This is a genomic window from Candidatus Laterigemmans baculatus (genome assembly GCF_010367455.1).
Taxonomy (GTDB): Bacteria; Planctomycetota; Planctomycetia; order Pirellulales; family Pirellulaceae; genus Laterigemmans; species Laterigemmans baculatus.
This window is the reverse complement of the sequence record NZ_WRPR01000020.1, coordinates 1-57671: the sequence shown is the minus strand read 5'-3', so window position 1 is coordinate 57671 and position 57671 is coordinate 1. Positions and strand designations below refer to the sequence as shown.

41 protein-coding genes (1 of these 41 running past the window's edge) are annotated in these 57671 nt (G+C 63.8%); 21 read left to right on the top strand and 20 right to left on the bottom strand.

Features of this window, described 5'->3' with window-relative positions; all coding sequences use genetic code 11:
- The 3 genes from GNK13_RS04375 to GNK13_RS04365 all read right to left on the bottom strand — a co-directional run.
- On the bottom strand, nucleotides 1–295 hold the 5' portion of the coding sequence (locus GNK13_RS04375) for a DNA methyltransferase (protein WP_164101227.1). 1502 nt of this gene lie to the left of the window's left edge; the window shows 295 of its 1797 coding nt (coding positions 1–295); it begins with the start codon at nucleotides 293–295; the stop codon falls past the left edge of the window.
- A 140-nt stretch (nucleotides 296–435) separates the two neighbouring features.
- Nucleotides 436–2493, bottom strand: a complete 2058-nt coding sequence (gene tkt / locus GNK13_RS04370; protein ID WP_235934770.1) for a transketolase — start codon at nucleotides 2491–2493, stop codon at nucleotides 436–438.
- Nucleotides 2494–2782: 289 nt separating this feature from the next.
- Nucleotides 2783–3235, bottom strand: coding sequence for a hypothetical protein (locus tag GNK13_RS04365; protein ID WP_164101225.1), 453 nt, complete (start codon nucleotides 3233–3235; stop codon nucleotides 2783–2785).
- Between the two features lie 186 nt (nucleotides 3236–3421).
- On the opposite strand from GNK13_RS04365, the gene lysS reads away from it, so the two are divergent.
- Nucleotides 3422–5026, top strand: coding sequence for a lysine--tRNA ligase (lysS, locus tag GNK13_RS04360; RefSeq protein ID WP_164101224.1), 1605 nt, complete (start codon nucleotides 3422–3424; stop codon nucleotides 5024–5026).
- 4 nt (nucleotides 5027–5030) lie between these two features.
- Here lysS and GNK13_RS04355 read toward each other — a convergent pair whose 3' ends face one another.
- Nucleotides 5031–5336: a hypothetical protein gene (locus tag GNK13_RS04355; RefSeq protein WP_203328918.1), complete on the bottom strand. Its 306-nt coding sequence runs from the start codon at nucleotides 5334–5336 to the stop codon at nucleotides 5031–5033.
- A gap of 159 nt (nucleotides 5337–5495) precedes the next feature.
- On the opposite strand from GNK13_RS04355, the gene GNK13_RS04350 reads away from it, so the two are divergent.
- Together GNK13_RS04350 and smc are read left to right on the top strand one after the other, a co-directional pair.
- Nucleotides 5496–7307, top strand: coding sequence for a flagellar basal body P-ring protein FlgI (locus GNK13_RS04350; RefSeq protein WP_164101223.1), 1812 nt, complete (start codon nucleotides 5496–5498; stop codon nucleotides 7305–7307).
- Between the two features lie 72 nt (nucleotides 7308–7379).
- Nucleotides 7380–10976 (top strand): chromosome segregation protein SMC, encoded by a 3597-nt coding sequence (smc, locus tag GNK13_RS04345; protein WP_164101222.1) that lies wholly within the window; start codon nucleotides 7380–7382, stop codon nucleotides 10974–10976.
- A gap of 208 nt (nucleotides 10977–11184) precedes the next feature.
- Here the strand turns inward: smc and GNK13_RS04340 are convergent, their stop codons facing one another.
- Both GNK13_RS04340 and GNK13_RS04335 read right to left on the bottom strand, forming a co-directional pair.
- Nucleotides 11185–12849, bottom strand: a complete 1665-nt coding sequence (locus GNK13_RS04340; protein ID WP_164101221.1) for a sigma-70 family RNA polymerase sigma factor — start codon at nucleotides 12847–12849, stop codon at nucleotides 11185–11187.
- A gap of 585 nt (nucleotides 12850–13434) precedes the next feature.
- Nucleotides 13435–14238 carry a DUF480 domain-containing protein gene (locus GNK13_RS04335; protein WP_164101220.1) on the bottom strand — a complete coding sequence of 268 codons (804 nt, stop codon included), beginning with the start codon at nucleotides 14236–14238 and terminating at the stop codon, nucleotides 13435–13437.
- 382 nt (nucleotides 14239–14620) lie between these two features.
- On the opposite strand from GNK13_RS04335, the gene speA reads away from it, so the two are divergent.
- Nucleotides 14621–16549 carry a biosynthetic arginine decarboxylase gene (gene speA, locus GNK13_RS04330; protein WP_164101219.1) on the top strand — a complete coding sequence of 643 codons (1929 nt, stop codon included), beginning with the start codon at nucleotides 14621–14623 and terminating at the stop codon, nucleotides 16547–16549.
- 250 nt (nucleotides 16550–16799) lie between these two features.
- Here the strand turns inward: speA and GNK13_RS04325 are convergent, their stop codons facing one another.
- The 8 genes from GNK13_RS04325 to GNK13_RS04290 all read right to left on the bottom strand — a co-directional run bounded on the left by GNK13_RS04325 (nucleotide 16800) and on the right by GNK13_RS04290 (nucleotide 25573).
- The gene (locus tag GNK13_RS04325) at nucleotides 16800–17528 is read right to left on the bottom strand and encodes a GDSL-type esterase/lipase family protein (protein ID WP_164101218.1); all 729 of its coding nucleotides are present in this window, start codon (nucleotides 17526–17528) and stop codon (nucleotides 16800–16802) included.
- A 144-nt stretch (nucleotides 17529–17672) separates the two neighbouring features.
- Nucleotides 17673–19193 carry a DUF1559 family PulG-like putative transporter gene (locus tag GNK13_RS04320; protein WP_164101217.1) on the bottom strand — a complete coding sequence of 507 codons (1521 nt, stop codon included), beginning with the start codon at nucleotides 19191–19193 and terminating at the stop codon, nucleotides 17673–17675.
- 102 nt (nucleotides 19194–19295) lie between these two features.
- A complete protein-coding gene (locus tag GNK13_RS04315; protein WP_164101216.1) occupies nucleotides 19296–20813 on the bottom strand; it encodes a hypothetical protein in 1518 nt (505 codons plus the stop codon).
- A 158-nt stretch (nucleotides 20814–20971) separates the two neighbouring features.
- Nucleotides 20972–21661, bottom strand: coding sequence for a hypothetical protein (locus GNK13_RS04310; protein ID WP_164101215.1), 690 nt, complete (start codon nucleotides 21659–21661; stop codon nucleotides 20972–20974).
- The gene (locus tag GNK13_RS04305; RefSeq protein ID WP_164101214.1) at nucleotides 21658–22263 is read right to left on the bottom strand and encodes an RNA polymerase sigma factor; all 606 of its coding nucleotides are present in this window, start codon (nucleotides 22261–22263) and stop codon (nucleotides 21658–21660) included. The genes GNK13_RS04310 and GNK13_RS04305 overlap by 4 nt, the downstream gene beginning before the upstream one ends.
- Nucleotides 22264–22287: 24 nt before the next feature.
- A complete protein-coding gene (gene rimK / locus GNK13_RS04300; protein WP_164101213.1) occupies nucleotides 22288–23478 on the bottom strand; it encodes a 30S ribosomal protein S6--L-glutamate ligase in 1191 nt (396 codons plus the stop codon).
- Between the two features lie 27 nt (nucleotides 23479–23505).
- Complete coding sequence (locus GNK13_RS04295) at nucleotides 23506–23982, bottom strand: ATP-dependent zinc protease family protein (RefSeq protein ID WP_164101212.1); 477 nt, start codon at nucleotides 23980–23982, stop codon at nucleotides 23506–23508.
- 115 nt (nucleotides 23983–24097) lie between these two features.
- Entirely contained in the window at nucleotides 24098–25573 is a 1476-nt protein-coding gene (locus GNK13_RS04290; protein WP_164101211.1) for a GMC family oxidoreductase, read from the bottom strand.
- Nucleotides 25574–25662: 89 nt separating this feature from the next.
- On the opposite strand from GNK13_RS04290, the gene GNK13_RS04285 reads away from it, so the two are divergent.
- Both GNK13_RS04285 and GNK13_RS04280 read left to right on the top strand, forming a co-directional pair.
- A complete protein-coding gene (locus GNK13_RS04285) occupies nucleotides 25663–26853 on the top strand; it encodes an amino acid aminotransferase (RefSeq protein ID WP_164101210.1) in 1191 nt (396 codons plus the stop codon).
- 74 nt (nucleotides 26854–26927) lie between these two features.
- Nucleotides 26928–28256: a Gfo/Idh/MocA family protein gene (locus tag GNK13_RS04280; protein WP_164101209.1), complete on the top strand. Its 1329-nt coding sequence runs from the start codon at nucleotides 26928–26930 to the stop codon at nucleotides 28254–28256.
- 238 nt (nucleotides 28257–28494) lie between these two features.
- Here GNK13_RS04280 and GNK13_RS04275 read toward each other — a convergent pair whose 3' ends face one another.
- Nucleotides 28495–29487: a family 16 glycoside hydrolase gene (locus GNK13_RS04275; protein ID WP_164101208.1), complete on the bottom strand. Its 993-nt coding sequence runs from the start codon at nucleotides 29485–29487 to the stop codon at nucleotides 28495–28497.
- Between the two features lie 57 nt (nucleotides 29488–29544).
- Nucleotides 29545–30810 carry a class I SAM-dependent methyltransferase gene (locus GNK13_RS04270; RefSeq protein WP_164101207.1) on the bottom strand — a complete coding sequence of 422 codons (1266 nt, stop codon included), beginning with the start codon at nucleotides 30808–30810 and terminating at the stop codon, nucleotides 29545–29547.
- A 293-nt stretch (nucleotides 30811–31103) separates the two neighbouring features.
- Here GNK13_RS04270 and GNK13_RS04265 point away from each other — a divergent pair, with 293 nt between their 5' ends.
- Entirely contained in the window at nucleotides 31104–31844 is a 741-nt protein-coding gene (locus tag GNK13_RS04265) for a DUF6690 family protein (protein ID WP_164101206.1), read from the top strand.
- 42 nt (nucleotides 31845–31886) lie between these two features.
- Here the strand turns inward: GNK13_RS04265 and GNK13_RS04260 are convergent, their stop codons facing one another.
- A complete protein-coding gene (locus GNK13_RS04260) occupies nucleotides 31887–33491 on the bottom strand; it encodes a PDZ domain-containing protein (protein WP_164101205.1) in 1605 nt (534 codons plus the stop codon).
- Nucleotides 33492–33600: 109 nt separating this feature from the next.
- Between GNK13_RS04260 and GNK13_RS04255 the strand changes: the two genes are divergently transcribed.
- On the top strand, nucleotides 33601–34686 hold the full coding sequence (locus GNK13_RS04255) for a GNAT family N-acetyltransferase (protein WP_164101204.1): 1086 nt from the start codon (nucleotides 33601–33603) through the stop codon (nucleotides 34684–34686).
- A gap of 478 nt (nucleotides 34687–35164) precedes the next feature.
- Complete coding sequence (locus GNK13_RS04250) at nucleotides 35165–36847, top strand: DnaA/Hda family protein (protein WP_164101203.1); 1683 nt, start codon at nucleotides 35165–35167, stop codon at nucleotides 36845–36847.
- A 46-nt stretch (nucleotides 36848–36893) separates the two neighbouring features.
- Here the strand turns inward: GNK13_RS04250 and GNK13_RS04245 are convergent, their stop codons facing one another.
- Nucleotides 36894–37661: a phosphatase PAP2 family protein gene (locus GNK13_RS04245; RefSeq protein ID WP_164101202.1), complete on the bottom strand. Its 768-nt coding sequence runs from the start codon at nucleotides 37659–37661 to the stop codon at nucleotides 36894–36896.
- Nucleotides 37662–37943: 282 nt separating this feature from the next.
- Here GNK13_RS04245 and GNK13_RS04240 point away from each other — a divergent pair, with 282 nt between their 5' ends.
- Nucleotides 37944–38327 carry a heavy-metal-associated domain-containing protein gene (locus GNK13_RS04240; RefSeq protein WP_164101201.1) on the top strand — a complete coding sequence of 128 codons (384 nt, stop codon included), beginning with the start codon at nucleotides 37944–37946 and terminating at the stop codon, nucleotides 38325–38327.
- 2 nt (nucleotides 38328–38329) lie between these two features.
- Entirely contained in the window at nucleotides 38330–39172 is an 843-nt protein-coding gene (locus GNK13_RS04235; protein ID WP_235934769.1) for a sirohydrochlorin chelatase, read from the top strand.
- Here GNK13_RS04235 and GNK13_RS04230 read toward each other — a convergent pair.
- Entirely contained in the window at nucleotides 39088–40308 is a 1221-nt protein-coding gene (locus tag GNK13_RS04230; RefSeq protein ID WP_164101200.1) for a deoxyribonuclease I, read from the bottom strand. The two genes, GNK13_RS04235 and GNK13_RS04230, sit on opposite strands and share 85 nt — an antisense overlap.
- Before the next feature lie 294 nt (nucleotides 40309–40602).
- On the opposite strand from GNK13_RS04230, the gene odhB reads away from it, so the two are divergent.
- The gene (gene odhB / locus GNK13_RS04225; RefSeq protein WP_164101199.1) at nucleotides 40603–41901 is read left to right on the top strand and encodes a 2-oxoglutarate dehydrogenase complex dihydrolipoyllysine-residue succinyltransferase; all 1299 of its coding nucleotides are present in this window, start codon (nucleotides 40603–40605) and stop codon (nucleotides 41899–41901) included.
- Between the two features lie 23 nt (nucleotides 41902–41924).
- A complete protein-coding gene (locus GNK13_RS04220) occupies nucleotides 41925–43037 on the top strand; it encodes a Gfo/Idh/MocA family protein (protein WP_164101198.1) in 1113 nt (370 codons plus the stop codon).
- A gap of 47 nt (nucleotides 43038–43084) precedes the next feature.
- On the opposite strand, the gene GNK13_RS04215 is transcribed toward GNK13_RS04220, so the two are convergent.
- Nucleotides 43085–43264 (bottom strand): hypothetical protein, encoded by a 180-nt coding sequence (locus GNK13_RS04215; RefSeq protein ID WP_164101197.1) that lies wholly within the window; start codon nucleotides 43262–43264, stop codon nucleotides 43085–43087.
- Between the two features lie 1244 nt (nucleotides 43265–44508).
- Between GNK13_RS04215 and GNK13_RS04210 the strand changes: the two genes are divergently transcribed.
- From GNK13_RS04210 to GNK13_RS04175, 8 genes are all read left to right on the top strand, one after another.
- Nucleotides 44509–45528, top strand: a complete 1020-nt coding sequence (locus GNK13_RS04210; protein ID WP_164101196.1) for an exosortase/archaeosortase family protein — start codon at nucleotides 44509–44511, stop codon at nucleotides 45526–45528.
- Nucleotides 45529–45682: 154 nt separating this feature from the next.
- Complete coding sequence (locus tag GNK13_RS04205; protein WP_164101195.1) at nucleotides 45683–47836, top strand: polysaccharide biosynthesis tyrosine autokinase; 2154 nt, start codon at nucleotides 45683–45685, stop codon at nucleotides 47834–47836.
- A gap of 121 nt (nucleotides 47837–47957) precedes the next feature.
- Nucleotides 47958–52766 carry a tetratricopeptide repeat protein gene (locus tag GNK13_RS04200; protein WP_164101194.1) on the top strand — a complete coding sequence of 1603 codons (4809 nt, stop codon included), beginning with the start codon at nucleotides 47958–47960 and terminating at the stop codon, nucleotides 52764–52766.
- Between the two features lie 118 nt (nucleotides 52767–52884).
- Nucleotides 52885–53538, top strand: a complete 654-nt coding sequence (locus GNK13_RS04195) for an exosortase-associated EpsI family protein (protein ID WP_164101193.1) — start codon at nucleotides 52885–52887, stop codon at nucleotides 53536–53538.
- Between the two features lie 91 nt (nucleotides 53539–53629).
- The gene (locus GNK13_RS04190) at nucleotides 53630–54541 is read left to right on the top strand and encodes a sugar transferase (RefSeq protein WP_164101192.1); all 912 of its coding nucleotides are present in this window, start codon (nucleotides 53630–53632) and stop codon (nucleotides 54539–54541) included.
- A gap of 11 nt (nucleotides 54542–54552) precedes the next feature.
- Nucleotides 54553–55419, top strand: coding sequence for an XrtA system polysaccharide deacetylase (locus GNK13_RS04185; RefSeq protein WP_164101191.1), 867 nt, complete (start codon nucleotides 54553–54555; stop codon nucleotides 55417–55419).
- Between the two features lie 84 nt (nucleotides 55420–55503).
- Nucleotides 55504–56760, top strand: coding sequence for a TIGR03087 family PEP-CTERM/XrtA system glycosyltransferase (locus tag GNK13_RS04180; protein WP_164101190.1), 1257 nt, complete (start codon nucleotides 55504–55506; stop codon nucleotides 56758–56760).
- 280 nt (nucleotides 56761–57040) lie between these two features.
- Nucleotides 57041–57671, top strand: a 631-nt coding sequence (locus GNK13_RS04175) for a hypothetical protein (protein ID WP_203545336.1), incomplete at its 3' end; no start/stop codon positions are given.

Below are 57671 nucleotides of genomic sequence, written 5' to 3'. Positions count from 1 at the left end.
GGGCCGTGACCTTCAGCTCCGCCGCGTACTCGTCACCGATCGCCAGCCAGAACGCGCCGCTCGGCTTGAGCGCTCGATAGACGCCCGAAATCCACTCGTGCGACCAATCGAGGTACGACGAAGCGTCGCGAGCGTCGTCGTAGACGTCGTACTTGTAGCCGATGTTGAACGGTGGATCGGCAAACGCCAAATCGACCGACTCGGTGGGGAGTTGGGCCAGTCCCTCGACGCAATCGCCGCGGTGAATCTGCCCCAACCAGGACTCGAGCGGATGAGCGAGAAGCGGCTCGGCCATGAGAGGACATGATTCTGTAAGAGGGGGCGACGATCAGCCGCCACGCGCTAGCGTCCGGTTATCCAAGCGTTTCCGGAACCGGGGGCTAGCGCCCGGCGGCTGATGGTATTGCAGGGAACTGGCAGGGCCCACCCAGCCGTCTATCGGCCGATCAGGCCTTTGGCGATCTCGTAGGTGTTGTCGGCGGTGATTTTGAACTTCTTGTACAGCTGGTCGTACGGACCCGAAGCGCCGAAGGAGTCCATGCCGATGAACTCGCCGTGGAAGCCGAGGTAGCGGAACCAGCTTTCGCCGATCCCCGCTTCGACCGCCACGCGAGCGGTGCACTCCGGCGGCAGGACCTGGTCCTGATACGTCCGCGGTTGCTGCTCGAACAGATCGAGGCAGGGCATGCTGACGACGCGGGCTTTGATTCCGTCGGCAGTCAGCCGCTCGTAGGCCTCGACGACCACCTGCAATTCGCTGCCGCTGGCCATCAGGATCACTTCGGGGGTCCCGTCGCAGTCACCGAGGATATAGCCACCCTGGGCGACGCCCGAGGCCGAAGCGTAGACGGCGCGGTCGAGGGTGGGCATGTTCTGCCGCGAGCAGACCAGGGCCGCCGGATGGTCGTTGATCGAGAGGATCGTGCGGTACGACTCGGCGACTTCGTTGGCATCGCCGGGACGGAAGACGTTCATCCCGGGCATCGCACGGCAGGCGGCCAAGTGCTCGATCGGTTGGTGCGTCGGGCCATCTTCGCCGACTCCGATCGAGTCGTGGGTGAGCACGTACAGCACCGGCTGGTGCATGATGCTGCTCAGCCGCATCGCTCCCCGCATGTAATCGGTGAAGACGAAGAAGGTCGCTCCGTAGGCTCGCAGCCCGCACAGCGACAAGCCATTGCAGATCGCCGCCATCGCGTGTTCGCGAATTCCGAAGTGAATATTGCGACCGGCGTAGTTGTCCGCGGAGAAGTCGCCTGCATCGGCGAATGTCAGCAGCGTTTTGGTGCTGGGAGCCAAGTCGGCTGAGCCGCCGATCATGTGCGGCACGTTCTTGGCGATCGCGTTCAGCACGGTGCCGCTGCTGTTGCGCGTGGCGTCCCCCTTGGAACTCGCCGGGAAGCTGGGGATGTCGCGGTCCCAGCCGTCAGGCAGCCGGTTCTCGAAGATCGCCGCGAGCTCTTCCGCCCGGTCCGCGTGGGCCTTCTGGTAAGCCTCCCAGGTGGCCGTCCATTGCTCGTAAGCCGCCGCGCCGCGGGCCCCGACGCCTGCGTCGAAGTGTTCGCGGACTCCCTCCGGAACGTGGAACTTCTCGTCCTTCGGCCAGCCGTAAACTTCCTTCGTCGCTTCGATTTCGTCCCAGCCGAGCGGAGCTCCGTGGGCGCCGTGCGTGTTCTGCTTGTTTGGGGCCCCGTAGCCGATGATGCTGCGGACGATCACCAGCGTCGGTTTGCCGGTGGTCTGCTGGAAGGTCTCGATCGCTTGGCCGAGAGCTTCCAGGTCGTTGGCGTCTTCGACCCGCAGGATGTTCCAGCCCATGCCCTCGAACTTCAGCGCGATGTCCTCGCTGAAAGCCAGGTCGGTGCTGCCTTCGATCGTGATTTTATTGTCGTCGTAGAACCAACACAGGTTGTCCAGCTGGAGGTGCCCGGCCACCGACGCGGCTTCCGAGGCGATCCCTTCCATCAAGTCGCCGTCGCTGCAGACGACGTAGGTGTTGAAGTCGAACAGCTCATGATCGGCCGTGTTGTAGCGAGCGGCCAGCCACTTGGCCGCCATCGCCATTCCCACGCTGTTGCTGACCCCTTGGCCGAGCGGCCCGGTGGTCGTCTCGATTCCAGCCGCTTCGTCAAACTCGGGGTGGCCGGCACAGGGGCTGCCGATCTGCCGGAAATGCTTGATGTCGTCGAGCTTGATCGACAATTCGTCGGTCGGTTGCCCGTCGGAGTCGAGGGCTCGCACGCCGACCAAATGCAGCACCGAGTAGAGCAGCATCGACGCGTGGCCGCAGGACAGGACGAAGCGGTCGCGGTTCGGCCACAGCGGGTTCCGCGGGTCGTAGCGGAGGGCTTCGTTCCAAATCTGGTAGGCGACCGGTGCCAAGGCCATCGGCGTCCCGGGGTGTCCGCTGTTGGCCGTCTGGACCGCATCCATGCTGAGCGTGCGGATGGTGTCGATGGCCGTCTGTTTGAGGCTGGACGTCGAGACAGACATATTGGGCAAACCCCCGCGGGGAGCAGTAAACGAAAAGGATCGGGTCAAACTACGTCCCGAAAAGCCTACGAAGAAAGCCCCGAATCATCCAGTGGGGCCGGAAAGGAGGAGGGAGCAGGTTTCAGCCTTTTCGTACTCGTACTCAGCGAAGCGGTACTCGTACTCGTACTCGAACCGTCAGCGCTGGGAGCGAGTACGAGTACGAGTACGAGTACGAGTACGAGTACGAGTACGAGTGAATTCTTTCCTGCTCCCTGCTCCCGGCTCCCGGCTCCCGGCTCCCTGAAACCTACAAACTCACCCAGCCCGGTCGATTGGGGCGGGTGCCTCGGCGGCGGTGGTGGGGGGGGAGCGGGGGCATCCACAGCGAGTGCTGCAGCAGATCGAGCAGGGCGTTGGGGTCGATCGGTTTAAACAGGCAGCGGACGGCGGCCAGCGCTTCGCACCGCTGCTGCAGTCCCGCCCAGCAGCCGTCGGCGACCAGCAGGACTGGGAGCTCCGCCGACCCACTCACCTCGCGAAGTTTGGCCACCAAAGCGAGGGCCGCCTCGGCGTCGTCGGCCACCTCGATGACCACCGCATCGAGCGCGTCCTGAGCGGCGGCCTTTTCCGCCGCTACGGCCGTCCGGGCGCAGATGCACGCATATCCGTGGCTGTCGAGTGCTCCGGCGGTAGCGATCAGGGTGATCGGGTTCGGGTCGACCACCAGAATCATCGTTTCGTGCTGGGACGGTTGGGGCATCGTGTGCCTCGAAGGCGGATGGTGAAAAAGAGGGGGGAAGTTTTTGGTTTTGGGAGGTACCCGTTTGGGGCGGGGTCCTTCAAGGTCGGTTCGCGGAGCGCTACAATCCGCGACTACGCTCCCCAACCACCGCCCCGGTCATCTTCGGCGGAAGATGGTCATCTTCGACGGAAGAATAGAACGCTGATGAGTAAAGAAGCTGCAGATGCGACGGGTGTCGACACCACGGACCCGCGGGTCGCGCGTCGCGAGAAACTGCGGCGGATCGGCGAGACAGGGATCGATCCCTGGGGCAGCCGGTTCGATGAGCGGTCGATGGTCGAGGACGTCCGCCGGCTGATCCCGCAGATCAAATATCGGCTGCCCGATGGAACCGAGATCGACACCCCGAACATGGTCAACTCGGGCGGTTCGGTCGATTACCGCACCTGGAAGAGCGAACAGAACGCGGCGGCGGGGGGCAACGGGGAAGAAATCGGACCGCAAGTCCGTGTCGCTGGCCGGATCATGCTGATGCGGCCAACCGGCAAGCTGATCTTCCTCAACCTCCGCGACTGGACCGGCGAAATCCAGATCTTCATCGGCAAAAATCAGGTCGGCGAAGAAGCGTTTGAGCTGGCCAAGCTGTTCGACCTGGGTGATTTGATCGGCGTCGATGGACGGCTGGGCTGGACCAATACGGGGGAGCTGACGGTCTTTGCCGAGCAGCTCCACTTCCACACCAAGATGCTCGAGCCGGCTCCCGACAAGCACGCCGGTTTGCACGATCCTGACCTTCGCCAGCGGATGCGGTACGCCGACCTGGCCTTCAACGACGGGGTCCGCGAAGTCTTTCTCGACCGGACGCGGATCGTCAAATCGATCCGTCAAACGCTCGACAGCCAGCGGTTTGTGGAAGTCGAAGGCCCCACGCTGCACGCGATTGCCGGGGGAGCCGCGGCCCGTCCGTTCAAAACGCACCACAACGCGCTCGACATGCCGCTGTTCATGCGGATCGCTCTGGAATTGCACCTCAAGCGGCTGATGGTCGGTGGGATTGAGCGGGTTTATGAGCTTGGCCGCGTGTTCCGCAACGAAGGGGTCAGCCCGCGGCACAACCCTGAATTCACGATGCTCGAAGCCTACCAGGCCTACGGCGACTACGGCACGATGATGGAGCTGACCGAGCAGATCATCTCGAACGCAATTGAGGCGATCGGGGGCGGCATGGTCCGCAAATTTGGCGATCAGGAAGTCGACTTCACGCCGCCTTTCGCCCGCCGCTCGTACGACGATTTGATTCTCGAGCACACCGGCGTCGACCCTGCCGACGAAGGGGCGATGCGGGCGCTGGCCAAACAGCTGGGGCTCGAAACGGCCAATCGCCACGCGGACGTGATCAAGAACGAAATTTTTGAGGAGAAGGTCGAAGACCTGCTGGTCGGGCCGGTGTTCGTGATCGATTATCCCGCCAGCATGTGCCCGCTGACCAAGCGGAAAGTCGATCAGCCCGAAGTGGCCGAGCGGTTCGAGTTGTTCATCTGCGGAATGGAGCTCGCCAATGCTTACACCGAGCTGAACGACCCCGATTTGCAGGAGCAGCTCTTCCGCACCCAGCTGCAGGGGCTTTCGGAGGAAGATTCGATGGCCCACATGGACCACGATTTCGTCCGCGCGCTGCGGTATGCGATGCCGCCTGCCGGCGGGCTGGGGATTGGGATCGACCGGCTGGTGATGCTCCTGACCGGTCAGCGCTCAATTCGAGACGTCATCCTGTTTCCCCTGCTCCGCCCGGAGACGTTTGAGAGCTAAGCGTTCACGATCCGTGCTGTTTGACCATTTTGTTGTACAGCCCGAGGATCAGGAACGTCGGTGCCCACTGGCCGATGAACAGCGCCTTGTGGTCGTCCCCCGACATTTTGTACGCCAAGGAGGCGGCGATCGAGCCTCCGGCGGCCATCAACCAGAAGTCGGAGGGAAGCCGGGAGGTCTGGGATTCGATTGCGCGGGTCAGCGGGCCCTCGCCCACCTCCCCGGCCATCACCCCTTGCTGCGGGTTGCGGTCGGCGCCGAGTCCCCGCTGCTGTGTATAGCCATGTAGTGATTGGCTGCCCTGTGACATAACGTGACTCCTTTGCGAAGGTGCGTGAGAATTGGATCCGTGTCTTGACAGGGCAGCAAGCAATGTGCCGCGGGCATCGCTCTTGCCGCGAGCGGGGATTTCCAGCTAGCCTCCCCCCGCTGATTGTCCCGCTTGTTTCTCTGATCTCGGACCATTGCGATGCGAGCATGGATGCCCGCTCTCACCGATACGTTGTTTTGGGGTCTCGCAGGACTGATGTGCCTCGCCCCGATCGGCGGCTGTATGACGCCTTGGCGGAAGTCCGAGGAGGTTCAGGAGCAGGAGCGGCTCGAGGAGCTCGTCCGGGCCCCCAAACCGCCCGCCTTGGTGCGGGAGGCAGCGGCGCCGTACGGGCTGCGGTACGGGAAAATCCAGAGTTTTGGGATCGTCAACGGGCTGGCGGGCACGGGAGGCCAGGAGCCGCCGTCGATGCAGCGCGATCTGTTGCTCGCGGAGATGAAAACCCGCGACGTCGAGGATCCGAACACGTTCATCGATTCGGAGAACACCGCCCTGGTGATGGTCGAAGCGGTGATTCCGCCGGGAGTGCGTCGCGGCGATCCGCTCGATTTGATCGTCAAAACGTCCCAGCGAACCGAGGCGACGAGCCTTCGGGGCGGCTGGTTGATGCCGGCGCGACTGAGCTTCACGCAGATCATCGGTGGCATGCCACGAACCAGTGACACCTTGGCTACCGGCACCGGACCGGTGATCGTCCGCGCGGCACATCAGGCCGGAGACGACCCCCAGCTGCTGCTCGAAGGCCGCGTGCTGGCCGGCGGCGTGGCTCAGAAGGACGGCCACCTCGACTTGCGGATTCGCCCCGAATATCGACACGTGGCGATTTCCAAGCGGCTCGCGGAAGTCATCAATCGCCGGTTTTACTTTTTCGACGGATCGGCGCGGCGGGGGATCGCTAACGCCAAGGAAGACGATCTGATCGCGATCGAGACTCATCCGCGGTACCGCCACAACGTGCACCGGATGATGGCGGTCGTCGGCTTGCTGGGGACCGAAGCGGATATCGCCGAGACGCACGCTCGGATCGACACGCTCGCGAAGCAGTTGCTCGAGCCGACTTCGGCTTCGGACGCGGCACTGCAGCTCGAGGGGATCGGCGACGAAGGGGTCCCCGCCCTGCTCGCGGCCCTCACCTCCTCGAACCCGGAGATCCAGTTTTACGCCGCCGAAGCGCTGGCCTACCTCGACCGCGTCGAGGCGGTCGAGCCGTTGGTGGAACTCAGCCGCGATCAGCCCGCCTTCCGCTACCACACGCTGCAAGCGCTCGCTGGGATGGAGAAGGAGCGGCGGGCGGCCGAGGGGCTGCGGAAGCTGCTCGACGAATCGAGCACCGAGACGCGGTTCGGCGCTTTTGACGCCATCCGTCGCCGAGCCGACCGCAACGTGATCCTCAGCGGTTCGCGGTTGGGCGAATCGGACCAGCGGGTCAACTTCTTCGATGTGCCTTCCAAGGGAGGGCCCCTGGTGGCGATCAGCCTGCGGCGGTCGCCCGATCTGGTCGTCTTCGATGGGCCGATCCCCATCAAGCCGCCCGAATACCTGTTCTGCGGCTGCGGCATCCTGATCGTCGCCAACGGTGCCGAGGGGCTGCAGATCAGCCGCATCCTGCCGGGCCGCGAAGATACGCACACCACCGCTCCGGCGACCGTTCGCGGGTTGGCCGGTGGCATCGTGCAGGTCGGTGGAAGCTACGGCGACATCGTCGAAGCGCTGCGGTTGGCCAAGGAGCAAGGATTTCTCTCGGCCGCGCTGGCCATCGACGTGCTCCCGCAGCCGCTCCGCGAGTACCACCGCGGACCGTCCGATTCGGGCAGCTCCGAACTCGATCCCGCGGCGCTTCCGCCGCAGCGGATCGATCCGCCGGAAGAGGCTCAGCCGGAACGCGGCTGGTACGACCCCCGGGGGTGGTTCAGCTCGATCAACCTATCCTCCGCAGCCAGCGTTGCTTAGGATAACGACGCAACCAGGCGGTCGAGCTCCGATCGCGTCTGCTGCGGCGTTCCTTGTTGCTGATTTGCGGGCATGCTGAAGGCTCTGGAACTCTTCGGCTTCAAGAGCTTTGCCGATCGAACCCGCTTCGATTTTCCCGACGGGATCACCGTCGTGGTCGGGCCGAATGGGTCGGGCAAATCGAACATCGTCGACGGCATCAAATGGGTGCTCGGCTCGCAGAGCGCCAAGAGTCTCCGCGGCAAGGAGATGGCCGACGTCATCTTCAAAGGCTCCAACGATCGCAAGCCGGCCGGTGCCGCCGAAGCGTCGATCGTGTTCGACAATTCCAGCGGCGAACTTCCCTACGAAGCCGACGAAGTCCACGTCACCCGCCGCGTCTACCGCAGCGGCGAGAGCGAGTACCTGATCAACGGCACCCCCTGCCGCCTCAAGGACGTGCGGGACTTGGTCCGCGGGACCGGCATCGGCATCGACGCCTACAGCTTGATCGAGCAGGGCAAAGTCGATCGGATGCTGCAGGCCAATCCCAAGGACCGCCGGGCGATCTTCGAGGAAGCGGCGGGAATCAGTCGCTTCAAAGCGAAGAAAGTCGAAGCGGCGCGGCGCTTGGCCCGCGCCGAACAGAACCTGACTCGCCTCGGTGACATCGTCGACGAGGTCGCCACCCGGCTGCAGAGCCTCAAATCGCAGGCCTCCAAAGCAGAAAAATATCGCCAAGCGACCGAGCGGCTGCGGGAATGTCGCACCCAACTCGCCTGGGCCGACTGGTCCGAGCTGTCGGAGCTGCTCGACGCGGCGGCCGAGCAGGCCGAGGAGCGAGCCGCCGCCCACCGCGCGGCGGAAGCGGAGCAGGAGGCGGCGGTCGAACGGCGGCGGGCGATGGAGCTCGGATTGCAGGAAGCGGCTTCCCAGGCCCAAAAAATCGAATCCGCCCGCAGCGACCTGTGGCGGCGGATCGCCTCGCTTTCGGGAACCCGCGACGCCGACGCTCAAGCGGCCGAAGACATGCGGCGGCAGATCGCCTCGGGCCGCCGCCGCGTCCGCTTGTTGCAATCGCAGGCCGGCTCGGCAATCGCCGAACTCCGCGACCTCCGCCGCCGCCACGCCGAGAGCGCCGCGGAACTCGAAGCGGCTCGTCAACAAGCCGACGACGCTGAAGCGGCCCGCGTCGCTGCCAGCAGCGAAGTCGAGCGGGTGCGGGCCCAACGCGAACAGATGCAGAGCGAGCATCTCGAGGCGCTTCGCCGAGCGGCCGACCTCGAGGGAACACTGCAGCGCCACCAACAACGGATCGACGCCAGTCACCGCTCGAGTGAGTCGGTCGACGAGCGGATCGCGCGGGCCACCGCTGCGCTCGAGGAGGCCGAAGCCCAGGTCCAATCGGCGAGCCTTGCCATCGAGCGGCTCGACGCCACGATCCACGAGCACGCCGCGGCGATCGACGAAGGGGAAGCGGAGCTCAGCGACCACCGCCGCGTGCTGCAGCGACGCCGTGACGAAGCGGCTGCTTTTCGAGTCAAACTGCAGGGGGTCAGCGAGCGACTGGCGCTGCTGGAGGATCTGAGCCGACGTCAGGAAGGGATTGCGAGCGGTGTCCGCGGCCTGCTCGAAGCGGCTCAAGATTCTCCCACCGGTCCCTTGGCCGATGTGGTGGCCCTGGTCGCCGACGCGTTCGAGACCGACGTCCACGTCGCCCCCTCGATCGACGTCGCGCTTGGGCCGCTCGCCCAGTACCTGATCGTCCGCGGCGATTCGCTGCAGCGAGCGATTCTGGCCGGCGATCTCGGCTTGGAGGGCCGCATTGGGCTGCTGCGAATCGACGAATTGCCGACCCGCCGGCCAGGCGATCGGATCCGGCTGGACGGCTTGAAAGGCGTGGTGGGCCGTGCCGATCGGCTGGTTCGCGTCCGCCCCGAACTCGAGCCCCTTGCCCGGCACCTGCTGGGTACGACGTGGCTGGTCGACACGCTGCAGACGGCCCTGGGGCTGCGAAAGCTGAGCGGTGCGGGACTGCGGTTCGTCACTGGCGGCTGCGAGCTGCTCGAACGCGATGGCTCGATCATGCTCGGCCCCGCCGCGGCGGCTTCCGGTTTGGTCAGCCGGCGGAGCGAGCTGCTCGCGTCGCAAAAAGAACAGCAGCACTACCGCTATCAACTGCAGGAGAACGAGCGGGAGATCGAGCGGATCGCCGAAATCGTCGACTCCCTCGCCGCCGCCCAGGGACGCCTCGAGCGGCGGCATCGCTCTTCGGTCACCGAGCGAGCCGGCGCCGAAGCGACTCGCGAAGCAGCCGTCGAGCGCGAACAGTCACGCCGCGCCGCGCTCGAGGACCTCGTCCAGCAGCGTGAGGAAATTGAAACGACTCGCCAAGAAGCGGCCGAGCTTCTGCAGTCGGTCAGCGGCCAGCTGACCCAATGCCAGCAGCGGATCGCGGAGCTCGACGAGCAATCGCAACTCGTCGGCCGCTCCTTGGCCGCCGCCCAAGCCGAACTGCGGCGAGCGACCGACGCGGTGATGCAGAAGAACGTCGAGCTGGCCCGGATCGAGCAGCGGGCCGAAGCCTTCCAGACGACGCTCGAACAACAGCAACGCGACCAGTCGCAGCGAAACGCCGCGGTGGCTGACGTCCGCGACGCGCTGGCCGAAAACGAGGCTCGGCTGACCAGCATCGAGCGGCGGATGCTTTCGAGCACTTCCGAGCTCGCCGAGCTGTACCTCGAAAGCGAGCAGGTCGAGGCGCGGCTCCGCGTGCTGGCGGGCGAGGTCGGCTCGCTCCGCGAACAGCAGCGGCAGCTGCAGCGCGAGAACGACGCCATCCAACGCCGCGTCCAAAAAGCGGCCGAGGCGGTCCACCAGCTCCAGCGCCAGCGGGACGAGGCGCAGCTGCGCCGCACGACGCTCGCCGAACGAGTCCGCGAAGATTACGACATCGACCTCCACGCCGAACAACCGCCCGAAGACTTCGAGCCGCCGGAAGATCGGGAAGCGGCCGAAGCCGAAATCGCCAGCCTCCGCGCCCAGCTCCAAAAGACCGGCGCGGTGAACATGGAGGCGCTCGAAGAACTTCAAGAACTGCAGGAACGGTACGACGAGCTGCACGGCCAGTATCAAGATCTGACCGCTGCCAAAGAATCGCTCGAGCGGATCATCCAGCGGATCAACGCCGACAGCCGACGGCTGTTCCTCGACACGCTCGAAGCGATCCGGGCGAATTTTCAGAAGCTGTACCGCAAGTCGTTTGGCGGCGGCTCGGCCGATTTGATCCTTGAGGAATCAGCCGATCCGCTCGAAGCCGGAGTCGAAATCGTCGCCACTCCGCCGGGAAAACCCTCCTTCTCCAACTCGCTCCTCTCCGGAGGCGAGAAAGCGCTCACCGCCGTGGCGCTGCTGATGGCGATCTTCCAGTACCGCCCGAGCCCGTTCTGCGTGCTCGACGAGGTCGACGCTCCATTCGACGAGGCGAATATCGGCCGCTTCGTGGCGGTGCTGACCGAGTTTCTCGATCACACCAAATTCGTCGTCGTCACCCACAGCAAAAAGACGATGACCGCTGCCACGACGCTGTACGGGGTGACGATGCAGGAGTCGGGCGTCAGCAAGCAGGTCTCGGTCCGCTTCGAAGACGTCTCCGACGACGGCCACATCCGCGACCGGACGGTGGCGTAGGCCGCCCAGCCCCGGAGGGGCGACAGACATTAGCCTGGGGCGCGAGCCCCAGGACCCGGTGAAGAAAAAATGCAACAGCCCCAGCGGGGCGGCAGAGATCCGACGCGGATTACTATGCCGCCCCGCTGGGGCTGTTGGTGGGCTTTCACTCTTGGTCCAGGGGCTCGCGCCCCTGGCTATTCTATTTCGCCGCTCCGCGGCTGGAGCTCTAAAACTCGAGCTCGATCTTTTCCTTGTCCGCTGCCTCGCGGAGCTTGATCAGGGCTCGCGCTTCGAGTTGTCGGATCCGCTCTTTGGTGACCCCCATTTCGGCGCCCACCTCCTTGAGCGTCAGCGGCTCGTTGCCACGCCCCAGCCCGAAGCGAGCCGAGATGATCTTCTGCTCGCGGTCGTCCAGCCGGTTGAGGATCCGCAGCACCTGACGCTGGCGGCGGCGATGCTCGGTTTCCTCGAGGTACGGATTCTTCCGCTCGTCCTCGCGAGCCAGGAACATCTCTTCGGCCGTCGTGCGGAACCGATCGCGATGTTTGAACTCGGTCGGAATCGTGCGAGCGTAGTTCTTCATGATCGCCCACGATGCGTAGGTGCTGAACTTGTTGCCCCGCGAATAGTCGAACTTCTCAGCGGCCCGGATCAGCGACATGTTGCCGTCGCTGACCAGTCCGAAGAAGTCGTCGGTGCTGTTCATGTGCCGCTTGGCGATCGAGACGACCAACCGCAAGTTGGCTTGGACGATCTGGTTCTTGACCTTCACTGCCTGCTCGTAGAGCGCCTCGATCTCGTCCATCACCGCCGCTTTGGCACTCCGCGGCGTGATCTGTTGACGCAGTTCGGCTGCCTGGTGCTTGAGGAAGTTCATCTTGCGGAACAGATGGTATTCCTGCTCGCGAGTCAGCAACGCGACGTCGTACAGAGCGGCCAAGTACGGCGGCAGTCCGGACGGGACGCGCGTTTTCCGCGGAGGCGTATCGGCTCCGGGGAGCGGCCCGAGGATTTCTTCGGCCTTCGACGAGTCGTTGAAGTCGTCGTTGAAGATGTAGTCGAGCGGCAATTCGAGGATCCGCGCGGCCCGCATCTCGGAGAGGATCCGCATGATGCTGCTCCGCGTGCGGCCGTACCGCTTGCAGAGCGCCGGGATGCTCGCCCCACGCTGATGCTGCTGGAAGATCGATCGCTTTTCCTCTTCGCTGAGCGCCCCGTTGTGATCGGGGAAGATCGCCAGCGTTGGATTTTCGCGGTCGAAGTTCTTGAGCGTGTACCGCACCGTCTCGGGGCTGCGGTGCATCTGATCGGAGAGTCGCCGAGTGACCTCGGAAAGGTTCGATCCGGTCTCGGCCAGCGACCGGGCCCGCTCGATGATCTCGCCCTTCTCGTCGTCGCTCAGCTGGCTGAACCGCTCGCCGCGACGGACTTTGTCACGGTTGCTATCGACGAACCGCTCGACGCTGCTGTGCAGGAACCCAACGCGGCGACGGCCATCGACGATGAACCGGCGGCTGACCAGCCCTTGTTCTCGCCAGCGGCTGATCGTTTTCGTCGAAACGTTGAACATCCGGCTCAGGTCCTCGACCGTGTGCACCGGCTCCATCGTGTCTTGCACGCTGATATCGGCCGCCTCGGAGAGATCTTCGACCAGCAGCCGCAGATCGTGCCGCACGTCGGCGCCCGAGATATTGTGGCGGGTCGCTTTCTCTGCCCGGTAGTCGGTGATTCGGTAACAGAGGAAGTCGTAGGCGTAGTTGCGGTCCAACTCGACCTCGCCGAGCAGCTCCTCAGCCCGCGCTGCTTGCTGCAGTTGTTTTGCCCGCGGCGCAAAACGCACCTGCTGGTCCCGCAACTGCTTCAACATCGAATCGCGATAATCCTCGTGCATCGCACATCTCCCACAGCTATCGGTGCATTGCCGGTGATTCCCTGCGACCCCGGCGGGTCGCCCGGCTGGCATCCAGTCGCCCGGGAATCGCCTCGTCGTGAGGCGATCGTCTTTGGACAGCCGACTTCCGGCTCCTTGCCGAAAGGTCCTGGCCACAGTACGCCTGTGGCTCACCGAAAGGTTCATCACCGATCGGTCTGCAGGTGTTAACTGCAAGCTGTCCCCCTTGCTAACCGAAATGAGCAAAAAGTTGCCGAAAAGGTTCAAGAACCACCCGGCCACCGCTGCTCGACCCCCGCGGCAACTTGACAGCCGCCGCGTGGGCCATAGGACTCTGTAGGAAATTAGAGGCCAAACAGTTCACTGGAACTTCTTTTTTTGTTCCAACTCTTACGGCCACCACGAGTTGCAGACTGGGCGGTCTGCTTCCGGTAGATTGGCAACTCTTTCAAAAATCTCACGCGAGTTGCAAAATTGGCACTTGACAAACCATCGCGGCGAGGGAGATCACAGCAATGTCCCCCGCGAGTGGCTGTGTCGCTCGCGGCCGCATGAAAATGTCGCGCCCGCAGGGGGCGGACCTTCCTAGCCTTCCTCTTCGAGCCCCACTTCGCGCTCCAGCCGCGCCACCCGATCGCGCAGCTTCTGCAGTTCGGCTTGCAGCTCCGCCAGCCGGGTGTCCTGCTCGCCAGGGCGAAAATTCTCTCCGCCGGCCGCCTCGGCAACCGCTCCTCCGGCTGATCTTGCGGTGAAACCTTCGGCAGGGGCATTGCTCCCCCCGCTTGAGGAGCCCGACTGGCTGTGCCCCGCCGATAGGAGTGGCTCGATATCCTCGCCCCCTGCCTCGCTTCGCAGCCGCCGCAGTTCTTCGGACTGGTACAAGGCGTGGCTGAAGAGTTGGCCTCGGCCGGCGGGTGTCAGCGGGACGACCAACCCTTTCTGCTGCAGCTCGTCGAGCGTCGTGCCGAGCGCTTCGAGGCTGCTGAACGGTTCCATCCGCGAGGCCCTACTGCGCAGTTCTCCGGCGGTCTGCGGGCCGCGGAGCAGCAGTTCGGTCATCACGGCCGCTTGCGGGCTGTTGACCCCCAACCACTCGTAAGCCAGGTGACGGTATTTGTTGACGCGCCCGCTCCCCTGGATTTCGCGGGCGGCACCACAGCCGCGGAGCTTTTCTAGGGCGTCGACCACGTCGTCCTCGTCGAGCTGCATCTGCGGCGAGCGGTTCGACTTTTGATTGCTGCCGGCGACGATCGCCGCGACCGTCATCGGGTAATTGTCGGGGGTCGTCTTGGCTTTCTCGACCAGCACGCCGAGCACCCGCCGGGCATGGCGATCGAGCGGCTTCCAGGCTGCCGCTTCGGCCGACGCGTCTCGCTCGCTCTCACTCATCGGGTCACTGTCTCCTCGCGTTGTGAAGGGGGGGCTGTAGCGCTTCTTTCATATTCACCATCACCCTCCCCTCGGGAGGGTCGGGCTCTTAGGCCCGGGGAGGGGCCGCTCGAAGCGTTCTCCGTTCCAAACTCGACGCCGCAGCGCCCTCCCCGCTCGTTCCTCGCGACCCTCCCGGGGGGAGGGTGTCTTGAGCCTTGCGGCTCATTCGTAATACCCCACTCGGACCGGCAGCCCGATATGGCTATTCGCCCCGACAAACGTAGCCTCTCGGCCCGCCCTCTCCAATCTGCCGAGAGGTATCGAGTTTGGGGGGCAATCCGTTATCTTTGCCGGTGCTTGTTTGGGCCGCCCGTTTACCGACCTCCGATTTCTCTCCGCCATGTCGATTCCGCTGAACCAACCGACGCGATCCTGGAGCGCCAACGATGCGTCCGAGTTGTACGACGTGCCGCGCTGGGGCGGGGGCTACTTTTCCGTCGGCGAGAACGGCAATCTCCGCGTCCATCCGGATCGCACCCCGCAGCATTCGTTGGATCTGAAGGAGCTGATCGACCGACTGCGGACCCGGGGGCTCGATCTGCCGGTCCTGCTGCGGTTCAACGGGATCCTCCGCGACCGCCTGCAGTCGCTCCACGATTGTTTCGCCACGGCAATCGCCGATCACCAGTATCAAGGCCGCTACCACTGCGTTTACCCGATCAAAGTCAACCAACAGCGGCATGTGGTTGAGAAGATCATCGAGTTCAGCCGCCCGCTGGGGTTTGGACTCGAGGCGGGGAGCAAGCCGGAATTGCTGGCGGTGATCGCGATGGGCGATCCGGCGATGCCAGTGATCTGCAACGGTTTCAAGGACGACGAGTACGCCGAGATGGCGATGCTGGCTCAGAAGATGGGCCGCACCGTGATTCCCGTGATCGAAAAATACTCGGAGCTCGAGACGATGCTCCGCCACGCCGAGGCGGTGGGCGTGCGGCCGGCTCTGGGGGCTCGCGTCAAACTCGCTTCCCGCGGTTCGGGACGCTGGCAATCGTCCGGCGGCTATCGCTCGAAATTTGGGCTGACCGTCAGCGAGATTTTGGCGATGACCGAGTTGCTCGAAAAACGGGGCATGCGCGACTGCTTCAAACTCCTGCACTTCCACCTCGGCAGCCAGATCACGAACATTCGCCAAGTCAAAGGGGCGATTAACGAGGCGGTGCGGGTATACGTCGAACTCCGTCGCCGCGGTGCGGGGCTGGAGTACCTGGATGTCGGAGGCGGTCTGGGAGTCGACTATGACGGCTCGCAGACGAACTTCGAATCGAGCATGAATTACACGATCCAGGAATACGCCAACGACGTGATCTATCAGGTCCAGACCGTCTGCGACGAAGCCGACGTGCCGCACCCGCATATCATCAGCGAGAGCGGACGAGCGATCGCTGCTTACCACAGCGTGCTGGTTTTTGGGACCCTCGGCGTCTCCTCGCAGGGCAACGAGCGAGAGTTACCCAAAGAGATCCCCGAAGAGTTTGAACAGCCGGTCCATGACCTGTTTCAGGCTTATCGCGATCTAACGGTTCGCAACGCGATCGAGACGTTCCACGATAGCCAGGCGTCGCTCGACATGGCGATGAACCTGTTCAGCACTGGATATTTGCCGCTCGAACAACGCGTGCTCGCCGAGAACCTGTTCTTTGCGGTTTGCCATCGCGTCCGTCGGCTGACCGAGCAGATGGACTACATCCCCGAAGAGCTCGATGGGCTCGACCGGATGTTGGCCGAGAGCTACTTCTGCAATTTCTCACTGTTCCAGTCGATCCCCGATAGCTGGGCGATCAAACAACTGTTTCCGGTGATGCCGATCCATCGGCTGAACGAACGCCCGACGCAGCATGGGGTGCTGTGCGATATTACCTGCGACAGCGATGGAAAAGTCGACACGTTTATCGATCGCCGCGACGTTCGCCGGACACTCAAGTTGCATGACTTCGACGGCTCGCCCTACCACATGGGAGTGTTTCTCGTCGGCGCCTATCAGGAGATCCTCGGCGATCTCCACAACCTGTTTGGCGACACCCACGCGGTCCACGTCGATCTCGAGGGAGACAACGTGATCCTCGGGGCGATCGTCAAAGGGGACACCGTCTCGGAAGTCTTGAGCTACGTGCAATTCAAAGACACCGAGCTGATGGACCGACTGCAAGCGGCTGTCGAAGAAGCGGTCCGCAGCGGCCACATCAACAATCAAGAAGCAGGCCAGTTTGTCAAAAGCTACGAAGAAGGCCTGGCCGGATACACGTATCTGGAAGGCCCCACGGCCGGGTGAGGTGAGATGGCAAGGATTTCAGCCGCGTAGCGGCGGCATAAAATAGCCTGGGGCGCGAGCCCCAGGTATGTGGTTCTTGCCGCGTTCAGCCCCAGCGGGGCGACATGGCAATCGGCTCCGGGGTGATGTCGCCCCGCTGGGGCTGAGAAATCTTCCCAATTTCGCTCTCCAGGGGCTCACGCCCCTGGCTATTTGATGTCGTCCCTACGGGACTGCGGCCTACGCCGCTTTAGATGCGATCAAGCCGAACTTACTCGCCTCCCAACACCTGATCCAATTTCTGCTTGATCACTTGCGCCCAAATCTCATAACCGGCTTCGTTCTGGTGCAGCTGGTCGGCGCGGAATAGATCGGGACGGGCTTTGCCTTCGGCGTCGAGGTAGTGGTCGGCGGTGGCGATGAAATAGGTGTGCGGCTGGGTCAGCGCCATTTCTCGCAGCAGCGCGTTCAGCTTCCGCGTTTCATCCCACACGTCGGCGCGGCTTGGCGTGGGCGTGATCTCGACGATGAAGATCGGCGCGTCGGGTTTTTGCTCGCGGGCGACGTCGATCACGTGCTGCGCAAGTCGAGCCGCTTCCTCGGGCGTTTTGTCGGCAGCTGAACCGGAGATGTCGTTGGCCACGAACATCACGATCGCGCGGAAGTCGTGGGGATGGATCACCCGCTCGGCGAACACTGCCAAGTCGCTGTAGCGGGCGCCGCCATAACCCCGCTGCAGCGTGTTGAACGGCGCCATGTCCTCGGCCAGCTTCTCGGGTTCCCACAGCCGGATGCTGCTGCTGCCGATGAACAGGATCGGATCCTCGACTTTGGGCTCCGACTCGTTGCGGCGCTCCATCTCCTGGATCGTCTTCTCCCACCGCTTGGTCGCCGCTTCGCGGTACGGGGCAGTCGGATCGGCAGAGGTTTCAGCCGGCGGTGCTGCCGCGGCAGCTTGGGCGACGATTAACAGCGAGACGAGCGAGAGAAAGAGACGCATCAATACAAACCAATATCGAGGGGGAAAGCGGGAAAGCGAACGATCGACGAACCGTCACATCAGCCGCCACACGCTAGCGTCCGGTTTCCTCAAGGCTCGCAGGAAACGGACGCGGGCATAGGACGCTGGGCAGTCAGTCTACTTTCATTCCACCGGAAATTCGACGATTTGACCATCCTGGTGCGTCAGCAGCCTGCTGAGCGTTTCACTAGGAATCGAACGGGGCAGCATGTGCGCTGAACCATCGATGAGTGCAGCCGCCGCCAATTCCCGCTCACCGAAGAAGGACTCAATCAGATTCGCGGCATCCAGTTCCCACGACTCGGGCTTGGTCCAAGGCACGGAAGCCGACGGAGGAGCGATCGCGATGCCGATCGTGTTGCTCGTCCCGTCGGTGATGTCTTTGATTCCGAGCGGCGGCCCGTTGCCGGCCCATAAAGAGCCTTCGATCTGCGGCAGGCGAACGCGCGTGTGGCCCGGCGGAAGCGAGGGGCCGCTGACGAGGTAAGGCGCGGGAATCGTCTCGGCCAGCCGCAGGTTGTGGGGACTGTCCCACGGTTCGTCGAGATGGAACTGCTCGTACAACGCTTGTTGCTCGAGGAACGGCAGGATCATCACCCGCCAACTGAGCAGCAATTTTCCATCTTTCGTCGCCGTCGCTCGCGGCGGCAGATGGCCATGTGCGTCGTGATAATAATGCATCGCAAGCATGATCTGCTTGAGTTGGTCCATGTCCTGCATCTCGCCTCGGGCCAGTTGCATCGGATTCGCCGCCCGCTCCAGGGCCCACAGCAAATCCGGCTCGCTGAACTCGATCACCACTTGCTCGGCTTGGACCGTAACCTTGGCCGTGGGGAGCGGTTCGCCGGTGAGCGCCAGCAGTTGTCTTGAGACGTCAGCGATTCGTTCGGCCGCTTCGGGGCCAGCGGTGGCGACGCGGACCGTCAGCTGCGGCTCGGGAGGAAGCTTGAGGCCCACGGCTTTGGCCCGGAAGTCTTCCATCAACTGCTTAGGCGAGAGCTCGAGCGGAAACTGCTTGGGGACCTGGTTCGGCCAGATCGCGGCGACTTCGGTTCGCAGCCGCTCCGGAATTGCCACGGCCACACGGTGCGGCAGATCCTCGACCGACGTGAGTGCCGCTATTAGATCAGGCCGCTCGGCCGCTGGTTTCGCTTGCAGCCTCTCCCACATCGCCGCCGAGGCCAGGACCACCAGTCCCTCTTCGCGGTGGAGCTTGTAAGCGAGCTGTTCTGGGATTTGAGCAGCGGCGACCGAGAGCAGGCCGGCGACCGTATCGGGATTGCTGCAGGGAACCAGCAGCGCCCCGCCGCCTGTGGGAAGTTCTCGCGTCGTCAGCAGGCCGTAGACGCGGGCGACGCCGGCGCTGCAGATCGTTGCCAGAGTGCCGCTAACCATTTGCACTGCCGGGGCCGTTTGAGATTCCTCGATCTCGGTGTGCTCGTGAACCCACGAAGCGATGGCAGTGGGATCGATTGTTGTGAGATCGATCTCGACGACCGCGAGCGTATCCTCGGTGAGGTAGGGGGCGATGAAGTCGGCGGTAGTGGGCTGGGAGGGTTGAGCGAGAGCGGGAGCGGTGGTGAGAAAAGAGAGTAGGAGAAGTAGAGAGACCCGGAGAAGTCGAGGGGGTGGGTTGATCTTCATAAGTTCGCCTCGCTATGTCGCCCCGCTGGGGCTGGTGTTCAATGGATGAGATTCGAATCCAGGGGCTCACGCCCCTGGCTATTCTATGACGTCCCTCCGGGACTACTGACGCAGTTCTAACCGCAACGTCGGATCGGGTTGTCCGCCCACGGGGACTCGCTCGAGTTTGGCCTCGGTATCAGATATTTTCTCATACCCGAAATGCTCGCCGGTGGCCGGGTCGGGAATGGCGGGAACGGGCTTGAGGTTTTCGAGCGACTCGGGGAACTGGCCGTGCTCCGCGGCGTGCATCCGGAGTGCTTCGATGGTGGCTGAGAATGCAGCGGTTTGTTCGGTTTGCACACTGGCTGCATGAGCGGCCTCCACGGCCGGCGCGAGCAGAGAGACCATCACGCTGGCGGGATCGGTCGCGCCGTCTCGTGACCGTACGGCATCTGCCGTTTGGGCTTCGTAGTCCTTCGCAATCCGATACGGCAGCAACGCCCACTTTGCTTGTTCATCCTGGAGTCGCTGCAGTCGTTCACGGATGCCGCGAAGCACCGCCTCACTTGGTGACATCGCTTGAACTGCTTCAGGCGAATATCCAATCTGTTCCAGGTAGTCCCGGCTTCTGCCATCAAAAGCAAGGACTAAGGAACCAGCCACCAGCCTTGACTGAACGGTCAACTGCTGGGGTTGTGCCGGAGGACCGGCAATCTCCATGTACTCTGTCGTCGCTTCGACGATTCGACTCTGCCAGCCCGCATCGCTGAGGCTCGTATCTCGCGTCACGTTGGCGAGCTGCGGGAGGAAACGCCCGGTGAGATTCAGTTCGAACTCGAGAGCTTGGCGGATTTCCCAAAGCGAATCGGGGAGCGAGGCAAACGCCCAGTACATGTTAGGAGAATCGGGCTGCGTCGCCATCTCCTGAACTTCTTGCAGCATATGGTTCGCGATCGCAAGGCCGATTAGACGACCGACCAACAAATCCGTTGCCTGCCCCACGGTCTCCGCTAGTCGAAAACTGGCTTTGAACGTCTGGACTGCATCCTCGTACCGCTTTTCCGATCGAGCAAGTCGTGCCTCAAGCACTAAGAGGCGGGCGAGGTCGCGGGCTTGTTGGAGTTCGGTAAGCAAAACTTGGAGGGCGTCGGAACCAGGCATGGTTTCTAAACCGATGGCATGTTCCGAATCTTTCATCGACGCCGCACGGTGCAGTTCCGCGAGCACAGCTTGGTTCTTTTCAAGGTAGTCTCGCACGGCCTCTTTGGGTAATTCGTCGAGCGGCCCATTCATCCACTGGTCGTAGTTCTCAAAGAATGGATCGGTTTGCCGTTCGGCACGCTGTTCCAACCGCATCGCGATCGCGCGCTGGTACAAGGTCATTGCATTGCCCGGCGTCTCCTCGCCGGGAATTGGCCAGAAGCGATAGCGGAGGGCCGGTTCGGGTTCGGGGGCCGGAGTAATTTGAAGAGTCTTGACTTCGTCTTCGGATTTCGGTTCGGCCTTGGGAGCCGGTGCGTCTTCGGGAGGCCAGATGAGAATCTGAGCGTCGGAGGAATTCGCGAAGGTGGCGATCCAGAGGCCGGCGATCGCGATGATGACGAGCCGGTGATGAGATGGGAAGATGAGACGAGGCATGGGGTCAGGCCTTTTTATGAGGATCCACGGTGGCCCTGCGGGCCGACGAGATGTCGCCCCGCTGGGGCTGGATAATCTTGTATGGCTCGCTTTCCAGGGGCTCACGCCCCTGGCTATTATCTGTCGTCCCTCCGGGACTGCGGCTGGCGCCGTCGGGTCTAATTTCCGCTCAAACCCCAGGGGCCGGTGATGGCCTTTAACCAGTTGGTGGTTTGGGGGACTTGTCGTGGCGGTTCGATGAGGTCGGGTAGATCGGGATAGGAGATTTCAACGGCATCTCTGCTCGGTGCTCGTTCACGTGGGGGACGGAAGTCACTGAGATCTTCCCATTGCTTGGCAGAGGTACGAATGGCCAAGGGAGAATGGGTGGAGAAGGCGCCGTCGATCGTTCGAGTCGCTCGTGGCGCGAAAGGCTCAAGGATCCGCTGCCAAAGCAAAGGTTCAGCGGCGGCGAGGCGGGAGTCGCTGGCGGGAGCTGGCGGCTGGGGGACCGCGGCCTTTTCGTGCGAACTCGTCTCGGGCTGTTCCACCGCAACAGGCGTTTGCGAAGGGGGCGCGATCTCCAGCGGCTTACTCTCGACTGGCTCAAGTCCCCGTGGCTCCACCGCGGCCAAATAGCCGGCACGCTCCCCTTGGCGATGGCCTGCATAGAACCCGCCACCGGCGGCGAGTCCGACGGCGACGAGCGCGAGGGCAGCGATCCGCAGGAACAGTCGCTCGCGGTCTTTCGCTTCGGCTCGGCCGGCGGCGAGGCCGGCTTGGTAGAGCAGGACGTCGGGCTCGAGCGTTGCTGGGGCGGGTCGCAGGCGGGCGAGCGACCGCGCGAAGGCTTGGTCGTCAACGTTCATGGAAGATTCCCTGGCGAGTCGGGCTCGACGAACGATTCAAAGCGGCAGCGAAGGCGAGTGAGCCCTTGCTGGTAGAGTCGATGGATGGAGGAGCGTGAGCCGCCGGTGATGTCGGCGATCTGCTGAAACGTCAGCTCACCCCAGAGATGCATCACGATCACTTCGCGGACCTGCTCCGGGAGCTGCTGGAGCTCGGCGGTCACGAGCGCCGCGTCGAGCGAATCGTCCAGACCGGGCGTGCCCGATTCGAGCCACGCCGCGGCTTGCGGATCGCGGGCAATGCTCCGTTCGCGGGCCGTGCGACGCGAGCCGCTGCGATGCCACTGGAGCAACTGATTGCGGGTCACGCGCACCAGCCACGCCAGCGGATCGTCCGGCGTTTGGGGCTGGCGAGCCAACTGCAGGAAGGCTTCCTGGACCGCATCCTCGGCCGATGCACCGACGCCTTCGCCGACCGCTCGGGCGACGATCAGCAGGCGATCGACGTGTTGCCGCCATAGTCGGCTGAGGGTTTGGGGATCGAGCACGCGGAGAAGTCCGTGGAGCAATCCTGGTTGATTAACCGCCGCCGCTAATCGGTCGGCCGTTATCAAGGATGCCACGGGACGCCCTCGATCCCAAGCGTTTTAAGAGATTTCCGAAATTTTCAGCTTCTTGATCTTGGGCCGCCGAGCCTTTCTGGCTTTGGCGGGGATCATCTCCCGCATCTGTTCGAGTTTGCCGAAGCAGAGCAGCCGATCGCCCGCTTCGAGGACGCGGCTCCCTTTGGGGTTGGGGATCACCGAAGTTCCCCGTTGCAGCGTGAGCACGTTGATGTCGCGTTCGTGCAGCCCCGACTGAGCGATCGTCCGGCCGATCAGCTCTGAACCGTCCGGGATGTGCAGCTCGGTGACGCCGTAACCGCGGCTGACCGTCAACCGCTGTCGCACGTCCAGATCGGGGAAGTCGACATGGGCGGCGATGTAGTCGACGATCGCTCCGGCGACGTCCAGTTTCGTTGCCCCTTCGATCCCTTCGATCCCGGGAGAGGAGTTGACCTCCATCACCTGCGGACCTTCGGCCCCTTCGAGCATGTCGACACCGGCCACGCGCAGCCCCAAGATCTGGGCCGCTCGCACCGCCGTCTCGGCGTACTCGTCGTCGAGCTGGATCGCTTCAGTCTTGCCGCCGCGGTGCACGTTGCTGCGGAACTCGTGGTCCTGAGCGACGCGGCGCATGGCGGCCACGACGCGGTCGCCGACGACGAGCGCGCGGATGTCGCGGCCTTTGCTTTCGGCCACGAATTTTTGCAGCAGCACGTTCTGCTTGGTGCTCTGCAGCGTCTCGATAATCGCCTCGGCGATGCGGACCGAGTCGGCCAGGATGACGCCGATGCCTTGAGTCCCTTCGAGCAGCTTGATGACCACTGGCGAGCCGCCGACGCGGTCGATCGCCGGGAGCACGTCGGCGCGGTCTTTGACGAACGTCGTCGCGGGAATCCCGATCTTGTGGCGGCTGAGGACCTGCAAGCTGCGGAGTTTGTCGCGGGAGTTGGCGATCCCGATCGACGAGTTCGCGCTGAACACGTCCATCTGTTCGAACTGGCGAACGACGGCGGTCCCAAAGTAGGTGATCGAAGCCCCGACCCGCGGGAGCACGGCGTCGTAGTGGCTGAGCCGCTTGCCGCGGTAGTACAAATCGGGCTGCCCCGGCTGGAGATCGATCGCGAACTTCAGCGTGTTGAGGACCTTGACCTTATGACCCCGCTGGAGAGCGGCCTCGCGAAGCCGACGGGTGCTGTAGCAGCGGGGAGCGCGAGAAAGAATCGCCAGTTTCACAGTAGCTTCCGTGGGGGTGGGTTGGTTCTAGGTCGAGGAGCGTTTGGGGAGCCGGTCACCGGAGCGACGCTGCTTGCGAAGGAACGAACGGCCGGGATCGACCAAGAAGTGATCGCGAATCGACTGACGCCCGAGCAACATCCGAAAACCCATCGCATCGCGTGCCGCCAAAGTGATTTCCGTCGTCCAGGCGTAGCGGCCGAGGTTGATCTGCGTGACGATCACCGGTCGCAGCATTTCGATTCCATTGCTGCTCCGCACATGCCGAAACTCGTACACCGGATGTTCGACCAGGATCTCCAGCGTATCGACTCGCTGCCGCGGGTGAATCGCAAACCGGACCCAGGGACGCCCCTCCCGCTCGAATTCCTCGAGCCCAAACGCGTGCAGGGCCGCGGTCCGGGCTCCCGTATCGATCTTCGCTTTGATCCGGCGCACTCCCAGCTCGGGCAATGCCAGCCACTCACGCCAGCCGACGTGGGGCAGGTCACGACGTTTGGACATCGGCACTCGCGAAAGCTGCTCTAGAGGAGAAAGGACAGTCCACGCCCGGAAGTGTACGGCAGTCCCCAGGGCGGAGGAAACGGGGAAGCCGCACCGCAAATCCGACGCCGAGGAGCTAGATCAATTCCGCCCCCCGCCAAGCCATCGCCATCACCAGCGGATTGGGATTCGCCACCGGCACTTGGGCCAGGATCGATGCGTCGAGCACTCGCAGCCCCGCAACTCCCCGCACTCGCAGCTCCGGATCGACCACGGCGTCCGCGTCGCTTCCCATCCGGCAGGTCCCGGTCAGGTGATACAGGGTTTGCGAAAAACGGGCGATCGAGCGACCAAGCGCTTCCCGCGTCGCTTTGCCCGCTCCCGGCAGCCGCTCTGGCTCGACCCAGCCCCGCAGCGGCTCGGTGGCGGCGATCTGCCGGGCGACGGCAATTCCTACTTCGACGAGCTCCAAATCGCGAGCCTCGCTCAGATAGGCCGGGTCGGTGCGTGGCGGTTGCAGCGGATCGGGCGAGTCGATCCAGATCCGTCCGCGGCTCCGCGGCTGCGAAACCGTGACGCCGATCGTCATCGCTGGCGGAGCATTCGCCGCGGGGTGTCGGAGGTAATCGGTCGGCGTGACGTGCAACTGGAGCCGGTCCGCCCCCTCACCGACGATCAGTCCGCATTCGGCCAGATTCGAAGCGACCGGCCCGCGGCCAACGGCCTGCCAGCGAGCCAGATCGCGAGGCGACCAAGCCGTGGGAAAACGAGTATCCGCCGGGACGTCGAAAATGACCGGCATGATCAAGTGATCCTGCAGTCCTTCACCGACTCCCGGCAAAGCGACGCGGCACTCCACTCCCGCGGCTCGCAGAACCTCTGCCGGCCCGATCCCCGATTGCATCAACAGGTGGGCCGTCTGAGCAGTACCGCTGCACAGGATCACTTCGCGGTCCGCCCGAAGCGTTTGCTCCCCCGCGGGCGAATCGACGACGATCCCGCGCACGCCATTCTCTTCCAGAACCAGCGAGCGGACGCGCGTGTTCGTAATTCGGAGGAGCGTTTCGGGAGCGTCGGCGAGGAACGCATCGGCGGCGGTGACGCGGCGGCCGCACGCGTTCATGCGGGGGTGGACCAGCGGAGCGAAACCGGCTTCGTGAGCGGCTTCGAGAAAGCGTTCAGCGGCTGGAGAAAGCCACCGAGGCAGCTCGGGGGCAACGCGCTCGCCGACCGCCGCCAAAGCTCGCTGCAGCGAGTCGACTGACCACGACGGGCCTCCCTGAGCTTCGAGAGCGGCGAGGCATTCGGCGGTTGGCTCGAGCCAGATCGAGGCGTTGATCCGCGTCGAACCTCCCAGTCCGCGGCCGCGGGGAGCGCGGAGCACGCGGCCGGCCAGCTGGGGCTGTCGCTCGGTGGCAAAGTTCCAATCGTCGCTGGTCGCAAAACGCTTGAGGTAGTCGGCCGGACGAACCAGCTGCGGGTGGCGGCTGTCGCTACCGGCTTCGAGGAGCGCCACCGTTCCGCGGTGGGCGAGACGGCTGGCGAGCACGCAGCCCGCCGAGCCGCCGCCGACGACGAGAAAATCGTAGCGGTTGCGGGATTTAGGCGACAAATCGAGCCTCCCGCTTGCGACCAAAGCGCACTACGATTTGCATTCCGCACCCGATGCAAGATTTCATTTTAGGCTTTGCTTGGAAATAGTTGGCTATGTTTGAAACGTTAACCGCGGCTCCTCCCGATTCGATTCTCGGTCTGAGCGAAGCGTTCAACCGCGATCCCAATCCGCGGAAAATCAACCTCAGCGTGGGGGTTTATCAGGACGCCGAAGGGCGGACGCCCGTGCTGCGGTGCGTCAAGGCGGCCGAGCAGCGATTGCTCGAGGGCGAGGCGACCAAAACGTACCTCGGCATCGACGGATTGCCCGACTATCGGCGGCACGTTCAAAAGTTGGTGTTCGAGGGTGCGATCGGTGCCGAACGAGTCGCGGTCGTGCAGACTCCCGGCGGGACCGGGGCGCTCCGCGTCGCCGCCGACTTTCTGGCTGATCTGCTCCCGGCCGCCAAGCTCTGGCATTCCAACCCGACCTGGGCCAATCACCCGGCGATCTTTGCCGCGGCCGGACTCGATGTCGAGACCTACCCCTATTTGAACTCGCAGCGGACGGGGCTCGATTTTGAGGCGATGCTCGACGCGCTGCAGTCCGGCCCTCGCTCCGGGGACGTGGTCCTGCTGCACGCCTGCTGCCACAATCCGACGGGCGTCGATCCGAGTGAGGAGCAGTGGCGGCAGATCGCCGACGTGCTCGCCTCCCGCGGACTGCTGCCGCTGGTCGACTTTGCCTACCAAGGGTTTGGCGAGGGTCTGAGCGAAGACGCCCGCGGCCTTCAGTTGCTGCTCGAGAAGTGCGACGAAGTGCTGGTGGCCAGCTCGTTCTCCAAAAACTTCGGGCTCTACTCCGAGCGCGTCGGCGCCCTCTCGTTGGTCGCCCGCGACAGCGATCAGGCGGCGGTGGGCATGAGCCAGCTGAAGCGGATCGTTCGCACCAACTACAGCAATCCGCCGCGGCACGGCGGTGCGGTCGTGGCCACGGTGCTCGACGATGCGGAGCTGACCGAGCTGTGGCATCAGGAGCTGGCCGAGATGCGCGAGCGGATCGCCGACATGCGGAGTGCGTTCGTCGAAGCGATGCGCACGCACGCACCGGATCGCGACTTTTCGTTCTTGCTGGACCAGAAGGGCATGTTCTCGTTCAGCGGTCTGAATCCGATGCAGGTCGATCGGCTCAAGAGCGAGCACAGCGTGTACATCGTCGGCAGCGGAAGAATCAACGTTGCGGGCATCACGCGGGCAAATTTGCAGCCCTTGTGTGAAGCGGTCGCCGCGGTGCTGTAAACTTTCTCCCGAGGGATTCGCGCCGTCGGTCCCGTCGTCCCGCCTTTTTTAAATCGCCTCGGGAGAAACACGCGATGACAACGCCATTGCCTCGGACCGATCGCCGCACCCTGCTCAAAGCCGGAGCGGCGATGGCTGCTCCGTTGTTCGTGCACTCGAGCCTCGGCCCCGCACGGGCCTGGGGCGCCGACGGTGCGGCACCGGCGAGTGAGCGAATCCGGATGGCGGCGATCGGCACCGGCGGCAAGGGCCGCCACAACGTCGGGGCGCTGCTCGCCTGCGGCGATGTCGACTTCGTGGGAGTCGCCGATGTCGACGCGGCCCACCGCGATCAAGCGGCTGCCGAGATCCAGACCAAAACGGGCAAGGCACCGGAAGTCGTCACCGGCGATTACCGCCAGCTGCTCGATCGCAACGACGTCGACGCGGTGGTCATCTCCACCCCCGACCACTGGCATGCCCTGGCCTCGGTCCATGCCGCACAGGCGGGCAAGGACATCTACTGCGAAAAGCCGCTGGCCAACAGCATTGGCGAAGGCCGCGCGATCTGCGAAGCGGTCGCCAAGCACCAGCGGATTCTGCAAACCGGCAGCCACGAGCGAAGCAATCCGAATGTCCGCCGGGCCTGCGAACTGGTCCGCTCCGGAGCCCTCGGGACGGTCCGCGAAGTCCGCATCAACATGCCGACCGAGCAGGAGCATCACCAGCGGGTGGCCAACTACGGAACGGCCCCCGCACCGACCGAGCCGCCGGCCGGACTCGATTACGACATGTGGCAAGGTCCCGCGGCGACGGTGCCCTACATCGCCGACCGGGTCCACTTCTGGTGGCGGTTCGTGCTGGCGTACGGTGGCGGCGAGATGACCGACCGGGGAGCCCACATCATCGATATCGCCCAGCTCGCTCTCGATCGCGACGCGACCGGTCCGACGAAGATCTACGCGGTCGGAAACCGTCCCCAAAACGGGCTCTACGATGCCTTCATGGATTACGTCTTCATCAACGAGTACGCCGACGGGCTGAAGATGATCGGCGTCGATGAAGGACCTCGCGGGGTGCGGTTTATCGGCGACAAGGGCTCGCTGTTCGTCCACGTCCACGGCGGCCAGCTCGAAGCCGAACCCGAATCGGTGCTCGCCCTGCCCGGTTCGGTGGAGGAAGGTCCGCTCGGACGAACCGAGAACCACCACCGCAACTTCCTCGACGCGGTCAAGAGCCGCGAACAACCCTTCGCTCCCCCGGAAGCCGGCCACCGCACCGCCACGATCTGTCACCTCAACAACATCGCGATGCGACTCGGGCGGCCGTTGCAGTGGGACCCCAAAAGCGAACGCTTCGAGAACGACGATGAAGCCAACGCGCTGGTGATGCCCGAGATGCGGAAGCCGTATCAGTTCGGGTGAGGGAGCTCTCGCAGGAGAGTTGGACGACACCCTCCCGCGGGAGGGTGGTGGTGGGCCATTTTCGTGAGCCGGGGGCTAGGCTCTGTCAGAAGACCCTGAGCCGACGGCGCTAGCCGCGGGTGCTGCAGCGAAAATTCCGGGGCTGCGAAGCCCGAGGCTAGCGCCTACGGCTCAAAAGACTGAAATCACTGGGTTTTCTGACCGGAGCCTACCGCCCGGCGGCTGATGTAATACTACTTCACTTCTGCACCACCCAGATGTTGCGGTAGACGACCGGGTTGCCGTGCCCTTGGAGGTACAGCGGCCCGGGGCTGTCGGCTTCCTGATACTTGCCCGGGGTGTGCTCGGGCAGTTCCAGGTTGTCGTGGATGACCACCCCATTGTGGCGGACGGTGATCTTCGCATTCGCGGTTTTCTTGCCGTCGGCTCCATAGCGGGCGGCAGTAAAGTCGATGTCATACGTCTGCCACTGCAGTGGCGGGTAGCACATGTTGACTTTCGGTTTGGCAACCTTATAAATCCCGCCGCACTCGTTGTCCTCTCCACTCAACCCGAACGAGTCGAGGACTTGGATCTCATAACGCCCTTGGATATACACACCGCTGTTGCCACGAGCTTGGCCTCGAGCGGTCGGTTTGAAGGGGGTGCGGAATTCAAGGTGCAGCGAGTGATCGCCAAACTTTTCTTTCGTCTCACAATTGGCGAGCAGTAGATCGTCCTGCACGATCTCACCATTCTCAAAAGCTTCGGCGGAACTCCCGTCAAACAAAACGAGAGCACCGGCCGGTGGTTTCTGACCCATCGTGGGACTGGTTCGTTCGATGCGATTGAGCTCGCCGCGGTCGACGCCATCCTCCGTGGTCGTGGGGATCAGCCGTCCGTCTTTGGTCAACCGCACGCTGAAGATGTCGGACTGGAACAACACCTCGTCGCCGCTCTGCTTGCCCTCGATCTCCACCCGTTCGGTGCTCGTGTCCCAGCCATCGCCTGGCAGCCCGCCGGCGTAGCCCACGAGCCGGAACATGTCGTTCCCGAGAGCGATCACTTGAGCTCCAAAGCGGGCCGCTTCTTTACCCGCTTGGCCGACGTACTCGCCTTGCAACGCGTAAGACGGCGGGACCTCGTCGGGATGGGTGTAGATGGGGTCTTCCCCGCGAACCGTCGCGGTGGTGGTCAACAATCCGAGGAACAAAGCGGTGGTGAGGCGACCGCTCCAGTGAGAAATCCGCATTGAGTTCAGCTCCAGCAAGAAGACAAACCGTGATGGACGAAAACGCTGCGGGGCCGATTATACATGCTTGACTCGTGTGCAACGCTCCGCCACCGCGGCATAAACCCGACCGCGATTCTCCACGCGACCGATCAGCAGCGTCAGGTTCCGCTCGCCGCTCCGCTCGCCGCCACGCCGTGCTTTTGGGAGCAGCCGTTTGCGGAGCGTTTCCGGCGCGAGCTCCACGCCGCGCACCTTAATCTCCAAACTGCCCACACCGAAATCGGCCAGCAGTCGGCGGAGCTTCTTCTCATCCATCGGCCCTTCCCAGAGCACTTGGAACGATTGATAGAGCGCGGGCGAGACGGCGTCACTGTTCGGTCGATCCTCAGCGGTGAGGAAACCGGCCGGCCCGCCAAGCGCGGCGAGTCCAAGTTGTTCGGCCATCGCCTCGGTCAGCCCCGCGGCTCGCACTGCGGGATCGAAATCGAACAGCCAGTTCCGCGGCCCCTCGGCAGCCGCGACCGCCGGTGCCGAGCGGTGCGAAGCGGTGAAAGTGTGCGCGGCTCCGATGTCCTCCACCGAGCTGCCGCGCCCGACAACGGTCGCCACGCGGGTGCCTGCGGGCAACTCCGCGGCGAACCACACGACCTGCTGTCGGCAGCTTCCTCCTTGGCTGATCCACTCTCGAGCTCCCTCGCGGCTCCACCGCTCCGGGACATCGGCCGCCGGAGCGAGCTTGATCGCTCCTCCCGCGGCGCGGTCCAGCACGGCCTCGATCGTCGACGCCGGAGGCTCGCTGCGGTGCGGGTCCGCAACCCGCCGCTCGCCGGGGCGACGGTCGGGATCGACGTGGATCCAACTCCCCGCCGAGATGCCTTGCGGGTCCACCGCCTGGCAGACCACCGCCGCGGAGGTGGACCCTGACACGGTTAAGTTATGCGCGGCCAAGCGACAGATCAGCGGATCGCGGTCGACGGCGATGAGCGGCCCGCGGCGGGCCAACGCGAGCGCATCGCCGCCGATCCCGCAACACAGATCCCAGACCGCCGCGCCCGCAGGAAACCGGGACGCCTTGTAGTCCGCGATGTGACGGTCGGTCGACTGCTGGAGCCCCCGATCGGTGACCAGCAGACCGTCGATCCCGAGCTTCTCGTGGGCAGCTTTGCGGAGCGCCGCGGTCGCGACCAGCCATTCGGATGCAGTCCGCCCGAGTCGGTTTCGCAGTCGCTGCAACTGAGCGGGCGAGAGGGGCAACTCGCCGCGCACCCGCTCCGCCTCCCGCCGTCCAGCGGCGCTCGAGAGCCAAGTGACCGCCTGCAAATCGGAATGCTGGTCGTTCATCATTTCGTCAGCCGCCTTCCATAGTCGCCTTTCGCTCCGCGAAAGTAGCGATTCTGCGCAACTTTCGCGGAGCGAAAGGCGACTATGGTGGAGAGTCGCGGATCCACGCTACTTTCGCGGAGCGAAAGGCGACTATGGGGCGAAAGGCGACTATTGTGCATGATCGCGGTTCTAGGGGTTGGAGCTAACGCGCCGACGATCCGGTCCGGCGTGCCGCGAGGCAAGCCGACGAGCCCGCAGCGTCGATGAAAGGATTGCCCGTTCCTCCCCCCCTCACCGACAGTGGATCCATCATGATGCGTCGCATGGCCGCCGCTGGAATCATCGCCACCGCCGTGGGTGGACCATACGTGGTCACGGAAACCGAAGTCGGTCGTTCATTGTCCGGCCAAGTGCGAAGTGTGGTAGGGAGCGCCTCGGACGGCACGCTGCTCGCGTCCACGGAGGAGAACGCTCACCAGACGACGGAAAAATTGTGGGACCGGCGCATCGGCTCTCGCGATCTCGATAAGTTCGCTGAGTCGGGCACGCAGCGGATCGCGGGCGGACCGGTCGCCGACTTCCGCGACGTGCTGCGGTTCGACATCTCGCCGAACTGGGTCGCCGAGCACTTTTCTCGCGTCACGACCGTGCTCTCGGACCTGCGGCTCGAAGGGCTTCGCGTCCCGATCGTCACCGGAACGCAGACCGACGACGTCGCCGGAACGGTCACCTATTATTTCCGCCCCGACCACCGGTTGCAGCGGGTCTGCCTGCACGGGTTCACCGGCGACCCGACGCGGCTGGTCGAGACGATGACGAACTACTACGGCATGAAGCCCCGTCCGACACTCGAGGCGGGGGTCTACACGATCGATTGGAACGGCGGACCGACGAGCGTCTTGAAAGTCAGTCGGGCACCGATCTTATACGCCGATGCGACGCGGGCCCAACATACCGTCTTCCTCGAACTCAATCAGCCCGACCTCGAGTACGGATTGAGCCACGAAGCGGCCAAGATCGTCGGCTCCGACTGGTCGACGGGCCGCTGGTAAGACGGGCCGCTGGTAAGAATGGGCCGCTGGTAAGACCGTCTCCTACGGCTGCGGCTGTTCCGCTTCGAGCTCCGCGAGGCGACGCTCGAGTACGTCGATCCGCCGCTGCATCGCCTGGATTTTATCCAACAGCTGACGGATCTCCTCGGGACCCTCGGCCGGCAGCGGCACGAACTCGGCCGTGCCTGCCTCAGGCCTGACCGACCCCTCAGGCTTGACCGACGTCTCGCGCGGCGGCGTCGTTTCCTCCTCGGGCGGAGCGGGAGACTCCATCGGCGGTGCAGCGAATGCACCGGCCGCTGGCGGCGACGGTTCGGTCGACGGGACCGGAGTCAGGGGGCCTGCCGACTCGGGAGGAGCGGAAAAGGGAGGACGCTCGCTGCCGCTCTGCGGTGCTGGCTGAGGGGCTGGCTGAGGGGCTGGCTGGGGGGCTGGCTGGGGGACTGGCTGGGGGGCGAGGCTGGCCGGTGGAGCGTCCGGTGGAGGCAGGTCGCTCGGTGGCGGTACGAGATCCTCGGGAGTGGCTAGATCCTCGGGAGTGACTGGTTCGCCAGGTGTGGCGAGCGGATCGTCACCGCCGGTGGTCGCTGGCGGCGCGGCAGCCCCACCGAACATTCCTCCGATCGCCTGTCCCAATCCTCCGAGCAGTCCGGTGGGCGGAGTGCTTGCCGCCCCCGCACCCCCGGCGGCTCCGCTGGGCGGGCCTAACCGCGCCCCGCCCGGCGTTCCCGGAGTGGCTGCCGCGGCGGCCAGCCCGTCGGCTCCGGCCAAGCGGAGGGGCATCCGTATCAACGATTCGCCGCGGTAGAAACTGATCTCGATCTGCTGTCCCGGAACGGTCGCCCCGATCTCTTCGATCAGACCCGCGGCGCTCTGAACCACGCGGCCGTCGATCGCCACGATCACGTTGCCGGGTTGAATCCCGAGCAACTCGGCGGGTGAACCCGGGGCGACCGCCACGACGACCGCTCCCCGCCGCACCGGCACTCCGGCTCCCGGAGGCGTGGTCGACGGGTTCTCGACAGTCACTCCGATTCTCCCTGAGCCGCTCGGGGGACGCTCGACCACCGAGGGGCGGCGGGAATTCTCGTCCATTGCACCCGGACCCGCTGCACCGAAATTGTCCGCTGAGCGGGGGCTTTCGACTGCATCGCGTCTTCCGCCTGCATCAGCTGGGGCGAACACGACCTGGAGTTCGAGCTGCGAATCGCCGCGGCGGATCGCGAGCCGCAGGTCATCTCCGGCGCGCTTCGTCTGCAGGACCGAGCTGATGTCGGCGATCTCGCTCACCGGGCGGCCATCGGCGGTGAGAATCACGTCGCCGCTTTGCAATCCCGCGGCGGCGGCGGGGGTTCCCGGACGGACTCCGTTGACGACCACCTCGTAGGGCAATCCCGCACCCCGCTCTTCGGCTTCCAATCCGAGCCGGGGAGGGGCGTTGGCTGGGAGCGCATCGTCAGCGGGCTGCAGCGGAGGCGACTGGAGGTTCGGGGGGGCGGTCGGCTGCGGAGCTTGTTCGCCGCTGAGCCGCTCGCGGACGCGGTTCTCCAAGCGATCGGGCAGGCTCTGCGAGCGAGCCGGAGCGGCCGGCAGGAGTCCCGTGGCGATCGCGACGGAAAGAGAGAACAGAGGGAAGCGTTTGTGCATCGCACCGATCCGACGGTAAGTATTGCGGCAGAGACGTTGGCATATTCTAACGGTCGAACCGCCAGCGACGATTCCCCCCTGCTCGCGACGATTCCCCCGGAACGCGAAGATGCCGCCACCTGCAAGTCCCCCACCTGGAAGCCCGCTTGGACAATTCCCCACCCGCGAATCTTGGCTCGCCCAGCCGGCGGGACTCGGACGGTTGCCCGAATTGGCGACCCTGGCACTCGCTGCGGCTGGAGAGGACCGCAAGCGGATCGTCCTCTCGGTGCTGACTGACTTGCTCCGCCGCTCGGCCGGCAGCGACCTGTTTCTGGAGGAGTTGGTCGCCGGGCAAGGCGGAGGCGAGGGCTCGACCGTGGCCGCCGCGGTGGCAATCCGCACTGCCGCCGACTCCGCTTCGCTGGTCGCCCTCGGCACGCAGCCCGGACTCGCCGCCGAGGATGAATCGGCCGCTCTTCGGCAATTGCTCGGCGAACTGCATCGGCGGCTGGCTGAGGCTGGCGTAACCTTTGTTCAGGCGATGCGGGAGCCCGAAGGCGAGCAGCGGGCGTTAGGCGAGCAGCGGGCGTTAGGCGCTGGCGGTTACGAATGCTTGGCGACCCTCGACTACTTGGTCGCTTCGGCCCGCCTCACCGCGTCAGCTTCCGCCGCTCCAGTGGGCGAGCCGCTCGGCGCGATTCCCTTTGAACAATTCTTTGCCAGTGCCGCGGCCCGTGAGGGGTTGGCCGCACTGGTCGAGGCGACCTACGTAGGCTCGCTCGACTGTCCCCAAATGGAACGCTTCCGTTCGGCCGCGGCGATGCTCGACACCTACCGCAGTTCACCCGAGCACGATCCGGCGGATTGGCTGGTGCTGGTCGACGCTCGGGATTGCCCCCTCGGGTGCCTGATTGCTACGCCCCACGTTGCGGCGGGGACACTTGAGATCACCTACATGGGGCTGGTGCCCGAGGCGCGTGGCTTGGGTCATGCCGCATCGATACTCGAGCGGGCTTGGGATGCGGCCGAGCGGCATGGGGTGCCGCAGCTGACGCTGGCGGTCGACCGTGCAAATCGCCCAGCGGTTAAGCTCTACCAACGGCATGGGTTCGAGCGTCTGATGAGCGAGACCGTCTGGGGTCGCGAGCTGAATTTGGAGTCGGAATCCGCTGCGGGGGGCAAACGGGCGACGCGGGGGGACGTGAAGGTTTAGTTGATCCGTAAGTGCTTTGTAGTGAACGGCTTGCGGTTTCTCGTTTCCGCTCCGGCCGCGCTCGATCGGCAACCGCCGACAGCTTTTCCACCGGCCGTCAAAGTAGATTTGAGTTCCCGGCGGGCGGGCGCCGACGATGAAGAAACCTAGGAATCGAACCATTCTCAGCCGCGTGGAGCAGGAACCGGTTCGGCCCTTCCGAGGCTCGGTTTGACTTCAATGCTAGCTAACTTAGAATCCGGCCCGTTCGCTGATTGCTCGACGGGAAAGCGATGCCCGGACCACAGCCGCAGGAATCGCGGAGCAGGCCCCCAGTGGCCGCTTCTGGCGGTCACGGGGTGAGTCGCTGAGAGGATGGCTTCCGCTCGCTTTGCTGCCGGTTTGCGCCGGCCCCGTTGGAGTTTGTCTGATAGCTGCCAAAGTAAGCCACGAGGGAAGGTGCGCTACCGCTATGCCCGCGTCGGAAAAGTCAGGTGGCATGGATGTCGCTGTTGAAATTCAGGATGCTTTGATCCGGCGTTTGGGTGCCGACCGCTATGCGTTGTGGTTCAACGATCAGGTGCGGCTGCAGTTTGCTGGCGACGCGTTGACGGTTACCGCGGAGAATGAATTCGCGGTCGCTCGACTGCGGAAACGTCTGCTCGGCGATCTCAAGGCGGCCGCCGGTGAAGTGCTCGGTGCGGGCGTCTCGGTCCGGCTGCAGGTGGCGGCTGAGGAACCGACGACCGCCGCTGACGGCGACGCATCCGCGGACGATGGCTCCGCAATTGGCGGCGCAGCAGAAGATGCGGCGGCGAGCGATGGCGATGCTGCAGTGGGGCGGGAGCCGCTCGGTGGCGAAGGAGCTGGCCGTCGGGCGGGACGCCAGCGGGCCCTCCGCTCGACAGCCGGAGGAGACGGTTCGGGGCTGTCGACGCTCGGCACGCTGGCCAGCAGTGCTCACGGCCGTGGGGGAGCGAAGCGAGGGGCTGGGGCCGCGAAAAACGCCGCCGGCCGCGGCGGCGCGGCGGCCCGGTTCGGCCGCGGAGCCCGCTCCGCCTCGGCCAAGCCCGAGCATCCGCTGCGGATGGTCTCGGCTGATTCGTCCGAGGAGAGTCCAGCGGAATCGACCACCCCCCGGTCGCCGCTGGCGGGTGCATCGGCTGGAACGTTCTCGGTCGGCGACTGCAATCGGCTGGCGTTCACCGCCACGCGGATGGTGATCGAAGAACCGGGATCGGTTTCGCCGCTGTTCTTTTGGGGACCGGCAGGAACGGGCAAGACGCATCTGCTGGCGGCGATCCGCAACGAGCTGCGGCGGCGGCACCAGCTCCGGCGGGTCGTGATGCTCTCGGCCGAGCAGTTCACCAACGACTTTACCGGTGCCGTGCGGGGCAGCGGGTTGCCCGGGTTTCGCCGCCGCTACCGGGATGTCGATGCGTTGCTGATCGACGACGTCCAGTTCGTCGGCGGCAAGCGGGCGACGCTTCGTGAACTGCTCTACACCGTCGATTCGCTGCTGCGTGGACGCTGCCAGCTGGCCTTTACCGCCGACCGTCCGCCGCTCGATCTGGAAGGGCTCAACGAAGAACTGGCCGGTCGGATGGCTGGCGGGATGGTGTGCGCCCTGCGGCCGCTCGACCGGGCGACGCGTCGCGGGGTGCTGCAGTCGATGGTCGAGCGGACCGGGACCGAGGCTTCGGCGGAGGTGCTCGACCGCTTGGCCGACGAGCTGGCCGGTGACGCGCGGATCCTCTCCGGCGCCGTCCATCACTTGCACACCCTCGGCCAGATGATCGGTCGGCCGGCGACTTGGGAAGAGCTGCAGCAGTCGGCACCGGAGTTGATTTCCGCAGGCCGTCCGGCGGTCAACTTGGGAGATATTCAGAAAGCCGTCTGCGATATGTTCGGCCTGCCCAGCGGCTCGCTTCGCTCGCGCGGCCAGCAGCGAGCGGTCAGCCAACCGCGGATGCTGGCGATGTATTTGGCCCGGCAGTACACCCGCGCCGCCTACAGCGAGATCGGCGACTACTTCGGCAATCGCAGCCACAGTACGGTGATCGCGGCGACCAAGCGGGTCGAGAACTGGATCGCCGACAGCGCCCCGGTCCAGCGAGGCAGCAGCACGCTGCAGACCCGCCAAGCGATCGAAGCGATCGAGAACCTGCTGCGAACCGGCTAGAGAGTCGCCTTTCGCTCCGCGAAAGTAGCGCCCGGCGCCCTCCCGCTTACGCCGCACGGTTCCGGATGTAGGCTTCCTTCTGCCGTTCGAACCCGTGCCCTTGCGGTTCGATGTGGTCGAACAGCGCTCCGAGGAAGCGGGGGCTGAGGCAGATGTAGGTCCAGAACAGGCCGATTGCCAACCCGCCCATCAAGTCGCTGGCGAAGTGGGCGTAGGAGGTCATCCGCTCGGTCATCGACAACCCCAGCAGCAGCGCGAACATGATCCGTCCGCGGGGGAACAGCAGGCACAGCCCAATCGTCAGCCCGGTGGCGATCGCCGTATGACCGCTCGGGAAGGACCGCATGCTGGAGTCGAAAATGGCGACGTGATCGAGCGTCCAGTCGAATGACCACTGCCACGCCGCATCGTAGGGAGCCGTGTTCAGATTCAGTCGGTTCGGGCGGCCGCGGAGGACGAACATTTTAACGATCATCGCAACCGCTCCGCTGCCGAACGCGAGGGTCGCCAAACGCGGAATGCACCAGCGTTTGCGAGGCGCCAAGTAGAGGATCAGCATCAGCGTGATGATCACGCCGATCCCGTGGGCATAGACTTCGGTCAGCTCGATCGTCTTGCTCAAGTCGCCGGGCATGGGGCGACCGCCGAGCCACCGCGAGACCGAGACGTCGAACAGCGTCGAGACGGGGACCAGAGCTGCCGTCAGCAATGTGGCCAGCAGCAGCGGGACTCGCAATCGACCTCGCTCTATGCGATCGGGGCTGCCATCGTAGATTCGCAGATCGGCTTGCGGCCGGAGGGGTTCCGTAGTCACTTGGCTCTTCCATGAGCGTTTGCGCAGCGGACCGCGGCGGAGGACCCCGCCGCTTCCACTGCGACCGTAGCACATCCGGAGGGAAACTTCCAAGATCGGTCGGCGCATCGACGGGCGGAGGCAAGCCCTTGACCGGTGGCTGCCGCGGAGGTCACGATTGAGTACCGGAAGATTGAGCCGGCACGGGCAACGCTTTGACGGTTGCCGCGTTTGTTCCTCCCACCGCTGGCGGCGCTGAGCGGCGAGCGAACCGTACCCCTCCGCAACAACGGATATTTTGCGATGCGCTTTTTGGTCTACCTCGTTGCCGTTTTGGTCGCTGCCGGCATCGTGTTTTACCTCGGTGGCAGCCGAACGCCCGAAACGGCCCTGCAGGCAACCCCCGCGACGGCCGATGGGCCCGCGACGGTCGATGCGGGCACCGTAGAGACCGTCAACCTCCGGGTGCCCGACATGCACTGCCCGATGGCCTGCTACCCTTCGGTGAAGAAAGCGCTGGAAGCGGAAGCAGGTGTCCAGAAAGTCGATCTGGTCGAGCAGAAAGAAGAGGGATTGATCGACAATCCGGTCGTGATCATCGAGCACGATGCGGCGTTTGACGTCGACCAGGCGGTCGCCCGGCTCGAGAAGATCGGCTTCAAAGGCGCGACGGTCGCCTCCAAGTAACGTTGGACGGCGAACGGGAGGGGCTGTTGCTGGTCGGGCACGGCACCCGCGATCAGGAGGGGACCGAGCAATTCTTTGCCTTGGCGGAGCTCCTCGCCGAGCAAGTCGCGCCGCAACCGGTCGAACCCTGTCTGCTGGAGTTGCAGCCTCCGACGATTGGCGAGGCTTGGAGTCGGCTCGTTGCCCGCGGGGCGAGGCGGGTGGCCGTCTGTCCGTTGCTGCTGTTCACCGCCGGGCACGCCCGCCGCGACATACCGGAAGCGGTCGCCGCGGCGGCCGCTCGCACGCCGGGAGTCGAGTACGCGTTCGCTCGGCCCCTGTCGCGGCACGGCGAAGTGATCGCGGTAGTGGTCGAGCGGCTGACCGAGTCGCTGCGGACTCCGTTCCTGCTGCCGGCGGCTCGAACCGCGATCGTGATGGTGGGCCGCGGCAGCTACGATCCGTGCGCCCGCAGCGATATGCAGGTCCTCTCGGCGGTCGTCGCGCGGCGAGTGCCGGCGGCTCGGGTGGAGACGGCGTTCTACGCGATGGCCGAGCCCCGCTTGCCAGCGGTGCTCGAAGAAGTGGCGGCAGATCGGGCCATCGATGCGGTCATCGTCCAGCCGCATCTGCTGTTCGCCGGTCGGCTCTACCAGGCGATCGAGCGGCAGGTGCAGGAAGCTGCGGCAAAACATCCACGGATCGAGTTTCGCACCAGCGGCTATTTGGGGCCCGACCGGCGGATCGCCGCAGCGCTCCGCGGCAGGATGGAATCCTGCACTCAATCCCCTTCGCTCGGAGTGAATTCGCCGAACACGGGCAGATGGGGGGACAGCTCTTCGGCCTCGGCCGACGTCAGATTGTAGAGCCGAAGGAAGTCGATCACGCCGCCGCGGCCCAGGTATTCGGTCGTGGTCCGCTTGGGCAGGATCAAGTTGGAGAGCTGGTAGCGGGCAAAGATATCGGTGGGCGTCGCTCGGACGGCAGCCTCGCTGGCCTCGCCACCGAGTTCGGCCACCAATTGTCGGTCGTCCGCTTGCAGCATTCCGCACAGCAGCAAGTCGTCCTCGCCGCGACCATCGGCCGCCACCGCTGCCATGAGTTCACCGAGCAGCGGCACTTCCTGGGACGCCCGCACGGTGTCGACGCGAAAGTTGACGAGGCTGAACGTCCATGCGCGTCCCGGCGGCAGTCCGCGGGTGCGAAACCAGCCGACCAGCGGGTCGTAGGAGACTTGCTCGCCTGGATCGGCGACCGTGTACAACTGGCCGCGATCGGTCTCGATCCGCTCGGTATCGAACAGGAAGGCGTACTGCTCGCCGAGGGCCCGCCCCTCCTCGCCCGGCGGGCTGACGACGGGCCCGAGCAGGAAATCATACTTGCGGCCGGTCCGGTTCACGTGCTCGACCAGCCGCGGCAATAGGTCTCGTTCGGGCGTCGTGATCTGCTGCAGGGCGAGTACGTCGAACTGGCGTGCCAGCCGCGCAAAGAGATCGGCCACGTGCGGTTTGGCGAGCTTGTCGCGACCAAAGCCGGCGAGCGCCCAACTTCCGACGCGAATCGAGCCCGCTCGGCCGGCGGCGACCCTCGCTGGCCCCCCCGCTTCGCTCCCGCGGCTGCTTGGGCCAAGGCTGTGGCTGACCATGTTGGCGGTGGTCCCCTTCACGTCGAGCCCCCCGCCGCTCGTACTGGGCAGCCCGCCCGCTGAGCGGTGGAGAGAGGAACCGGAAGCGGATGAGCCGGGATGAGCTGAACTGGGAAACAGGGAACCGGGGTACAGTGAACTGGCCGCCGGAGTGCTGCCGGGGCGACGGGTGCTCTCGGAGAGGAACGCATCGAGCGCGTGGTCGTCGGGCTCGTGCGGAGCCATGCTCTTGGGACGGACTGCGATTTGGTCCAGCCCTTCGATTTCAAAGTTCCGCACGAATGCCCATCCCCCGGCTGCGAGCAGCAGGGCGGCGAGGGCTTTTCCGATCGGGCTTTTCTTGGCGTTTTCGCTCATGACCGCTTCGTTCCGAGAGGCATCCGTTCTCGTTACTTCGGACAGGGCGGCGGTGAGTTGAAATCAATGTCCGCCGAGCGGAGGGTGCCGACCGGTTCGTCCTCCGGCCATGCCGGTCGCAGCGATCGCGCCGGTGGCATCGATTGCAGGAGGCTTGAGGCGGAAGGGCCAATTTTGGCAGCCCCGGCCTGCTGACAGAACCTTGGCTGGGGTTGTATTCTGGAGGCCTCGACTTTTTCCGGTTGATCGCTACCGGTTCGCGTCCTCCTCCCCCAACCCTACCAGCAGCTTGTGATGGTCGAAGTCAAGGTTCCGCAAGTCGGCGAGTCGATCAGCGAAGTCCAGATCGGACAGTGGCTTAAACAAGAGGGAGACTGGGTCGCAGCTGGCGATGATCTAGTCGACATCGAGACCGAAAAAGCTTCGGTTCAGGTTCCGGCGCCCGAAGCGGGGTTTCTCCGCAATATCCGCGTGCCGGCCGATGAATTCGCAGCCGTGGGAGACACGATCGCGGAGATTGAGCCCGCTCCGCAGCCGGCCGGCGGCTCGACTGCGCCCCCCTCGGCTCCGGCAGCAACTCCCGAGAGAGCCGCAGCTCCCGAGCCGGCTCGCGGGGCCGAGCCCGCTCCGACTCCCGCTCCGCACCGGGCGGCTGAAAGCAACGGTGCGGAGGAGCCGATCGTCATGCCTGCCGCACAGCGGTTGCTCAGCGAGCATGGGCTGCGGGCCGAGCAAGTCCCGGCGAGTGGCCCAGGAGGACGGTTGCTTAAAGAAGACGTGGTGGCGTTCGTGGGAGCTGGCGGAGCGGCGGCCGCTCCATCGGCTCCGGCTCCCGCAGGAGGCGGCTTGGTCGCTGCGGCCAGCGGTGCCTCGCTGGTGACCGCCGGAAGCCAACGGGGCGAAGAAGTCAAGCCGATGAGCATGATCCGGCGGACGATTGCCGCCCGCTTGGTCGAGGCTCAACAAACTGCCGCCCTGCTGACGACTTTCAACGAAGTCGACATGGGGCCAGTGATGGAGCTCCGCAAGAAGTACAAAGACGTGTTCGTCGAGAAGCACGGCGTCAAACTCGGCTTCATGTCGTTCTTCGCCAAAGCCGTGGTCGAGGCGCTCCGACGGTTCCCGGCGGTCAATGCCGAGATTCGCGGCAACCACGTCGTCTATCGTCACTACTACGACATCGGAATCGCCATCGGAGGCGGCAAGGGGCTGGTCGTCCCGGTCGTTCGCAACGTCGAGCAAATGAGCTTTGCGGACATCGAGCGGGCGATCGCCGACTACGGCCGGGCCGCCGCCGAGAACCGTATCAACCCACAAGACCTCGAGGGGGGTACGTTCACGATCTCCAACGGTGGCGTGTATGGCTCGCTGCTGAGCACGCCGATCGTCAATCCGCCGCAAAGCGGAATTCTGGGTCTGCACGCGATCCAGGATCGTCCGATGGCAGTCAACGGTCAGGTGGTGATCCGGCCCATGATGTACCTGGCCCTGACCTACGACCACCGAATCGTCGACGGTCGCGAGGCGGTCAGCTTCCTGCGGACGATCAAAGAAACGATCGAAGATCCGGCTCGCCTGTTCCTGGAAGTCTAGTCTCCTCGTGAAAGCACCTATCGATGTCGCAGAAGGCCCGCGTCGCTTTGGTCGGTCTAGGTTTTGGCGCCGAGTTCATTCCGATCTATCAGGCGCATCCGGACGCTGAAGTCGTCGCGATCTGCCAGCGGAATGAGCAGAAGCTGAACGCGATCGGAGATCAGGCGGGAATTGCACGGCGGTACACCTCCTACGCCGAGGTGCTGGCCGATCCGGACGTCGACTTTGTGCACATCAACAGTCCGATTCCCGATCATGCCTCGATGTCGATCGCGGCCCTCGAGGCGGGCAAGCACGTGATGTGCACCGTGCCAATGGCGACGACGATCGAGGACTGCCAGCGGATCTGCGAACTGGTCGCCCGCACGGGGCTGAAGTACATGATGGCCGAAACGGTCGTCTACAGCCGCGAGTTTCTCTTTCTCAAGGAGATGTACGAGAGCGGCGAACTGGGCAAAATCCAGTACTTAGCGGCCAGCCACCCTCAGGATATGGACGGCTGGCCCGAGTACTGGGAGCGAATGATTCCGATGCACTACGCGACCCACGTCGTCAGCCCGGTGCTCGGGCTGGTCGGGGGGCGAGCGGAGGTCGTTTCCTGTTTCGGCTCAGGCACGATCCGCGACGAGCTGATCGCCAAGAGCGGCAATCGCTTTGCGGTCGAAAGCTGCCATCTCAAAATCAAAGATTCCGACATCGCTGCCCATCTGTGGCGATTTCTGTTTGACACCGCGCGACAATACCGCGAGAGCTTTGACGTCTACGGGACCAAGAAGAGCTTCGAGTGGGCGCTGGTCGAGGGCGAACCGCACATCATTCATACGGCGAAAAAGCCCGAACCGGAGATTCCCGAGCGGATCACCGTTCCCGACTACGCCCATCGCCTGCCGGAGCCGATTCGCAAGTTCACGCAATCGATCCAAGACGCCGAGCACCTCAGCTTTGTCCAAGGAGGCGGGCACGGCGGTTCACATCCCCACCTGTGCAACGAGATGGTCCGGGCCGTGCTCGACGATCGCGACCCGTGGCCCAACGCGACGATGAGCGCAAACTGGACCTGCGTCGGAATTTGCGCCCACCAAAGCGCCCTCAACGGAGGCGAGCTGGTGCGCCTCCCCCAATTCACCCTCGAGTGACCTGCATTCACCCTCGAGTGAAATGCATTCACCGAGGGATGATTCGTTCAGCGGTGGGCGTCGGGCTTCTGCTTGCACACCAGCGGGCATTCGGTGCATTCAAAGTTGCGGGCCGCGTCATAGCATTCGGGGGCCCGCGGAGCCTTGCTGGCGTAACGCAGTAAGACGCCGGTAATGAGCACCGATAAGCCGGCGACCAGCCCGACGGCGGCAATAATCGAGGTCACGCGAAAGCCCTGGCGAAAGAGTCGGAGGCGAACGGATCCAGCGGGTCAAGTTCAATCATACCCTGGTGGACCGACTATACCCAAATGAACTGCCCTGTGTGCCGCCCTGCGCGCTGTGGCCTTCAGGGGGCCTGTGGGCGCGCGTAAAGCGTCATGTTTCCCGCGGCAGCGGCGGAACCCAAACCTGGTGCGGTTTTCCGCAAAGCCTTTCCCCCGGGGAAGGGCCTGCGGCTCTCGTTTCTCGCCTCCCTGCGGACGCAGGTGGTACAGCAGGCGGTGACAGTAATTCTCGCTGTGACCGGTTGTCCGCCATTGAGTGGCTTTGCTGGCGAGTTGCCTGCCGTTAGCTCCTCGGCGGAGACTCGTCCGGCGTCCGGCGTACGGCACCTCGCGCATCAAAAACGGGCTTGAGGCCAAGCCGGATTCTTCCGTGGACAGCTTGACCTCTACGTAGACTGTCGTGTTCGCCCAGCATCGCTACTCTGAGGGGTTAGCTTTCGCCAAGTGAACGGATTCGCAACATCCCTCACGAAGGGGGGCGTCCGGATGTCGTCGCGGCATCGGAACATCTTGGCTAATGCGACTCTCGGGTAGTCACTGTTGTGGCAAGTCCGCAGTGATTGCGAGGAGTCGAAGCCAAGATGCTATTCACCGATCCTGCGTTCCCGCAGGCACCGGGTCCAGAGCGCCATAGGATAGGCATCCGCCTGCTCTGGCTGGCGACAGTCCCGAGGATGGGCCTCGTAGAGTTTTCTCCTCTTCAGCCTCGCCTGCGACGCGAGGCGTGTGGCGAGGCCTGGTGGTCGAGTCGTCGGCAGTACCCTAGCGACGCATGAGCTAACTGGGTGGAGCGACCCAGCGTCCTCCGGCCCATCTTTCTCGGCAAGCGTCGGCGCTTGGGCCGGGCGCTGGAGCGCCGATCTAAATCTGCCGTTCGCGTTGGCGGCGGCATGTGCTGAGTGTTTCTAGCCTGTGGTTGTCGATTGCAATCTGGAGTTTCGGTGGGGTGTCACCGACGGGAACGAAGTCCAGACCGACCGCACATGATGGATTTTCTTACACCTTTCGTTTCCTTCTCGCCGCCGCTTCGAAATCCGTAGACCGGGGGGCTTGGCAGGGGCGAATGATGCTTCACAGAAACCTAACCCAACCGGGCGTTATTGGAACCGGGATGCCTGACAGGTTGCTCCTGGTTCGTTGTCGGACGCTCGCATCGCGGATTGCATTTTTCAGGGAGCGAGTTGATGGGTAGGAGTTCGAGGAAGCAGGGGGCGTCGGCTCGGCTGCGAAGGTCGATCGATCCGAGCACCAAAATTCCTGCTCGTCAGGCGAAATCGAAGCGGCAGCCGCAGCCGCAGCCGAAGAAAGCTGCAGAGCCGCTCACGGAGTTTTCGCGATCTCAGCATTTGCCGCTGGTCGTGTTGAGTGGGCTGGTCCTGTTGCCAGCGCTCCTTTGGGCGTATTGGCCGACGCTCGTCTGGATGGAACAGCAGTGGCGAACCGAGCCCGATTATTCGCACGGTTATTTGATTCTGCCGCTGGCCGGGCTGATTGCGTACAACCGTCGCGATCTATTTCCGGGGTTGCGGCCCCGCGTCAGTTGGCTGGGAGTGGGGCTGATCCTGGTGGCGATCGCGATGCGGTTGGTAGGGCGATTTGCCTATATGGATTTTCTCGACGGCTGGTCGCTTTTGCCGTGGACGGCGGGAGTGGTTTGGATGTTGATGGGGCCGAAGGCCGTGCGTTGGGCGCTGCCGGCGATCCTGTTTCTATTCCTACTCGTTCCGCTTCCCTACCAGGCCGAATCGTTACTGAGCTGGAAACTGCAAGGTGTCGCGACACACGCGAGCACGGCGCTATTGCGAATTTTGGGTCAGCCGGCGGTTTCCGAAGGGCACACGATCTGGTTAGGCGATTCGCAGCTGATGGTGGAAGAAGCCTGTTCGGGACTCCGGATTTTCGTCGGCGTCGGGGCGCTGGCGTTTTTCTGGGCGGCGATGGCCAGGCGTTCTTGGATTGACGGAGTGGTGATTCTCGCCATGGCGCTGCCGCTGGCGATCTTAGCAAACGTTTTCCGCGTGACCGCGATGGGATTCTTTTCCACCTGGTATGAGGGTCCGACCTTGGATGAGATCCATGACTGGGTGGGGATTGCCATGATTGGAGTCGCAGCCTTCATGCTCTGGTCGGTCAAAGCCTACTGGGAATGCCTCTACCGACCGCTGGAGATTCATACGGCTCGACAGCGGCTTCAGTCGTTGTGAGTTAAGGCGAAAACCTGCAGTGAGCGAATCGAACGTAGGGGAAAGCGACTCTGTTCTTCATTGAGTATTCGCTAGTGCACTGGGCCGGTGTCTTTTTGTAAGGAACTTTCCATTGGCTACCTTCACACAGACTCGCCCGACGGGATCTGCGTCGATGTACGTACTTCCCAACGCATCGCAGTCGCATGGTTTCGACCCTTGGCTGATATGGGTCACCATTCGCCGCTGCTGGTTCTGGGCGCTTCCGATGGGTCTGATGCTTGCCGCAGTCGCGAGTTATTTCGTCTTCCAGACCTTCGTTCCGGAGTATCAGGCGACCCACGTCCTGGAAGCAAACCACGATTATGTTGTGTTCAAAGGGGTTCTTGCCGCGCCGCGAGACTTCTCGCGGGTTGAACGGCAGTTGCTCACAAACTCTTTGGTGCTCGATCCGGTGCTCGCCGATCCGGAGGTTTGCGAGGCCCCGAGTCTGCGCAATGCGGAGTCGAGAGAGAGGGAGATCCGAAGCCGCATGACCATTGGGAATGCCGGAACGGACTCCTTGCTGACGGTTACCTATCGCGACCCCGACCCCCAGTATGCGGCGTTTGTTTGCAATGCCATTGTCGACTCATACATGAGGCAGCGGGAGACGTTCGATTCCCGACGGATTTCCGACCTTGAAGGCTGGTTGAGGCCAGCGATCGATCAGTGGGAAGCGGAAGTCAAAACGCACCAAGAACGCGTTCGCGAACTGAGCCGCCAAGCCCACGGCTACGATCCCTATCAACAGATCAGCCGTCTCGGTAGCGACATGTCCATGGCGACCGCCTTGTTTGCCCAACTGACCGATGTAAAAGGAGACGAAGAGGTCCTGCAGGCTCAAATCAAATCCGCGATGGCAGCGACCGAGGAAGAGGTAAGCCTGGAGACTTTGCTTGAACCCTCGCCGGATGAGGTGGAGCGGCGGATTGCGACCGATCCCCAGGTCGTACGTTTGCAGAGCCGTCTCAACGACAAACGCGGTTACATGCGGAACATGGAAGACCGCGACTTGGTCCGCATCAATCGAGACTGGTACAACCGACTCGCCAGCGAAGCCGTGGAGTTTGAGCGTGAGCTGAGGCTTGCCAAGGAGGCGGCACGAAAGAGGGTCGTGCCGATGCTGCAAGAACTCGAACAGCAGCGGCGTGCCCACGGTGACGCTGTTCAACTCGAGGCGATGCGAGGGGAGCTGGCAAGTCTCCAGAGCAAGCGTGCGTTGCTCGAAGCGAGTTTCGCCGAAGAGAAAAGAAGACTCGAACAGCTCTCCGGTGAGACCGCCGATCTTTTCTTCGCACAGCAAGAGTATGCGCAGGCGGCGGCGGTGTTAGAAAAACTTAATACGCGAATCGCCTCGCTGCGGACCGAACGCCTCCGCGGCGCGACCATGCAGACTTTGGCCGTCGCGAAACCTCCGGCGACTCCCATTGAGGAGGTGCCGATGAAGAAGATTATGATGGCCGGTGGCGGAGCTTTGGTGGTTCCTTTCCTGTTCGGGCTCCTGTGGGAGTTGAACACCAAGCGGGTGACGACCCCCGCCCTTCTTGAGTCGCAGAAGCTGGCGCCGGTGCTCGGAGAGATCGCCTCCCTGCCCAGCGGCGCCCAAGGAGGGCGGCGGCAGCGGGTGTTTGAGGAGAGTGTCGAGGCCCTGCGAGCAAATCTACTCCTTTCTCGCGAGTTTGGGACCTTGCGCTCGATCGCCGTGACGAGCAGTCTTCCGGGCGAAGGGAAGAGTTCGCTGGCCTCGCAGTTGGCGGTCGCCATGGCGCAGGCGAGCGGTGAGCCGGTGCTGCTGGTCGATGCCGACATTCGCCGGCCCGATCAGCATCATCTCTTCGGGCTCGATCTCGGGCCGGGATTGGTCGACGTGTTGTCGGGCAAGATCACGCTCGACGCGGCGATCGACCGCTCGCTCGGAGAGCTGATCCACGTGCTCCCCGCCGGAGAATTGGACGCGAGCCCTCATCGGCTTCTCAGCCCCTCAGCCCTCCGAGATTTACTGGATCAATCGCTCGAAGATTTCCATTATCGCTATGTGATTTTCGACACCGCCCCGGTCCTTTCGGCTGGTGAAACGTTGGCCGTGGCGGCGGAAGTCGACGCGGCGTTGCTGTGTGTGATGCGCGACGTCAGCCGCGTGAGTAGCGTCGAACGCACGATTCGACGGCTCGAGGCCACCGGAGCGACAGTCGCCGGCACGGTATTTAACGGAGTCCCGTCTCGCCATTACGCCTATCGATATGGCGATTATCGCTACGCCATGAAGTCTTCAGTGGTGGTCGACTAAGGGAAGCGTAGCGGCTGGAGGGGAGCTCCCTTCGGCCTCCGCCACGGAATCTGTTTGGAGCAGCGAAATGAGCACAACCTCTGAGTCCTGTGATCCCCCTGCCTCGAGAGTTAACGCCCGAGTGCGTAAGGCGAGGGCCGTGGAGGAGGCTGCGGGAGCGGGAGCGAAGCCGGGAGAAAGCTCTCCCCCGCCCTCGAAGGCTTATGCGCGGTGGGCTTGGAATCTACCGCTGCTGTTCGCGTCCTTCGCAGGGCTGGTGATGGGGGCGCTGCTGTTGGTCGTGCTGTACCAATGGCAGTCGGCCCGCGTCGGTGATCAGTTTCTGCAACTGGCCGAGGCGGCACGGTCCGAGAAGAAGCCGCGGGAAGCGGCGCAGTGGCTGAACCGCTATCTGAGCCTGCGTCCAGAGGACGCTGACGTCCGGGTCCAGTTGGCCTGGACCTTCGATTCGCTAGCCAGCGAGCCGGCCGACATCGAACAGGCTCGGCGGCACCTGATCCGAGCCATCGCCGCCTTGGAATCGGAGGATGAGCGGGAGGAGAAGGATGCCCTCCGGCGGCGGCTGATCGACCGACTGCTGGAACTGGGGGGAGGATGGCTTGTGGAAGCCGAACGTCAAATTTCTCTCCTCAATCCCCCCCCCGGGGACCCGGCGGCCCTGCACCAGTTGGCGAGAAGCCTGCTGGGACAATCTGAACTCGGCACCGCCCGGCCTCCTGCCACCACTCCTCCCCTGCGGGAGGAGGACTACTGGGGCTGGGCGGCAAGTCAGCCGGTGGGCAAAGTGCTGCGGATGGCGGTGGAGGCGAATCCCGAGTCGGTGGAGCTGGCCGGTGCGCTGGTGGCGGTTTACGTCGATCGGCCCGAGCTATTCGATGTTCCCGGCGTCCCGGCGGACCGTACCGACTACATCGGACGCGCGGCGAGCCTGTTGGAGCGCCTGAGCGAGAGGAAGGATGACGGTCACGCTCAGTGGTTCGTCTACCACTACGGAAGCCGGATTGGTTCGCTGACGGAGACGGAGCCGCTCGCGGTGATGGCCGCCTTGGCGCTCCAGCGCCTGCAGCAACACGCTGTCGGGCCAGAGGCTCCGAGCGAAGCCGCGAGCCCGGCGGTAGTCGCGGAAGGTAAGGACAGCACTGAAAGCTACGCCCCCGGGTGGGACGCCGAACTCGTCCTGGAACATGCCGCCCGCCTTGTCCAGGCGGGAAGCGTGGGCACGGCAAAGGACTTCTACAAGGGGATGGCCGCCCTGCCGCCCGGTATGCTCGCCGACCCGCAAGCAGAACGATGCTTCCTGGGACTCGGGCAAACGCATTTGCAGCTGGACGAACGGCAGGAGGCTCAAGAGGCGTGGCAGAAGGGGAACGAACAGCTGGGGGGCGAGAGCCTGGTGCTGCTCGAGCCGTTGGCCACTGCCGCAGCAGTGGATGCTCCGCTCCCCGAGGCCCAGCAGTGGATCGACCGCTACGTCGAAACGATCGATCGCATTGCCTCTCGGTTGGCCCGGACCCGCATGCTTGATCGGGAGCGAACGAAGCTGGAGAGCCGGCTCGACACGGCCCGGTGGCGGGGCGAGGTCGGGCAGGCCCGAGTCGACGCTCGCAAGGGGAATCGCTCCCTGGCGGCGACGCGTTTGGAGCGGGCTTTGGCTGCTCAGCTGGGGATCCCCGTCGCGCAGCGGATCGGAGCGGCCGAGTTGCTCGCCCAGATCTATGGCGAGCAGAACCTATGGGATCTCGCCGGGCGGGTCCTCGACGAGGCGGTCCTGTGGGCGCCGGAGAACCGGGAGCTGCGGCGGCAGGCTGCCGAGGCATGGCAGCAGGCTTCGACGCCCGCCCGCACCATCGACCTTCTGCGACATGCCGATGACGGATCGTATCAAGTAGCCTATGACTACGCGCACGCACTTTTTCTACATCACTCTCAGCAGGGTGCCAGCGACGACGAGCTGGAAAAAGTTCAAGCGGCAATCGCCGAAGCGCAGAAGCGGTTGGAGCAGGCCCGCGAGGCGGGGCAGTCCCCGGCGGAGCCATGGCGGCTGGGGTTGCTGCAATTGGCGCTTGCCAGCGGAGACTCCAGCGAGGCAACCAGCTCCCCTTCCTCTGAAGTCGGCCCGACCGCGGAGGGTGCGGGGACTGTCCGGCAGGAAGCCCCTGCGACCACGCAGTTGATCGACCTTTGCTTGCAGTATCCCAAGGCCGCGGAATTACAAAGCACGGCTGTGCTGGCTTTGGAGCGGCAGGGCGAGCCGCTAGCCGCCGACGACGCAATGCGCCGCTTGGAAGCGATCCCGCAGGTCGATCGCCTGCTAGTCCTCGAAACCGAAGCCCGGCTGTCTGTACTGCGGGGGACTGTCGATAAGACGCTGGAGAAGTTTGAGGCCTACGCAGCAAGCCATCCGGAGGAGCAGCCCCGTGTGGTCAAGCTCTCCGCCGAACTGCTCAAGAGCAGCGGGCAGCGCAGCCAGGCAGTCGAGCTGCTGCGCAGCCTCGGTCCGGAAGCCCGGGACATCGAGACATTGGTCCGCTTGGGCGAGTTGCTGCTCGAACTCGAGGCGACCAGCCCTGCCTCGACGGCTGGAGAGAGCGAGCGGCTAGCGGAACTTCGAGAAGTTGAAGAGGAACTTCGTGCAACCGAGGGCGAGGAGGGAACGCACTGGCGATGGCTGGCCGCGAATCGTCTCCTACGGCAGGCCGCGGGGCGCTCGTCTGCCTCGCCATTGTTGGCCAAAGCCGTTCGCCTGCAGGGCGAGATCGTTGCTCGCCGCCCCCGCTGGGCACGCGGGATCGCGCTGGGCGGACGGATCGCCGCCATCGAAGGAAAGCCCGCACAAGCTGTGGAGCTGTTGCGGCGGGCCATCGCCGAAGGGGACCGCGACGTGGGGACCGTGTTGCTGCTCGTTCAGCAGCTGAACCGATCCGGTGAGGTCGCCGCTGCGGAGCAGGAACTCGCGCGACTCGAGCCGCTCAGCGATTCGTTCGGAGCGATCGCCGCGATGACCGTGGGATTGGCGGTCGACAAGGGGCAGTTCGAGCTCGCCCTGGACCGCGCACGGGCGGCCATGCAGGACCAGCCAGACGATCCCGACGTGTTGCTGATGTTCGCCCAGACCGCGGTCCTTGCCGCGGAGGCTCAACCAGCCGAGGCCGAACCGCTTCAGCGGCAAGCCGCGGAGGCTGTCGAACGCGCACTGCAAGCGACCAAGGGAACCGAAGTGCGGGTCTGGGACGCTCGATTCCGGATGCAATTCCACCTCGGCGGAGCGGCCGCCGCACGGCAGGTGCTGGAGTCGATGGAGCGCAGTCGGCTGCCCGAGAAGGTGCGGTGGTTAGCGCTCGGACGCGGCTACTTGGCCATCGGCGACACCGCAGCGGCACGGTCCCGGCTTGAGAAAGCCCGGCAACTCAATCCCACCGATGTGAACGTACATCTGGCGCTCGCCGAGGTGCTCGAAGCCGCGGGCGAAACGGAGGGACTGCTGCAGGCCCTTGAAACCGCCAGTCGCTTAGCACCCAATCGCGAAGATGTCCGCAGCCGGCTCGCGTTCGCGCTGGCAGCGCACACTGCAGGGGATGTTCCCTGGACCCGCATCTCCCAACTCCTCGATTCGGACCTCGCGGGCGCCTCTGCAAAGAGCCAGCTCAGGCACTCCCTCCTGCTCCTCGCCCGGGGTGACGAGGAGCAAATCGCGCATGCGGGCGAGCAGCTGCGACACTTGCTCCGCTCAAACGAACCCGGGGTGTCCGACGATGCGGCCCGGTTGTTGCTCTCGGTCGAGCGACGTCGCTGGCAAATTGCCCAGGCCGGTCCCCCGTCGAGCGAAGCTCGCGAAGCGTTCGCCGAATGCCGCCGGCTTTACGAACGGTTGCTGGAGAAAGACGATCCGGCTCCCCTCGATCTTTACGGATATGGCGAACTGCTCGTCCGTGGCGGAGCAGTGAGCGAGGCGGCTCGAGTTGCCGACCGGCTGGCGACTCTTGCGCCGTCGAGCCGTGAAGCTCTCGACCTTCGCCTGCGGATCGTGAAGCAACGCGAGCAGGAGTCGCAGCTGGCTCCGTTGGTCAACGATTGGCTGGCAACGCCGGGCAATGCAAACTCGCCCGCTGCGAAAGCGGCCGCTGGCCAGGTGCTGTCGAATCTTGGCTCCCACGCGCTGGCAGTCGACTTGCTCGCTGAAGCGTACGAGGCGGAACCTGCGAGTGAATTCTCACCCTTCGTCACAGTGCTCTTCCAATCGGGCGACGCGCGGCGGGCTGCGGAAGTCTGCATGGCACATTTCCGGAAGCACCGGTCGCCCGAACCGGTTGCTCTCCTGGCCGACGTGGTGGTGAAAGCGGGTGATCTCGACCTGCTCACTCCGGATGTCGAACACGTCCTGGCCGATGGAGCCACCGCGTTTCCTCAGAGTGTTCGGGTGCTCGAAGCGATCGGAACCTTAAGGCTTATCCAACAACAGTTTGCCGAAGCGGTCGACTGCTATGTCCAGGCGGAGAAGCTCGATCCGAACAGCGCTCTGACCCTTAATAATTTGGCAATCGCGCTGGTCGAGATTCCTGGACGGCAAGACGAGGGGCTGGTCCGCATTCAGCGTGCGATCGAGCTCTACGGACGATACCCCGAACTCCTCGACACGCTGGGCTTCGTCCAACTCCACTGCCAGCAGTTTGCCGAAGCCGAGGCGACGCTCCGTGAGGCCTTCGCGATGTCGAACGACCCGCGACACCAGTTCCACCTCCTGTTGGCCTTGCACGCCCAGAAGAAAACGACCGAGGCGAAACAATTTTGGAGCCAACTCGATCTTTCACAACTGGACGCTGCCAACCTGACTCCCAGTGAGCGGAAGCAACTTGACGACCTGCGAAAACAGTTTGGTCCGCCGCCGTCCGTCGAAGTGGGAACGCGCGAAGGCGACCGCCGATGGCGGTAGCGGTCCTGCGAAACCGACTTGTTCAAGCCGTGATTCCCGCTGCACGCCCGGCGCCGCGTGAGCGATGCTTCCATACCCGCGAAAACCTTCCACACCTGCAAATAGCCGAGTCTTGGCAATGAACAAGTGGCCTTTCCTCGTCGCGCTGGCGGTCATGACATCGTTAACGGTCGCTTCGCGAACCCTGCATGCTTATCTCAATGGGAGTTGGTCCGAAAGCGTCGACGTGCAAGCTGCCGCCCTTCGTCTGCCCGACTTGCCCGAGGAATGCGGACCATGGGTTCAGGTCAAGGACGAGGCGTTGCCTCAGGCAGCGGCAGAGACACTCCGCTGCTATGGCTATCTCAATCGCGAGTATTGGAACCCGGCCACGGGGGACCGCGTCAGCGTCGCAGTGTTGTTCGGCCCTCGCGGACCGATCGCCGTGCATACACCCGAAATCTGTTACAGCAGCGCCGGCACCGTTCCTTTGGCTGAGCGGGCCGTGGCGACGGTGGAAACCGAAGCCGGTCGAGATCAATTCTGGCATATCCAGTTTGCCCGTGCCGATGCGTCTCCATCGAGCGAGTCTCGCCCCGATCTGGATGTCTGGTACGCCTGGAGCGATGGCGGACCGTGGCAGGCGAGCGAACACCCTCGCTTTTGGATGACCGACAGTCTCTACAAGATTCAACTCGCTGGCCAGCCCTCCGCAGACGGGACCACCCTTCCCTGCCGCGATTTTCTGGTCTCCTTTCTCCCCGTCCTCCGCGACGCGATCCGCGCACCGTAACAGGTTCAAATGGCTCCCCCCCTGCCGAGTCCCGCTAGTTGTACTCGCTCGAACGTCGCATGAGTTCGACATCTCTAAAGGAGGTTCGCTGATGTCCTCTGCTGAACAGATTTTGACACTGGAGCCTGCCGCAGTAGAAGATCAATCGGAAGGGGCTGACGAGCGTCCCCGCCAGAAACAGTTCACCGATCACACCCTGGTCCAGGCAGACTATTGGCGATGGAAGTACGGGTTCGAACGGTTGCTCAGTTGTCTTTTATTCATCCCAGCGGCTCCGGTCATCCTGCTCCTCTGTGCCTGCGTGAAGCTGACTTCCAAAGGACCAGCGCTCTATCGTCAAGTGCGGCTCGGACTCAACGGCCAGCCCTATGAAATTTTCAAAATCCGAACGATGAGCATCGACGCCGAGGCCGATGGTGTCGCGCGGTGGTGCGTGAAAAACGATCCCCGGATCACCCCGCTCGGACGCATCTTTCGGAAGCTTCATCTCGACGAGTTTCCTCAGTTGATCAATGTCGTCCGCGGAGAGATGGCGTTGATCGGACCTCGCCCGGAACGCCCTCAGATTTGTGCCAAATTAGCAACCGACATTGAGAACTATTACGATCGCTTACGCGTCAAGCCGGGGATCAGCGGCCTGGCGCAGATCAATCTTCCCCCAGATGAAACGTTGGAAGACGCCCGCCGCAAACAGGTTTTGGACCTGCTGTACATCGAGCAAGCCAATCTGTGGCTCGATTCAAGGATGCTGTTCGCTACGGCCTTGAGAGTTGTCGGAATACGGGGAGGTCGTGTGATGCGGCTGATGGGGCTCTGTCGGCGATCGCACCTCACCAGGCTCCCACTTTCCACGCCGCTATCCGCAGCCAATGCCGAGCGGGGGGAGCTGGTGCCGGAGGAGAGCCACGAGGGCGCGGGGGTCGGGAAGGACCGGCAGCGTTCCCCGGTGCGGAAACGCGCGACGCAGCCTCTGCCCGCTTACGTTCCTCGGCACCCTCGCTGATGGATGCCGCGATGAACCGTGCCCCGCTGGAACCTTTGACGGTCAATGCTCTGACCGTTGATGTGGAAGACTACTTCCAGGTCTCCGCGTTCGATGGACGCGTCTGCCGATCGACTTGGGACAAGCTCGAGTGCCGGGTCGAAGCCAATACCGATCGCTTGTTGTCGATTTTTGACGAAGCGGATGTGCGAGCAACCTTTTTTGTGCTCGGTTGGGTTGCCGACCGGTATCCAGCGCTGCTCCGGCGGATCGCCGCGTCGGGCCATGAGATCGGCTCGCATGGTTATTGGCACCGCCTGGTCTATGATTTGACTCCAGACGAATTCGCCCAGGATCTGCTGGCTAGCCGCGAGGCGATTGCCACAGCCTGCGGTGTCAAGGCCATCGCATATCGAGCTCCGAGTTTCTCGATTGTGGAGAAATCGCTGTGGGCGCTGAGTATTCTCGCTCAACATGGGTTCAAGATCGATTCCAGCATTTTTCCGATCTGCGGCCATGATCGCTACGGTGTTCCAACCGCGAACAAGCAGATCCACGATCTCGAGACACCCCAGGGGACGCTGTGTGAATTTCCCCCCTCGGCATGGACCCGGGGACGCATGAGTGTCCCCATCGGAGGCGGCTACTTCCGGCTCTTCCCGCTTTCGGTGACGTTGCAGGCGATCCGCGCGGTGCGGCGGGAGGGCCGCCCCGCAATGTTTTACATCCACCCCTGGGAGATCGATCCGTGGCAACCGCGGATTCGGTCGATCGGACTGAAGAACAAGTTCCGCCACTACGTTGGAATCGCAAGAACCGAACGGCGACTTCGCCGGCTATTGATTCTTCAACCGTTCGGACCACTGACCCAGGTCGTGCAGGCCGTTCATGCAGTCTAATCCCACAGTGGACCTTTTGAATCCATTCGCAGTCCAACGGCGACACTCCATAAAGCCGATGCCGGATGAAGCTGGCAGTCACCGATGGTAATGGTATCTGACCGCTCAGCTCGCCCTCGTTTGTTGATGCTGACGCATCGGTTTCCATATCCGCCCAATCGCGGCGATCGAATTCGTTCTTATAATTTGTTACGGGTTCTGAGTACGCACTTTCAGGTCACGCTGGGTTGTACTGCTGATGAGCCCGTGGCGGAGAGTCAGCGAGAGCACATTCAGAAGTTTTGCGAACGCCTCTTTGTCAGTGAGCTTTGCCGCCATTCACGAATTCTGCGATCGCTCAAGTCCGTCGTTCAAGGCAACAGTCTGACCGTTGGGATGTTCGCTTCGCCGGATCTGGGGCGTCAGGTACTTCGCTGGCATCGCACGCATCCGTTTGAAGCGGTGTTGGTGTTCTGTTCGAGCATGTTTCCTTATGTCGATCATCAAGCTTTTTCGAACTCTCGGATCGTCGTCGACCTGGTCGATGTCGATAGCCAGAAATGGTCGCAGATGGGACGTGAGTCAGGATTCATGAAAAGTTGGTTGTATCGGCTGGAGGCGGCGCGGGTTCGAGCCCTGGAGCAAAGGATTGCGAGGCATGCCGACGCGGTCGCCTTGGTCAGCGATCAGGAGGGCGAGCTGTTCGCAAGAACCGTTAGTCGGGAGCGACCTGCGGTGGGGCTCAGCAATGGAGTCGATACCTCCTACTTTTCACCCGCCGATGCGGCGGCTGCCGGCGGCGTGGAGCGAGTCGCGAGCCCCCTTCGGCTCGTCTTCACCGGAGTCCTCGATTACACCCCCAATGTTGAAGGGATCGATTGGTTTTGCCGATCTGTTTTGCCCGAGGTGCAACGGGAGCTCGACGTGGAGCTAGCCATCGTTGGACGCCGTCCCCACCCTCGGGTCCTTCGCCTGGCCGGGCTCGGTGGCGTTGACGTTGTCGGAGAGGTTCCCGATGTACGCCCCTACCTGCAATCCGCTCATGTCGCTATCTCGCCGCTCAAGTTGGCGCGGGGGATTCAGAACAAGGTGCTCGAGGCCATGGCGTCCGGGCTTCCGGTCGTGCTGACCTCGCAGTCGGCTCAAGGAATCGACGCCCGTCCGGGAGTGGAATTTGCAATCGCAGATTCGGTCGATCAGTGGTGCGGGGCGCTGCTTAGTCTGGCACGCGATTCCGCCGCCCGAAGGGAGATGGGAGGGGCGGCTCGGGAGTTGGTGGTGGCCGAATACTCCTGGGACAAACGGATCAGCGGAATTGTGCCCCTGCTGAATGGAAACGCGTTTGCTTTGCAGACCGGATAGCGGGTCGCCGGAGGTTCTCTATCTTGGCCAGTCTGTTTTACTGATGGTCTTTCTCTTCACTGATCCGTCGACGCTGCGCCGCGGGAGATCCTCCCACGATAGTTCCTGTCGCGCCCTCTGCGGCGGGGCAAGCAGTCGAGAGTTGCGGGTCGGGGAGGATGGAAGCGTGCGCAAGCGGACGCTCGACCGCATGGTCCATAGGTATGCGAACCTAATGCGCGGCGTAGTTCTCCGTCCTCAGAGTAAGGGGATCTTTCTCTGTCATGAGTGCCGCGAACGAATGTTTGCTGTGCGTCGCAAACATATGAACGCGGTGCTGCGTCACAATGATCCTTCATACACTCGTCTGGCGTTTCTGATCGCCCTGTTCTGGGTTGGTGGCATTGCCGCCATGCAAACGGTTTTCGCAGATTCGGCTCCAAACAACACGCAACGAGGAGAAACGAAGTGCTGTGTGTCGCCTCCCATTGAGGTGGTGACGCTGTCGGGAACAAAAGCGTATAAGGGCGGCCCTGTGGTGTCCGTATACGATTACGTTCCCAGACCCAATGATTGGATAATGCGCAATCGACTCTCTTCTTCACGCCTCCTCCGCATCGAAAATTTAGAAAACCGACGTGTGCTCAACGCAGCACTGGGAGATGAATGGAGCCCCCAGGATGCTGGCGGGGCTATCTATGCTAGCAATAGCACTCTCATTCAGAATGTCGGACACACCCCACACGATCCGGCGGCTCCGTCGCATCTGGAGGGGGAATCTATCGCTATGACCGCTGCTGCGGCGGAGATGCCGATGGAGCATGGCTCTCATGTGAACCATCTCGAGGGGATGCCGAACTTTGTCGAGCATCCGACGCATGTGATTTCTGAGAGCGGCCGGTGGTCGCAGATCGCTGCACTCGAGAACGTCG

Coding starts and splice junctions, on each gene's coding strand:
- GNK13_RS04190 (WP_164101192.1), top strand. CDS start 53,630: ATGTCCTCTGCTGAACAGATTTTGACACTGGAGCCTGCCGCAGTAGAA.
- GNK13_RS04365 (WP_164101225.1), bottom strand. CDS start 3,235: ATGCCCCAACCGTCCCAGCACGAAACGATGATTCTGGTGGTCGACCCG.
- GNK13_RS04220 (WP_164101198.1), top strand. CDS start 41,925: ATGTCGCAGAAGGCCCGCGTCGCTTTGGTCGGTCTAGGTTTTGGCGCC.
- GNK13_RS04240 (WP_164101201.1), top strand. CDS start 37,944: ATGCGCTTTTTGGTCTACCTCGTTGCCGTTTTGGTCGCTGCCGGCATC.
- GNK13_RS04250 (WP_164101203.1), top strand. CDS start 35,165: ATGGATGTCGCTGTTGAAATTCAGGATGCTTTGATCCGGCGTTTGGGT.
- GNK13_RS04230 (WP_164101200.1), bottom strand. CDS start 40,308: ATGAGCGAAAACGCCAAGAAAAGCCCGATCGGAAAAGCCCTCGCCGCC.
- GNK13_RS04315 (WP_164101216.1), bottom strand. CDS start 20,813: ATGCCTCGTCTCATCTTCCCATCTCATCACCGGCTCGTCATCATCGCG.
- GNK13_RS04205 (WP_164101195.1), top strand. CDS start 45,683: ATGTACGTACTTCCCAACGCATCGCAGTCGCATGGTTTCGACCCTTGG.
- GNK13_RS04335 (WP_164101220.1), bottom strand. CDS start 14,238: ATGAGTGAGAGCGAGCGAGACGCGTCGGCCGAAGCGGCAGCCTGGAAG.
- GNK13_RS04320 (WP_164101217.1), bottom strand. CDS start 19,193: ATGAAGATCAACCCACCCCCTCGACTTCTCCGGGTCTCTCTACTTCTC.
- GNK13_RS04260 (WP_164101205.1), bottom strand. CDS start 33,491: ATGCACAAACGCTTCCCTCTGTTCTCTCTTTCCGTCGCGATCGCCACG.
- GNK13_RS04195 (WP_164101193.1), top strand. CDS start 52,885: ATGAACAAGTGGCCTTTCCTCGTCGCGCTGGCGGTCATGACATCGTTA.
- GNK13_RS04180 (WP_164101190.1), top strand. CDS start 55,504: ATGGTAATGGTATCTGACCGCTCAGCTCGCCCTCGTTTGTTGATGCTG.
- speA (WP_164101219.1), top strand. CDS start 14,621: ATGTCGATTCCGCTGAACCAACCGACGCGATCCTGGAGCGCCAACGAT.
- GNK13_RS04255 (WP_164101204.1), top strand. CDS start 33,601: ATGCCGCCACCTGCAAGTCCCCCACCTGGAAGCCCGCTTGGACAATTC.
- odhB (WP_164101199.1), top strand. CDS start 40,603: ATGGTCGAAGTCAAGGTTCCGCAAGTCGGCGAGTCGATCAGCGAAGTC.
- GNK13_RS04275 (WP_164101208.1), bottom strand. CDS start 29,487: ATGCGGATTTCTCACTGGAGCGGTCGCCTCACCACCGCTTTGTTCCTC.
- lysS (WP_164101224.1), top strand. CDS start 3,422: ATGAGTAAAGAAGCTGCAGATGCGACGGGTGTCGACACCACGGACCCG.
- GNK13_RS04355 (WP_203328918.1), bottom strand. CDS start 5,336: ATGTCACAGGGCAGCCAATCACTACATGGCTATACACAGCAGCGGGGA.
- GNK13_RS04350 (WP_164101223.1), top strand. CDS start 5,496: ATGCGAGCATGGATGCCCGCTCTCACCGATACGTTGTTTTGGGGTCTC.
- tkt (WP_235934770.1), bottom strand. CDS start 2,493: ATGTCTGTCTCGACGTCCAGCCTCAAACAGACGGCCATCGACACCATC.
- GNK13_RS04280 (WP_164101209.1), top strand. CDS start 26,928: ATGACAACGCCATTGCCTCGGACCGATCGCCGCACCCTGCTCAAAGCC.
- GNK13_RS04310 (WP_164101215.1), bottom strand. CDS start 21,661: ATGAACGTTGACGACCAAGCCTTCGCGCGGTCGCTCGCCCGCCTGCGA.
- GNK13_RS04340 (WP_164101221.1), bottom strand. CDS start 12,849: ATGCACGAGGATTATCGCGATTCGATGTTGAAGCAGTTGCGGGACCAG.
- smc (WP_164101222.1), top strand. CDS start 7,380: ATGCTGAAGGCTCTGGAACTCTTCGGCTTCAAGAGCTTTGCCGATCGA.
- GNK13_RS04270 (WP_164101207.1), bottom strand. CDS start 30,810: ATGAACGACCAGCATTCCGATTTGCAGGCGGTCACTTGGCTCTCGAGC.
- GNK13_RS04185 (WP_164101191.1), top strand. CDS start 54,553: ATGAACCGTGCCCCGCTGGAACCTTTGACGGTCAATGCTCTGACCGTT.
- GNK13_RS04295 (WP_164101212.1), bottom strand. CDS start 23,982: ATGTCCAAACGTCGTGACCTGCCCCACGTCGGCTGGCGTGAGTGGCTG.
- GNK13_RS04325 (WP_164101218.1), bottom strand. CDS start 17,528: ATGCGTCTCTTTCTCTCGCTCGTCTCGCTGTTAATCGTCGCCCAAGCT.
- GNK13_RS04210 (WP_164101196.1), top strand. CDS start 44,509: ATGGGTAGGAGTTCGAGGAAGCAGGGGGCGTCGGCTCGGCTGCGAAGG.
- GNK13_RS04265 (WP_164101206.1), top strand. CDS start 31,104: ATGATGCGTCGCATGGCCGCCGCTGGAATCATCGCCACCGCCGTGGGT.